Raw genomic sequence first — 57,671 nt, 5'->3', positions numbered from 1 at the left:
ATTTGCAATCCGTTCTTCTTCTTTATCATAAATGAACAACTCCGTACTGTTACATTTATGATATTGCGATGTGTCATATTTAAAAGGATTTCCATTTTCATCCTTCCCCCATTTGATTTTTTGTTTGTAGGCATATTTAGCAGTGTATTTTTCAAGTAGATGAAATAACAGTTCCCGGTCTTTTGGATTTGGCATTTCCACATCCATTCTATAATCAATTCTTGTTAGCGTATGAGAATCGAAATAATCCGAATGTCCAAAGTGTCGGATAAGGAATTTTCGAATATCGGATTCTATCAAATCATAATCATCTTCTATAATCTCTCCTCTATTCAACAGTTTGACAGCATCCACCTTCAGATGTAGATGCCAATCCCCATCCGCACGACAGTTCATCCAAGTAATAGAATAGGCAGGAAATCTCTTTTTTACTTCACTGTTAAGTTGTCTAACCGCAGCTCCAAAGTAGTCATACTTGTTAATGTTTACACTGTACATGGAAAATAAATGTTGAACATCATAATAGGCTATGAGCAACATCATTTCAAATGTGTGAATCAAATTAAACCATCTCCTTTATTTTCGTTCACGGGAATAGTGAATCCCTTTGTTGTCAAGAGTTTTCAGAACTCTGTTTTTCCCGTCCCAAACTAATTTATATGACCTCCAACACATGGATAGGAACCAATGTGTCACGAAGTATTGCATGCTATGTAGTTGTAAAGAAAATATTCATCAAAGCCCGAAAAAAATCGTTCAACTGTATGACAACATGTTCATAAAAGTAAAGATTCTGCACTCTGTTAGTTCCAACACTTACCAAAGTCTGATTACAAGAAAAAACCGTAAAGACGAATTGCTTTACGGTTTCGTTTATTGGTTATCGAATTGTGTCAACTATTCTTCCATCCTCTTTCCTTTCCAATGACATACAGCCTTCACTATGTACACCAATGGATTTATCTTACACATGCAAATGATTACATTTCTTGGACTAGCCTTTCCCATTTCTCCATTTCCTCTTATCTATAAACGTCCCTTTGTGAAAAAATTTTTTGACCCTCGAACCTAAGAATTTTGATTTTCAATTACGGGCTTGTGTAAGATTAAATCATAACCGAAGGTAAACACCCTCGAATCAAATTCCTTCGGTGTCTCCACATCATCCCCATATCACTTGATTCCAACAAAAAATAAAAACAGCAGGAGGAAAACAGAATGACCCCCGAAAGAATCTTCAACGATCAATCCCCGATTACCCTCGAAGACATTTACAAATCCATCTTGAATGAAAAAATTGACGCACTTATCAAGGAAATCTATGATAATAATAAGGTGAATTCCACTGACTCTTCAGACAAGAAAGGAGAGGAAGTGGCTTGAAAGCTGCAATTTACATTCGAGTATCAACAAACAAAGAAGAACAAAAGCAATCTCTTGAAAACCAAAAAGAATTGTTTATGAACCTATTAACTGAAAAAGGTTGGGATTTATACGATATCTACTTAGATATCCAATCCGGTACCAAAACGAAGAAACGTCCTGAATTGAAACGAATGATTGAGGACGCAAAAATGAAAAAGTTTGATATTATTCTAGCAAAAGAATTGTCACGATTAGCGAGGAATGGGCAACTCTCCTATGAAATTAAAAATCTTGCTGAACATCGTGGGATTCACATTCTTACATTGGATGGTGCCATTGACACACTTTCTGGAAATACGCAGATGTTTGGGTTATACGCATGGATGTATGAACAAGAATCCCAAAGAACAAGTGAACGTGTGAAGACGGCTCTAAAAATCAGAGCAAAGATCGGTAAATTTAAAGGTTCCATTCCACCCTACGGATACTATGTTGAAAATGGAATTTTAAAGGTCAGAGTTGATTCTACACCTGATGTAGTGCGTCGAATATTCAACTCCTATCTCTCAGGTAAAGGATTTGACAGAATTGCAAGGGAGCTATTAGAGGAAGGTATACCGACTCCTTCTGAAATTGCTGGAAAGAGAAATGCAAGTTCACTTTGGCATGGATCCACAGTTAGAAAAATACTAGAAAATCAACATTATATTGGTAATCTAGTACAACAAAAAGAAACTTCAATTAGTGTAACAACGGAAAAACGCAAAAAGATTGATTCAGCAAATTATATTGTCATCGAAAACACACATGAAGCTATTATCCCCAAAGATGATTTTCATGTTGTTCAACAGATAATCTCTGAAAGAAAACGTAAACGGCCCTATGCTAAAAAACATCTCTTCACAAATATTTCCTATTGTGCTGATTGTGGTAAGAGCATGCACTATAAAGCCAATCGTAAAGGATACATTTGTGGGGCATACAATAAGTATGGTCATACAAAATGTTCAGATCACCACGTAAGAGAAGATAGATTGATTGAAGCAATTTCAAATGATGTGAAGCAATTGTTTTCAGCACTTTCTACAAAATCAATTCAAAAAGACATTGAGAAAAAGATTGCAAACTTCATTCAGCGGGATCAAAAACAACTCACTAAAATTCTCAAGGAGATAGAAAACATAAAGAAAGACAAAACGGTTGCACTACGCATGAAAATACGTGGTGAAATCCAAGATGAAGAATACAGATTGCTCATTGAGGATAATAGTACCCAAATCGCTAAACTGAATGGGGAAAAGATAAAATTAGAAAAGGGATTACTTCAACAAAAACAAACGATTGATTTTACAAGACTTATCCAACAAGTTGAAAGGTTTGTTCAAAACCCCGTTCTTGATGAAGAAATGCTACACAAACTAATAGAAAGAATTGAAATAAAAGAAGATGGGAGTCCGAGAATCCATTACCGATTCTCGGACCCTTACATATCTTCTATTTTTTTACGAGCAACACACAGCACTCCACGTGTGTCGTCTGCGGAAACATATCCACCGGCTGCACTTCAACCGTCCGATACCCGCCATCCTCCAACACTCGCAAATCCCTTGCTAATGTCGCCGGATTACACGAAACATACACTACCTTCTTTGGTTTCATATCAATAATCGTTTGCAGCAAGGTTTCGTCACAGCCTTTTCGCGGTGGATCAACGACTAGTACATCTGCAATTATTCCATCTTCATACCACTTTGGTATCACCTTCTCAGCTTCGCCAACAGCAAACTCCACATTTGAAATTCCATTGAGTTCAGCGTTTCGCTTGGCGTCTTCGATGGCTTCAGGGACGATTTCAACCCCGTATACTTTTTTTGCTTTTTCCGTAAGGAAGAGTGAGATTGTACCGATGCCGCAATATGCGTCAATGACGGTCTCCTCGCCGGTTAGGTTGGCATATTTTAATGCTTGGTCATATAGGACCTTCGTTTGTTCAGGATTTACTTGGTAAAAAGATCTAGCTGAAATGGCGAATTTGATGTTGCCGATATAATCGTAAATGACTTCTTCTCCCCAGAGTACTTTTGTTTCATCGCCAAAGATGACGTTTGTTCGTTTCGGATTAATATTTTGGACGATGGATTTCACATCAGGCAGCTTAGCTATGATTTCTTCAATGATAGATTTCTTATTTGGAAGTTCTGCCGTACGGGTAATGAGGACAATCATAATTTCGCCTGTTTTCATACCATAGCGCGCCATAATATGGCGTAGTGTTCCTTTATGTGTTTGTTCGTTGTACGCGCGGACTCCGTAGCGGTCACAAATTTCTTTTACCGTTTGAACGACTACATCATTTTTTTCCTGCTGGATGAGGCAGGCTTCCATGTTAATAATGTCATGGCTGCGGTTTTGATAAAACCCAACGATGAGTCCGCCTTCTCGTTCACCTACTGGAACTTGCGCTTTATTGCGGTAGCGCCATGGATCCTCCATTCCGAGAACAGGGTGAACAACGACATCTTCGAGCTTTCCGGTTCTTTGTAGAACGTCCTGTACTTGTTTGCGCTTTGCTTTCAACTGACCTGAATAGCTTAAGTGTTGGAGCTGGCATCCGCCACACTCCTTATAAATTGGGCAGTCCGGTTCGACTCTGTAAGGGCTTGCTTCATACAATTCGATTAAACGTCCGAAGCCGTAGCCTTTATTTACTTTTATCACTTTTACCTTTGCTTTTTCACCCGGCAAAGTATTGGGGACAAAGATTGGGTAGCCATCGACCTTGGCCACGCCATTTCCGTCATGGGTTAAATCAACAAACGTGACATCTATATAATCATTTTTTTGAACGGGTAGCTGAATTTTCATGTGTTTCTTCCTTTACTTTGTACCGATTTATATAATGAAACGATTGTATCACACTATTGTTTTCTTTGCGAAGTCATAGGACACAGAATAAATTTTACAAAAAAAAAACAGATTTCTAAAAAAGAAAACTGGTTTATCATAAGCGGTTTTGTTATATAAGCTTCTGACCACAGTTCGGACAGAAATTTGCCTCCCCCGTTTTGGTTCCGCAATTCGGGCAGAAGTTTGGTTTCTTTTGCCCATCTGCCTGCGCCTGTGGCTGTGAAGGAGCTTGATTAGGCTGATTTTGATTCATCTGGTTCATCATTTGATTTGCAACATTCATTCCCATCATCATTCCAGCCATATCTGATGCTGTCCCGCTCCCGGACATTTTACCAGATGCCATCCCATCAATCATCGAAATTTGCTGATAACGATCGACATTTCCAACCATTCCAAATGACGCATTTTTTGTAATCATATCTTGAATTTCTTTTGGATAATTGAAACTCATGACGTTGAAACCGGTTATTGATAAGCCGATATCAATGAGCTGCATATCTAAGTCCTCTTGAATCCCTTTTGAAATTTCAAAGGAGTTGGCCTGAAGGTTGAACATATCCTTACCTTCCCTTGCGATCCATTTCATGAATAACTGATCAAGGATGGACGTGATTCGTGTCCTCACATCTTCTACTAAGTATTGTTCCTTTACACCAGCGATTTTATCGATTAAGGCAATATAATCGTTTACCTTAAAATTAAATGTGCCATTCGCACGGATTGGAATTCCGCCTGGAAGCCCTGGTGCAGGCATATTAATCGCATTTTTGGTTCCCCATTTTACATTAAATTCCTTCGTGTTTATAAAAAGGACTTCCACCCGCATGCCACTGTTAAAGCCGAACTTAAATCCCTTCAAGGTCGATAAGAACGGAATGATTTGCGATTCGATATCGTATTCGCCTTCATCCTTAAATACACCTTCAATTTTTCCATTGTTTAGGAAAATCGCATCTTGGCCCGGACGAATGATTAATCGACTTCCCTTCTTAATTTCACGATTTCTCCATTTATAGAAAATCATATCATCTCTGAATTCTTCCCATTCTACTACATTAGCAAATTGGTTTCTAAAAATAGACACCTAGCATCTGCTCCTTTCTACTTCTTTTGCATTGCCTTTTTTAAAACTTGCGACTGCCACCGCTATGCGAGTGACCACCTCTTGAAATTCCGCCTCCACCACTACTGCTATTATTATTGGACGGTTTTTTCTGTTTGGTCACGGTTTGTCTAACAAATCGATCAGACTTATTAATGATTCTTGATTGATTACTATTCAAATACGTATGTGAATTTACGGTAACTCTTCCTCCTGATCTATAGGCCATTAAACCAACGATAAGCCCAGCAACACCTATAGCGATGAGTAACTGAAACCACCACTTAAACACTAAATTGTCTGGACTAATCCCCGGCCTGTATCCCATGTACTCATGTGAAAGAGTTATAAATTTTGAGAATGCATGAAAATAATCACCATTTGATAGATCTGGAGTTATTTTATCAAGAACTAAATCAATGCGCTTATTGTCTAAATAATCTTCTGCCTTTTTATATCCCGCTATATGCACATCTCTATTTTTCATATCAATGAATAATATTGCTGTATTTCCATGAGGCTTATCATACCCCGGGGCTTTTTCATCGTAAAAGTCTTCTACGTATTGAACGAAGTTTTTTCCTTTTGTTCCATTGACAGTGATGATGAGAAAAGCAGTGTTTCTTTCCTTGCTCAATTTACTAGATAATGCCTCTAACTCAGCCTTTTCTTCATTCGTTAACAGCTTTGCATCATCATACACAAATTGTTTTTGATTAAGCGATTCCGCCTGCGCTGTTATTCTCGGCAAAAATAACACAAAAATGATGGACAATAACATAAAGAAATGGCCAATTTTTCTCGCTTTACTCACCAAAAGCCACCTCCCATAAATAAGGAGAAGCATTTTAAGGCAAGAAAGGTGCCGCTAGCAATTCCCCCAAACCACATAGCTATTTTTCCCTTGCTGAGAGGCGGTTTTCCAACAACTTTTCCTGTCTGTCCGTTCATCGCAAAGGTATGCTCGGATTTATTGTAATCATAGCTGACCATCCATACAGGCAGAAGCACATAATCACTTTTCACATTTCTCGTATCAACTTGCTTATTTCTATAGCTTACGGAATGATAGCCGGAAAAAGTAGAACTAACATAAGAGTCGATATAGCTGCTAATTTTATGCTTCGCCCGAGGAAGCAACTCTTCATCCGTATAATTATATTTTTCAGCAATATAACCAGCTAAGTATGGGGTTTTAAAATCCTTTAGCTGCTCATATGGATAAGGCTCCAGCTTATCCATTAACTCATCATTCATTTTCTCAGACGCATCAACAGGAACTTTTACATAATCAAGGTTCAAATCACGGAACGCATCATAATATTTCGTTTCCGTGTAAATATAGTCTCCTCTTGTGTACGTTCGGACCTTCGTACAAACCGCATCAACTTGCACCTTACTATTTAAATCAAATAGCCAAAACGGCACATACATTCCTGTAATACTTTTAATTCGATCCGCAGTCATAAATCCTTTAGGGGTAAGCAGTCCTTTTCTGCACCATTTCTTAAAAGCTTCTCTTGCCTCTTCCTTACTAATGGTAAACGGAATAACCTTTGCAGGTGCAAGATGACCTGATAAGCGGTCAGCTATGACTACACCTGCACCGCAAAAACTGCAGCTTGTCGCTACAGTTTCCGCTTCGGTAATTAGCACCGCTCCACAATTTTCACAATGGTATTCCTTTGCCTCATCTTCTGAAAATCTTGATTCGATTAACTCTTCAGGGTAATTTTCAATTGTTTCCTGGTTCCCGCAGCTTTCACAGGACAATTTTCCGGATTCACTGTCAAACCCCATGTCACTGCCGCAGTTCGGGCATTTATAATGAAGTATCACGTTTTACTCACCTCGTATTTATCAAGCATGGGTAGGAATCAGCCCTTATTCTTCATTCTTTCCTTCAATGCAGCAAGTTCATCTTCCACATCTGGGGCATCATCATATTTAGCAGTTAAATCCGCAATATCATCTTTCGGACCAGCATTCAATTCAGCCATCGCATTCGCTTCATCTAAAGCGCGATTTACCTTCTCTTCCATTCGCCCAAAGGCGGAAATGGAATGACTTGAATCTGCTGCAGATGACCCTAGCTTATTCAACCGTTCCTGTGTTTTAGCCACTGACCATTTTGCTTTCAACATATTTCTTCTTGATTCTAGTTCACCGATATCTGCAACAAGCTTATCATGCATCTGCTTCATCTGTAGAGAATTAGAAGATGCCAATTGATACGAAGCTTGTAATTCTGATAATTTCGTTCCTAATGAGCCCTTCTTTTCCAGAAACTTTCTCGCATCACCTTCATTTCCTGCTTCTAATGCTTTTACCGCATAGCGTTCCATTTTCTCCATTTCTTCCTGACACTCATTCAAAGCTCTCTTTGACCGCTGTTCTTCTGCCATGACAGATGCCGTTTCTGATTTTACCTTTCCTAAATCTCTATTTAAATTTCTTAAATATTGATCGATCATTTTCTCAGGATTCTCTGCCTTATCTAACAACGCGTTAATATTGCTGGACATAATATCTTTAAATCTTGTAATAATACTCATACTTTCTCATTCCTCCTTATTTTCCTTCATGAATTTTCTTTAACTTATATTTTTTTATACTTCATACCTACTACAACTATATACTAAAAATCTTAAAAAAAGGTTTCATTTTCTTATATCTATATCCCTCCCCAGTAAGTGTAGTAATAGATATGATCGATCTGAAACCTAAAAAAGGCTCAACTCCAAAAGTAAGGAGTTGAGCCTTTTTTAATCATTTTTTACACCATCACTTTACAAATATCATTCGTAAATTCAACAGGATCGTTGATTGGGAGTCCTTCAATTAAAAGAGCTTGGTTGTACAAGAGATTCGTAAATAATTTAACTTTGTCTTTGTCTTGTTCAAAAGCAGCTTTTAATGATGCAAACACTTCATGATTCACATTGATTTCTAACACTTTATCTGCTTTTACTTGCTGATTATTTGGCATTGCGTTTAGAACTTTTTCCATTTCGATGGATACTTCGCCTTCAGCTGTTAAACAAACAGGGTGTGATTTCAAGCGCTTAGAAGCTCTGACATTTTTCACTTTGTCAGCTAATACTTCTTTCATATAATCGAAAAGTTCTTTGCTTTCTTTCTCTTCAGATTCTGTTTGTTTTTCACTTTCTTCTTCAATGCCTAAGTCACCACTAGAAACGGATTTGAATTCTTTTTCTTTATATTTCATAAGCATTTTGATTGCGAATTCATCAACATCATCAGTGAAGTAAAGAATTTCATATCCTTTTTCAGAGACAAGTTCTGTTTGCGGCAGTTTGTCGATTCGATCGATTGAGTCGCCTGTTGCATAATAAATGTATTTTTGATCTTCAGGCATTCTTGATACATATTCATCTAAAGTAACTAGTTTCTTCTCTTTTGATGAATAGAACATGATTAAGTCTTGCAACACGTCTTTATCTTGGCCAAAATCGTTGTAAACGCCAAATTTCAATTGTCTGCCAAACGAGTTATAGAACTTTTCATATTTTTCACGGTCGTCTTTTAACAGACTTTCCAATTCACGTTTAATTTTGCTCTTAATGTTTTTCGCAATGAATTTCAATTGTTTATCTTGTTGTAAGATTTCACGTGAAATGTTTAAAGATAAATCTTCTGAATCAACCATTCCTTTTACAAAGCTAAAGTAATCAGGAAGCAGGTCAGAGCATTTTTCCATAATTAACACGCCATTTGAATAAAGCTCTAGTCCTTTTTCAAATTCTTTCGAGTAATAATCGAAAGGAATATTTTCCGGAATAAATAAAATCGCATTGTATCTTACTGTCCCATCGACTTTAATATGAATATGTTTTAACGGTTTATCGAAGCCATAACGTTTTTCTTGATAAAAATTGTCATAATCTTCAGGTGTTAGCTCGCTTTTATTTTTTCTCCAAATCGGAACCATGCTATTAATGGTTTGTTCCTCTTTGAACTCTTCATATTCGTTTTCGCTGCCTTCTTTTAGCTTGCTGCTTGTTACTTCCATTTTGATTGGGTAGCGGATAAAATCGGAATATTTCTTGATGATGGCTTTTAAGCGATATTCATCTAAATATTCGTCATACTGTTCATCTTCCGTGTTCTCTTTAATTTTCAGAGTGATTTCAGTACCAACGGAATCTTTATCACATGGCTCAATGCTGTACCCATCGGCACCTCTTGATTCCCATTTGTATGCCTCATCACTGCCTAGTGCTTTACTGATAACGGTTAGCTCGTCGGCAACCATAAACGCGGAGTAGAAGCCGACACCAAATTGACCAATGATATCATGGCCATCTTTTGATTCATTTTCATTTTTGAATGCGAGGGATCCACTTTTCGCAATCGTTCCAAGGTTGTTTTCTAGCTCTTCCTTTGTCATCCCAATCCCAGTATCAGAGATTTTTAATGTTCTATTTTCTTTATCAGCATCGATTTTAATAAAATAGCTGTCTTTATCAAAACGTAATGAATCATCTGTTAATGCTTTGTAATAAATTTTATCGATCGCATCACTAGCATTAGAAATCAATTCTCTTAAGAAGATTTCTTTTTGAGAATAAATGGAGTTGATCATCATTTCTAACAGTCGTTTCGACTCTGCTTTAAATTCCTTCTTTGCCATTTTCGTATCTCCTTCCAAATTAAATACTCTATCTTTCATTTTAGCACTCTAACACGAAGAGTGCTAACTACATTATTTTAATAACATAAATGATTGGTTACTGTCAATTTATTGGAGGGTTAATTCTTTGGTCTTAAAGAAGGAATTTTTGGCCCTCCTAACGAAACCTTTTCGGTAATCACTATTGAAAGAGTTGAGATGAATGAATATAAGAGTTATACAGCAAACTGATGCACTTGCATTTGCACAGCTATGTAAAGAAATTGATGAATCTGGATTTATGCTTTATGAACCGGGTGAACGAGTCATCGATCTTGAGAAAGAAGAAAAAAGAATCGAAAACTTTTTAAATGATGACCGTTCGATCATTTTAGTTGCAGAGGACGACGAAAAGCTCATTGGGTATATAGTTGCAATTGGAGGAAGCGTAAAACGGACTAGACATTCAGCATATCTAGTATTAGGTGTTAAAGAAAATTATCGAGGACGTGGTGTTGCCTCCCGTCTTTTCGAAAGCTTGTTTGCATGGGCAAAAGAAAAAAGGTTTACAAGACTAGAACTATCCGTCATAAAAGATAATGTTAAAGCTGTTAATTTATATCGAAAAATGGGCTTTATTATTGAGGGAGAAAAGGTTCATTCTTTAATCATTGATGGAAAACCGGTTAATGAGTACTATCTTTATAAATTGCTTAAATAGTGAGGGAGTACCATGAATAAAAATATTATAAGAAATTTTTAAACAAAAAAAATTAATACCAGTAAGGAGGGAGTTTGTGAAAAAGAAAGGGTTATGGATTTCTAGCTTAATTGTTTGCTTCATTGTGTTATTTCTCTTTTGCATCAATTGGTATTTTCCCTATTCACCTTTTAGCTTTACTAAATCAATTTCCTATAATGCTAGTAATATTGTTGTAAAAGAATACCAAAGAGAAGTAAATGATTTTAAAGCGATCTACAATTCGGAGAAGAAAAACACACTAACCGACGATCGTACACAATATATTCTGCCAATGTTTGAACAGCAATGGTTAGTCAGTGGTAAACCAGTTAAGATGAAAGTATCCGATCAACTCCATACGATGTTAAATGAAGTAAAAGAGACGAAAGACATATTAATCGAACTAGCCTTTCGCGAAAAATATTCACTGGAAACGAAAGAATATTTAAAGATAGCCCTTTTAACATGTCTTTCCTTGGAGAATGAGATTGTCGAATTAAAAAACTCCAAATTCCATTCAAGATCGACCTTGAATAGACAAATTCACAATCTACATATGAGCTTTATTAGATGTTTTGATATGTATGCAACGTTTTATAAAGAGTATCGGCATTTACGATGAACGAGTTATGGGAATTTAAATGATTTTTAAGATGATGAATTATTGAAGACCTTCCTTAAACAAGCCTGGAAAAATTTATTTCACGTTTTAATCATCATATGCTAAATGAATAGTACAGGAAAAATGTTCATTGAATAATTCAAATGATCATAAGTACTAAGTGCATGTATTCGCTCAATTCGAGTAGATTAAGTCAGAGTCACTTGCCCCAAGTTCCCGCATTCGTCCGATTCGGGCACTTCAACCTCAGGGCACTTGCTCCAAGTTCTCGCATCCATCCCATTCGAGTACTTCAACTCCGGATCTCTTGCTCAAAGTGCTCGCATCCATCCCATTCGAGTACTTCAATTCTGGATCTCTTGCCCCAAGTTCCCGCATCCATCCCATTCGGGCACTTCAACTCCGGGGCACTTGCTCCAAGTTCCCGCATTCATCCGATTCGGGCACTTCAACTCCGGGGCACTTGCTCCAAGTTCCCGCATCCATCCCATTCGGGCACTTCAACTCCGGATCTCTTCCCCAAAGTTCCCGCATCCATCCCATTCGGGCACTTCAACCTCGGGGCACTTTCCCAAAGTTCTCGTATCCATCCTTTTCGAGCAGATAAATTTAAAGAAGCGGTTCGTTAGACAAGTATGCTGATGCTAGATTCTAGATACTGTAAAACTATTATTTCAAAATATCAATTTAACTATCTACTAATCGCTCATGAAATAGGGGAATAAGCTCCATTTGGATTATTAGCAAAAATTATAATTTTACAAAACATACTTTTATTATATAATGAAAAGGTATTCATTATAACGAAAATTCATACAACTAGAGGGAGATGATTTGATGACAGAAGATGTGTATAAACTTATTGCCATCGGCCTTTACATGGTGCTGATGTTATTAATTGGATTTTACGCTTATCGTAAGACAAGTAATTTAACCGATTATATGCTTGGCGGACGTTCTTTAGGACCGGCAGTTACCGCATTGAGTGCTGGAGCTGCAGATATGAGTGGTTGGTTATTAATGGGGCTACCTGGTGGACTTTATTTAAATGGGTTAGCTGATGCTTGGATTGCAATTGGATTAACGATTGGGGCTTACTTAAACTGGATTCTAATAGCACCGCGTTTACGAACCTATACACAAGTTTCCAATGATTCGATTACGATTCCATCTTTCTTAGAAAGCCGTTTTAAAGATTCTACGAAACTTTTAAGAGTAGTTTCTTCACTTGTTATTTTAATATTTTTCACTTTTTATGTATCATCTGGAATGGTATCAGGGGCTGTTTTCTTTAAAAGCTCCTTTGGATTGCATTATACTACCGGATTGTTCATCGTTGCCGGAGTAGTTGTTGCTTATACGCTGTTTGGCGGATTCCTTGCTGTTAGCTGGACCGATTTTGTTCAAGGATTAATAATGGTCATTGCACTTTTACTTGTACCGGCTATTGCAATTTTTAAAACAGGTGGTCCTGTCGAAACATTTAATACAATTCGCTCAATCGACCCAACACTCCTAGATCTATTTAAAGGAACGAGTGTATTAGGGATTATATCTGCTCTTGCATGGGGACTTGGTTATGTTGGGCAACCACATATTATCGTTCGATTCATGGCAATTAAAACGATTAAAGAAACAAAAAGTGCTAGACGAATCGGAATGAGTTGGATGATTCTTTCATTACTAGGTACATCTTTAACAGCATTAATTGGGATTGCTTATTTCCATAATATTGGTGCTCCACTTGGAAAAGCCAATGCTGAAACAGTATTTATCCTATTAGGATCAATATTATTTCACCCACTTGTCGCAGGATTTGTTTTAGCTGCCGTTCTTGCAGCAATTATGAGTACGGTATCTTCGCAATTAATTGTTACCTCTAGTGCATTAACAGAGGATTTATACAAATTGATGTTCCGTCGGAATGCTTCTGATAAAGAACTTGTCTTCTTCGGTCGAATGGCCGTTTTAGTAGTTGCTCTTATTGCCACTGTTTTAGCATTTGATCAAAATTCAACCATTTTGAAACTTGTATCTTATGCATGGGCAGGCTTCGGGGCATCATTTGGACCGGTTGTATTCTTGAGTTTATTCTGGAAAAAGATGAACAACTGGGGAGCACTCTTTGGAATGATTACCGGTGCTGTCACCGTCATTATTTGGAATATTGTTGGACTTGATGAAATACTTTATGAAATTGTACCAGGGTTTATTGCAAACTTAATCGTTGGTATTGTTGTTAGCTTAGCTACCTACAAACATAATGAGGAAATTGAAAAGGAATTCGAAGCAAGCAAAGTCTTATTGAAACAAGGGTAAAGTGGAAGGCCACCAATATCGGTGGCCTTTTGATTTTATTAAACTCTATCTTCAGGACGGATATGATCAATCGGTACAAATACTTTTAAATGTCGATATAAGTTTTCAAATTCAGCGGGGACTAGTCCACCAAATTCACCATCGATATTTATTTGCATTTTTTCCGTTGAAGTGACTTTAATATGATTCGCAGAAGTATATATGATGTTCGGATCATTCACATGGTTTCCTGTAATTGCAGAAGAAACGACTCGAATAAACTCGGCTAGGTTCGTTTTCTTTAAAATAATTAACGAAAAGAGTCCATCATTGATTGATGAATCTGGTGCAAGCTTTTCAAACCCACCGACAGAGTTTGTTAATCCTACTAAGAAAAGCATTGCTTCCCCTTCGAATAATTTTCCATCATATTCAATCCTTACCTCTGTAGCACGGATCGATGGGAGCATTTCAATACCCTTCATATAATAGGCCAACTGACCAAGCATCGTTTTTAATTTACTTGGGACTTCATAGGACAATTCAGTTAATCGCCCACCACCGGCAATATTAATAAAATAACTATCGTTCATTTTTCCAATATCGACTGGGATGGTGTCACCTTGTACTATTATATCCGTTGCTGCTTCAATATCACGCGGGATATGGAGAGCTCTTGCAAAATCATTTGTCGTTCCAACTGGAATGACACCTAATTTCGGGCGGTATTTCTGTTCGGCAAGCCCGTTAACGACTTCATTAATGGTACCGTCCCCCCCGGCCGCAATGACAATGTCATACTTACGTTTAACAGCAACTTTTGCCGCTTCAATCGCATCTCCGGCACCTGTTGTCGCATGACATGAAGTTTCATATCCGGCAACTTCTAATTTTTTCAAAACTGTCGCAAGATGTTTCTTAAACACTTCACGCCCAGAGGTTGGATTATATATTATTCGTGCTCGTTTCATTTTCATCATCCTACTCTTTTTGTTACAAAATAAATAAAAACTCATCTCTTTTTAGTATATATTACAACTTTTTTGAAACAAATAGGTATACTACTCAACTCGTTCTACATAGAAAATCTGGCCATAGCCAGACCATTATAACTTATTAATTCTAACGACAATATCATACCGCTTTTGATTGTAAAAATCTAGTACTATTGAATTTTTGTCGCATTTCATCAAAACAAGCTACCCCCAATAAATGAATCCAAAATAATCATTATATTATTCACTATGATGCATTTATTTATGCATAAAAATGAAACCCCTATAAAAAAAGTACTAGTCCTCACATTAAGGCTAGTACAAAAATTACAAATTAATTATTTTTCAAACAATACCACTCCGCGTTCTTTAAGAAATTGCACAGATTCAAGTAATGAATGTTCATCGATCTGGTACACCTCTTGTACCGTCGTTTTCCATTTATTAAAATCCTTCATTTGAATTTCTCGGATATTTCGGTAGGTCATCACCTTTATCGTGTGATCTCTTAAAAAATAGCATTCATGCCCATTAAATCGGACAGCTGAAATTCTTCTCATCGTTGTATTAGCATCATCATCAACGTAGGATTGTTGAATATCTTCTATAATGTCTGTCTCAGATAACGGCGTCCACTCAATTTCCTTTTTTACGAAGGATTTCCCATTCGAACGGCGATCAATTTCGAATTTATCCATCGTTTTTTGGGTAAAAGCAATTTCTTCACCAAAACCATGTAAAATATGTTTTCTCTTTGCTTCTAGCTCAACTGGCTTCATAATTGGTGAGCCATAACCAACATCCACATAATATTGCCTTTGATCAAGCGTCACCATAATGGCTAAATGGCCCGGGTTTACCCTTACTAATGAACAAGCAAAGCCTAATCGGGATAATAGTCGGGAAAAATTCATGTTTAATGTATAGCACGTTCCTCCCCAACCTTTTTCCTTTAAGTTTTCTACAAAAACCTCAATTGGGGGAACATAGTTTGAATGCTCTTGAAAATAATGAAACTTACTGAAGGTTTCATAAGGAATTCGTGATAAATGTTGTTGTATCAACCGCTGCAAATAATTTAAAGATGGAGTTTCTTTTTCTAATTTTAAATAGTTTAAATAGTCCTCGATTGTTTGTTCCACATTTACCACTCTTTCATTATGCCATTAAGAAAATATATCTTTTATTCATTCTCGCAAAAAGTGAAAAATCCTGCAATATGATTGAATCGTATGTTAGAAAAACTTAATATTAATCTATTTTTTATTTCTTTATATATTTATAGACATAGGAAACAAGGAATTTGTTTCATTCTTTTTTTCTTTATTGAATACCCCCTTTTATATCCGGCCAATGTCTGGAATTTTTTGTTATAAAAAATTAAATTGACTTTTCTCATGCATTTGTGTAATTTAAATAAATAAGATGTAACGTTAATTTCATATTGTATCTCTTATAAAGAGTAGCGGAGGGACTGGCCCTATGAAGCTCGGCAACCTTTCATGATGATCATGAATCGGTGCTAAATCCTGCAAAACACTTGTTTTGAAAGATAAGAGAGGACGATTTCTTGTATGATGAGGCCTCTTTTAAATTGAGTGGCCTCTTTTATTTGTTCTTTTCTAAAAGGTCGTTGCTTTTCTGCAGCGGAAAGGAACGGTCCATTCTCAAAAAACTAACTTTACGAAAACAGCCTTTATTTTTAAGGAATGAAGAAAATCATGGAATATTCCATCATCATATCCAATTATTCTTATAAGAATAATAAATATATTGTTTAGATTTAACTGAAAAAGTGGTCATTGTACAGGATATTGCGAATGTCGTTGTTTTTTTAGCATCAGCATTTTCCGACTATATAACCGGGCAAGGAATTAACGTAACAGGTGGAATGACAATGAACTAAGGAGGAATTAATGTGACAAAACAACAAGAAAAAAAAGGAAGTCTTCTCGCACTATTACCATTATTAATTTTTGTACTTCTTTTTATCGGAACGGGAATTCTTGCAAATGATTTTTCCAAAATGCCTTTAAGTGTGGCGGTCATTATCGCGGCTACAGTCGCATTATTAATGAACAGGAAGGAATCATTAACTAAAAAGATTGATATCTTTTGTAAAGGGGCTGGACATTCAAATATTATTTTAATGTGTGTCATCTTTGTTTTAGCCGGAGCTTTTGCCGGTGTTGCCAAGGAAATGGGAGCGGTTGAATCAACGGTCAATCTCGGATTAACCTTGCTTCCTGCAAATTTATTAATGGTGGGACTTTTCATTATCGGTTGCTTTATCTCTACCTCGATGGGAACTTCTATGGGTACCGTTGTCGCATTGGCGCCAATTGGGTTGGGGATTGCCACACAAACAGATATCCCTACAGCATTAGCTATGGCCACCGTTGTTGGCGGAGCGATGTTTGGCGATAATCTTTCAATGATTTCAGACACAACGATTGCTGCTGTGCGAACACAAGAAACACAAATGAAGGATAAATTTAAAGTGAATTTCTTTATCGTTTTGCCTGGTGCCATTGTTACAGCCATCCTTCTTGGAATCATCACCCTTGGAAATCATGCAAGTGTTGCCGGCGATCATCCGTATGAATTGGTAAAAGTTTTACCTTATGTAGCTGTCTTAGTCGCCGCTCTACTCGGAGTCAATGTTTTAATTGTACTGCTGGGGGGAACCATTTTTGCTGGAATCATCGGAATTGCTTATGGATCATATGACTTTCTAGGATTTCTACAAACCGTTGCAAAAGGCGTCATGAGTATGGAAGACATTGCGATCGTGGCAATTTTGATTGGTGGTTTAGTGGAAATTATTAAATATAATGGCGGAATCGATTATCTATTACACTTTGTCACTAGTAAAATTAGGTCAAAAAAAGGTGCCGAGTTTGGGATAGCCAGTTTAGTCAGCGTTGCGGATATCGCAACGGCAAATAATACGATTTCCATTATTATTACTGGACCATTAGCGAAAAATATCGCAGATGAATATGAAATTGACGGAAGAAAATCAGCAAGTATTCTCGATCTATTTTCTAGTTGCTGGCAAGGAATTGTTCCATACGGAGGTCAATTGCTCGCAGCTGCCAGTATTGCTTCCATTTCACCAGTGAGCATACTCCCTTATTCTTTCTATCCAATCTTGATGGGAATTTGCGGGGTGATAGCGATACTAGTCGGATATCCAAAACTTCAAAGAAAAAAGGCTATTCTTACTAATCCGCCTTTAAAAGAAAAGTCTTTATAATGTGTTATAATATAAAGATAATTCAAAATCTAACTTAATTATTATAGGAGTGAATATATCATGGTACAAAAAATGAATGTAGAAAGCTTTAATCTTGATCATACAAAAGTAAAAGCACCATATGTCCGCTTAGCTGGAGTGATTCATGGACAAAATGGAGATGTCATCCATAAATACGATATCCGTTTAAAGCAACCAAATAAAGAGCATATGGAAATGCCTGCGCTTCATTCACTAGAGCATTTACTAGCTGAAAATGTACGTAATCATCTCGATCATGTAGTAGATTTAAGTCCTATGGGCTGTCAAACAGGCTTTTACCTTGCCGTCCTTAACCATGATGATTATGATGGGATCCTTGACGCGTTAGAAAAAACATTAAATGACGTATTAGAGGCAAAAGAAGTTCCAGCTTGTAATGAAATTCAATGTGGCTGGGCTGCAAGTCATAGCCTTGAAGGCGCCCAAGAGCTTGCTCGCGAATTACTTGCGAAGAAAGACGAATGGAAAGAGATATTCGCAGATTAATAATCGTACAAACAGGCTGCTTTTCAATAGAAAGGCAGCTTTTGTTTTGTTTAAAATTGGTTTATATTTTCAAATTTTCATATATAATAGAGAAAATAACATTGGGGTGCTTTTATGGATATTGAGAAAATCTATGGCGATCTGCCTACTTTGGAAACTGACCGCCTCATACTAAGAAAAATAACCGGAGAAGATGTAGAGGATATGTTTTCTTATGGGTCCAATGATGAAGTATCGAAATACGTGTCTTGGGATACGCATCGTACGTTAGAAGATACAAAGGAATTCATTGATTTTGTTCTTGGACAATACAAAAACAAAAAGGCCGCACCATGGGGAATAGAATATAAAGAAAATGGCAAATTAATTGGAACCATTGAATATATCGGGTGGCAGCCCCGACACAATAGTGCGGAAATCGGCTATGTTCTTCACCAAGAATACTGGGGAAAAGGAATTACAACGGAAGCTGCCAAGGAGTTACTGGCATTTGGATTTAATAAAATGGAACTAGTTCGTGTTCAGGCAAGATGCTTCACTGAAAACATCGGTTCACAGCGAGTAATGGAAAAGATCGGAATGTCGTACGAAGGAACGACTAGAAAAGGGATGTTTATAAAAGGGAAACACCGCGATTTGAAGGTATACTCGATATTAGTAGAAGAATTTTTAACAAGTTAGAAGCAGCCTAAAGTAAGCTGCTTCTATTACTGTTATGAGAAATTTTCGCGATACCATTTCACGGCGTTCATCACTTCTGCTTCTGTTAGTTGATGGCCATAGTGGTCCCAAAACATGGTGACATTTGCTTCTTTTTCTTCAAGCATTGTTTTTAATTCCTCAGTTTCAGATGTACGAATTAACGGATCATTTGTGCCTGCCCCAATAAAAATTGGTGTATTTTTTAAAGAAGGAATGTTTAAATCTCTTCTTGGCACCATTGGATGGAATAGAATCGCACCTTGTAACGCTTTTTCAAAATAAAAGAGCAAGCTTGCAGCGATATTTGCTCCATTTGAATAGCCAACCGCAACAATATTTTTACGATCAAAGTCATGTTCCTTTGCCGCTTCATCAAGGAAGTTAGAGAGTTCCTTTGTTCTAAATTCTAAATCCTCTAAATCAAATACTCCTTCACTTAATCGTTTAAAAAAACGTGGCATTCCATGCTCAAGCACATTCCCTCTTACACTTAACACGGGTGCTTCTGGGTCAATCATTTCGGCAAGCTGTAATAATGAATGTTCATTTCCACCTGTTCCATGTAGTAACAATAATACAGGTTTCGAACTGTTGGTTCCCTTTTGAAAATAATGTTTCATGTTTCATTCACTCCTTTTACTTGGTGTAATCGGTGGTAATACCGTTTCTAGCCGTTCTCTATACATTTCATATCTTGGAGGAAGCATTAATTTATCACCTAGATTATCCACTGGCTCGTCAATCATAAAACCTGGTGGATCAGTTGCAATCTCGAATAAGATTCCACCTGTTTCGCGAAAATAAACGGAATTAAAGTAATTACGATCTTGAACAGGTGTTACTTGATATCCTAGTTCATTTAAATACGTTTGCCATTGAATTTGTTCCTCATCATCTTTCGTTCGCCATGCAATATGGTGTACCGTTCCGACCCCCATTTTCCCTCTGCTACCATAAGGAGTGCGTTTTACATCAATGATATTGCCAATATCTGCTTCGGATTTAAATCGGATATATTCTTCATCCTCCCCCACCTTTTGCAAGCCTAGGTTTTCTTCTATTAATCTCATTGTTTGATTAGGTGAGCTTGAAAATAGTGTTGCGCCGGCAAAACCTTTGATTGCTACTTCGGAATGGATTTGACCAACACTCCATTCACTTGTGTTGCCTTCTTCTCTTTCCACGATTTCCAATAGTAATCCATGTGGATCTTTAAAAAGAATGGATTCTTCATCGAAACGTATAATGGTCATAAATTCAATATTGTGTTCGTTTAATCTCCTTTTCCAAAATGGTAATGCACCTGTTGGAACCGCGTAGGATGTGACTCCAACCTGCCCATCTCCAATTTTACCTGGATAGGCATTTTCCCAAGGAAAAAAGGTAATAATTGTACCTGGGGTGCCGTTTTTGTCCCCAAAGTACAAATGATACGTGCCAGGATCATCGAAGTTTACCGTTTTCTTTACTAATCGAAGGCCTAATATATCGGAATAAAAATGGACGTTTTCTTGCGGATCACCAACAATCGCAGTAATATGATGGATTCCTACACTTTTCATATGTGTATCTCCTTTCAAAAGAGTAATTTATGTCAATGCGAAATTATCTCGAATTCGAGATAATTATATAAAAAATTTTCCCCTTCGTCAAATGAAGTTATCGATTCTTGGTCATATACTTCAAAAATTTATATACAGCCAGGGGTTCCTTTTACATTTTTGACCTTCTAAACAGAAAATCTATATACAAGCCGGCTTTCCTTTTACATTTTTGGCCTTCTACTCCATAAATCTTTATATAAAGCCGCTTTCCTTTTACATTTTTGACCTTCTACTTCATAAATCTATCGCATTCCTATCCTTATTATAATAAAAGACGTGTAACCGGATCACACGTCTTTTCCTTCTTCCTACGCTTTTGCTAATGTTTCTTTCAAGCTGCTATAAACTTCATTCCACAACTTTTCATCTTCGGTAAACGCTTGAGTGATTTTCTTGAACACTTCTTTTTGTTCTGCCTCAAAACGTTCATCCTCTTTAGGCGGCAATACAGAACGTAATTCCGTTACGAATTCTTGTACTTTTGGTGCGCGTGGTCCCCAAACGGCTTTTTCTTCTCCATTTTTATCGATAAAAATAAAAATCGGTATGGAGCGTGCTGTTCCGTTCGTTAAATATTGATCCATTAACTCAAGGTTTGAATCACGTAAAACCATGCGAATTTCGATATTAGAAGCCTCCGCTATTCTCATAAGGATTGGCTCGTTCATCATTGCATCTCCGCACCAATCTTCCGTAATCACAATAGCACGAAGCTCTTTTGCTTTCAATTCCTCAAAAAATGCTTGATCAGCTTCTGAAACTTGGAAACGATTATAGATTGATTGCAGGCTTTCTTTATGTACGTTCATCGAATCAACAAAGTCTTGTACTGGAATTCCTTTTTCAAACCATTCGTTTAATGTTGGCATATTTATCACTCCTATCCGTTATTGATTTAAAAATATCATAAACCATTCAATATTTCATTTTTGAACTCCGAACTATCCAATTTTCTCATCATTTGTTTGGCTATGCATAATGTTTAAGCTTTTTACTTTTATATAATGCTCTTTGCAAAAATAACCTAATAATTTATCGGTTTCCCAGTCATAAACGGGATATACAGTATCAATTTCTTTTCCAGCCTTTTTCAAACAATATGAACATGTTGTTTTAATATCAAAGTGTGCTTCACACATTGTTTGGTTTCACCCTTTACAATTTAATTATCCACGGAATATATACCCACCTTTCTGAAATTAAAACAAAGGACAGAAACTATGTTCTGTCCATATTTTTTAGCGCTTATTTAATTCCTGAACTAATAACTTATTCACTAAAGGCGGATTAGCTTGACCTTTTGTCGCTTTCATTATTTGCCCGACTAAAAATCCAACCGCTTTCGCTTTTCCGTTTTTGAAATCATCAATGGATTGTTGATTGGATGCTAATACTTCATCGATAATTTTCAACAACGCACCTTCATCGGAAATTTGCACAAGGCCTTTTTCTTTTACAATCTTTTCAGGATCGCCGCCATTTTCTACGAGCTCCTTAAAGACGGTTTTGGCAATTTTGGAAGAAATCGTTCCATTTTCAATGAGCTTGATCATGCTAGCAAGGCTTTCCGGAGTTAATGGGATATCATGCAATTCTTTTTGCTCTGCATTCAAGTAGGCAGAAAGTTCACCCATGATCCAGTTAGAAGCTTGTTTCGCCTCTCCTCCTGCCGCAACTGTTGCTTCGAAGAAATCAGCCATTTCCTTCGTTACGGTTAAAACGTTCGCATCGTATGCTGGCAGGCCAAGCTCTTCAATGTAACGTTTTTTCCGCGCATCCGGCAATTCTGGTATTTCGGCACGGATTCTTTCTTTCCACTCTTCATCGATAAAAATGGAAACAAGGTCCGGTTCAGGGAAATAACGATAATCATCTGAACCTTCTTTTACACGCATCAACAATGTTTTACCTGTTGCCTCATCAAAACGGCGTGTTTCTTGATCGATTACACCACCTGCAGATACAACTTCGATTTGGCGTTTTTCCTCATATTCTAGCCCTTTACGTACAAAGTTAAAAGAGTTTAAGTTTTTCAATTCCGTCTTTGTTCCAAATTCTTTTTGGCCTACCGGTCGAATTGAAATATTCGCATCACAACGCAAGGAGCCTTCTTCCATTTTACAATCAGAAACTCCTGTGTATTGGATAATCGATTTTAATTTTTCCAAATAAGCATATGCTTCATCTGGTGTACGAATATCTGGTTCCGAAACAATTTCAATTAACGGTGTTCCTTGACGATTTAAATCGACAAGTGAGTAGCCGTCACCTGTATGCATTAATTTTCCTGCATCCTCTTCTAAATGAAGACGAGTGATTCCAATTTTTTTCTTTTCACCTTTTACCTCAATTTCGATCCAGCCGTGTTCACCAATCGGTTTATCAAACTGAGAAATTTGATAGGCCTTCGGATTGTCTGGATAAAAGTAATTTTTGCGATCGAATTTTGTTTCAGGTGCGATTTGACAGTTCAGTGCCATCGCCGCTTTCATTCCGAACTCTACTGCACGTTTATTCAAAACAGGCAACACACCTGGGTATCCTAAATCAACAACCGTTGTATTCGTATTTGGCTCGGCGCCGAAATGGGCTGGTGCTGATGAAAAGATTTTAGAATCTGTTTTTAACTCGACATGGACTTCTAGTCCGATAACCGTTTCATAGTTCATTTTTTTCACCCCTTACAACTGTGGTTTTTCTTTATGGAAGTTCGTTGCTTGCTCAAAGGCATGCGCTACTTTGTAGACAGTAGCTTCATCAAAATGTTTTCCAATGATTTGCAATCCCAGTGGCAAGCCGTTTGTAAATCCGCATGGAACGGAGATTCCTGGGACACCTGCAAGGTTAACTGGAATCGTTAATAAATCATTTGCGTACATTGTCAAAGGATCCGATGTCTTTTCGCCGATTTTAAATGCCGGAGTTGGTGTTGTTGGTCCAATAATTACATCATATTTTTCAAATACAGTTTCAAAATCATTTTTGATCAGTGTTCGAACTTGCTGTGCTTTTTTATAATATGCATCATAATAACCTGAGCTTAGCGCAAAGGTTCCAAGCATGATGCGACGTTTTACTTCCTCACCAAAGCCTTCAGAGCGTGACTTTTTATATAAATCAATCAAGTTTTTCGCATTCGGTGATCGATAGCCGTAACGGACTCCATCGAAACGAGCTAGATTTGAAGATGCTTCTGATGATGATAAAAGATAATAGGCAGCCGTTCCATATTTTGAATGGGGCAGACTGACTTCTTCCCATGTAGCCCCTAAACTTTCTAGCACTTTTAATGCATCTAAAACGGACTGGCGAACCTCTTCGTTCACACCTTCACCCATATATTCTTTAGGGACAGCGATTTTCAATCCTTTAATATCACCTGTTAAACTTTGCACAAAATTTGGCACATCGACATTTGCAGAAGTAGAATCATGTGGATCCACTCCGGAAATCGCTTGAAGAAGATAGGCGTTGTCTTCTACATTACGTGTGATTGGACCAATTTGATCGAGCGAGGATGCAAAGGCCACTAGACCAAAACGAGAAACGCGCCCATAGGTCGGCTTTAAGCCAACGACTCCACAAAAGGCAGCTGGTTGCCGAATCGATCCACCGGTATCAGAACCAAGAGAAAATGGCACTTCACCTGCGGCAACAGCTGCTGCTGATCCACCTGAAGACCCACCTGGAACCGTATTTACATTCCACGGATTAAACGTTTTCTGAAAGCCTGAATTTTCCGTTGATGAACCCATTGCAAATTCATCCATATTTAATTTACCAATTGTAATTGTACCTGCATTATGTAATTTATCCATTACCGTTGCATTATAAATTGGGTCAAAATTTTCGAGGATTTTACTGGCACATGTTGTGCGAAGATCTTTTGTAACGATATTATCCTTGATTCCAATTGGCATTCCAAAAAGTGGTTGATTCGATTCATCCGAACCAAGTGCTTCATCCAATTGCTTAGCTTTAGCACGTGCTGTTTCTTCGTCTAGTGTAAGAAATGCCTGGACCTTGCTTTCAACTTCTTGGATTCGTTGGTAAGATTCTTCAACTAGCTCCGAAACCTTGACCTCTTTTTTATGTAAAAATTCATGTAACTCAGAGATTTTATGATCAAATAAAGCCAACGCTACCCCTCCTACTCTATAATTGATGGTACGCGAATTTGTCCATCTTTCTTATCTGGAGCATTCTTCAATACTTCCTCTTGCGGCAATCCCGGTTCCGCCTTATCCTCACGAAGGACATTGCGAATATCTAATACGTGAGAGGTTGGCTCCACGTTTGTTGTATCCACTTCATTTAACAATTCTGCAAGATTGATAATATCATCTAATTGCTTCGTGAATTTTTCCGTTTGTTCTTCATCAAATTCTAACCGCGCTAAATTAGCCACATGGTTGACTTGATCCTTTGAAATTCTCGACATTTCCTTCACCTCCGAAAGTGGGTTTGAAACAGTAATAATATTATTGATAATATCAGAATGGCTTGTATATAGGCAAGGGGACAGACCTTATTAAAGGCTGCCCCCATTACTTTTTTACTTAATCATTGTTTCCCTTATCGTTGAGAAAGGTATTTTTCACATAATTATTTCGTATCCACAAATTGCTCCGCCTCAGTCGACCCCTTTAACGCAGTCGTTGAGGAAGTACCGCCGGTGATAATCATCGAAACTTCATCAAAGTAACCTGTTCCGACTTCGCGCTGATGTCTCGTAGCTGTGTAGCCATACACTTCATTTGCAAATTCAGCCTCCTGCAATTCGGAGTAAGCTGCCATGCCTCTTTCTTTATAGCCTTTTGCCAGTTCAAACATACTGTTATTTAAAGCATGGAAACCTGCTAACGTCACAAATTGGAACTTATAGCCCATTTTCCCTAACTCTTGTTGGAACTTAGCAATCGTCGCTTCGTCTAATTTCTTTTTCCAGTTAAATGAGGGTGAACAGTTGTAGGCGAGCAGTTTGCCAGGGAATTTCTCATGAATGGCTTCGGCAAACCGTTTTGCTTCTTCTAGGTTAGGTTCGGACGTTTCGCACCAAACGAGGTCTGCATAAGGTGCGTAAGCTAAACCTCTTGCGATCGCTTGATCCAGTCCCGCCTTTGTACGATAGAAACCTTCAGGTGTCCGGTCACCAATGATAAATGGTGCATCGTAAGGATCCACATCACTTGTAATTAAATCAGCTGCATTTGCATCGGTTCTCGCAATCAATAATGTTGGTACACCCATAACATCTGCTGCAAGACGAGCGGAAATTAAATTTTTCACCGCTGTCTGGGTAGGCAACAATACTTTTCCACCTAAGTGACCGCATTTTTTCTCAGATGATAATTGATCTTCAAAGTGAACCGCTGCCGCTCCCGCTTCAATCATTGCCTTCATCAGTTCAAATACATTCAATTGTCCGCCAAAACCTGCTTCGGCATCTGCGACAATTGGGGCAAACCAATCAATGGAATGATCCCCTTCCACATGATGAATTTGATCGGCACGTTGCAATGCTTGATTAATTCGTTTGACTACATGTGGAACACTATTTGCAGGATATAAACTTTGATCCGGATACATATGTCCCGACAGATTCGCATCTGCTGCTACTTGCCAGCCGCTTAAATAAATCGCTTTTAGTCCCGCCTTTACTTGTTGAACCGCTTGATTTCCTGTTAAGGCTCCTAACGCATTCACATAATCCTCTTCGTGAAGCAAATGCCAAAGCTTCTCGGCACCACGTCGTGCCAATGTATGTTCAATGTCTATCGATCCACGAAGCTTTAATACGTCCTCTGCCGAATACGTACGTTCAATTCCTTTCCATCTTTCATCAAGCTCCCATGATTCTTGTAATCTTGACACCTTTTCGTTTGTCATTCTATATTCCTCCTAATCTATTATTTATAAAATTTCATAACCAGGGATGGTTAGAAAATCAATGAATTCATCCTCTTTAATGAGTTGGTCAAAAAGTTTAATTGCTTCTTCCAAACGTTGAAGTTTGCTACCATGTTCATTTTTAATTTTTTCGAGCTCTTCTTCTTTTAGTTGCTCATATAGTTCAATTGTTACCTTTCTGCCGTCCTCTAAAATTCCTTTCGGATGACGGATCCATTGCCAAAGTTGTGCACGTGAAATTTCAGCTGTCGCTGCGTCCTCCATTAAGTTGTCAATCGGTGCAGCTCCCCTGCCACTTAGCCATGATTCAATATATTGAATTCCGACATTAATGTTTTGGCGAACGCCCTTTTCAGTAATCACGCCGTTTGGAACCTCTAACAAATCAGACTCAGTTATCGTGATATTTAGCTGTTTGCTTGAATGAATCTGATTTGGTGTCTGCATTTCCCGATTGAATACTTCCAGTGCTACAGGAACAAGACCGGGATGAGCGACCCATGTGCCATCATGACCATCGCTTGCTTCCCTTTCCTTATCTGCACGTACTTTAGCAAAAGCTGCCTCATTTTTTTCCGGATTATTCTTTACAGGAATTTGTGCAGCCATCCCCCCGATCGCCGGCGCTTTTCTCATATGACATGTTTTGATTGTTAGTAATGAGTACGAACGCATAAATGGCACTGTCATCGTGACAGCAGAACGATCAGGTAAAAGCACATCCTCGGTGTTTTTCAATTTTTTCAAATAGCTAAAAATATAATCCCATCTGCCACAATTAAGACCCGCAGAATGTTCTTTCAGTTCAAATAAGATTTCATCCATTTCAAATGCTGCCATGATCGTTTCTATGAGCACTGTTGCTTTAATCGTACCTTTTGGAATACCGACATATTTTTGTGCAAATAAGAACACGTCATTCCATAAACGTGCCTCCTGATGACTTTCAAGTTTCGGTAAATAAAAATAAGGTCCTGTTCCACTCTGTACTAATCGAACGGCATTATGAAAAAAGTACAATCCAAAATCAAATAAACTTCCCGAAATCGGCTGACCATCCATTAATACATGCTTCTCTTCCAAATGCCAGCCTCGAGGTCGGACCATTAATACAGCCGGATTTTCATTTAATTTATATTGTTTTCCATTCGTTCCTTCAAATGAAATGGTTCGATTCACAGCATCCCTTAAATTAATCTGCCCTTCCATGATGTTATCCCAAGTCGGAGATGTCGCATCTTCTAAACATGCCATAAAAACTTTCGCACCCGAATTCAAGGCATTAATAATCATTTTTCGATCAACCGGTCCTGTGATTTCTACTCGTCGATCTTGCAAATCACCCGGCAATGGAGCAATGGTCCAATCTCCCATTCGAATATGTTTCGTTTCTGGCAAAAATCCAGGTAACTTTCCTTGATCGATCTCTTTCTGTCGCTTATTTCTTTCTTCTAGAAGTTCTCTTCGTCTTGTACCAAAATGTCTCTCTAGCTGCTCGATAAATTGCAATGCTTTTGGAGTTACTATTTCTTCATACCCTGGTTTCATAGTTCCTTTCACTTCAATTCCAGCTGTTTGGGTTCCCAAATGATTCCCTCCTCAATATTGTTATACTACAGATTAATATTAATAATTGTATTATATAACAGAACAGCAAAAGTGCAACAGAAATTTTGAAAAATATTCAGAAATCAATCGACAAAATTCGATTCGGCAAAGTTCCGAGTCATTGCTCGTGAAAAAGTAATCTTTTTCCTTCTGAAGCTTCTACCATAATTTCTTGTGGGATTGGTTTTGTTTTTATTTGACCAGGTTAGCCAATTTATCCACCCTATTGCCTCAAAAAAAACAGACGGAAATTCCGTCTGTTTTATTGATAAATATGCACTTCGGGTTCTTTTTCTCCAGGATTGCGGACAATTAATGCCTTTGGTCCGTTTACAGAGGTGACACTTACTTCAAGTGCGATATAATCAGGGAATGTATTAATAACTAAACCTGTAATATATTGAGTAAAGCCAATGACTTCGCCTTGACCATAAAATTGAATTGGGATTTCAATACTTAATTGGCTTAGTTGCTTATCTTTATACAACCCACGACCAATAACGCCATTGTAGTTTGGAAAATATTCTTCAATATCTTGTTTAAATTTTTCAAACATGTTTGCATCGTCTCGATATGCTTTCGTTGTTGAATCGTCCGGGAATAAATAATATTTTTCCTTTATCTTTTTCCAGTTATCAATAGTGGAACTTCCTGCGCCTACTTCCGCATAGGACACAAAATTACCCGGCACGACGGAGTCTTTCGATTTTTGCTCGAAAAGGGCTATCGTAATGGGGACATCTTTTAAACCATTCATGTTCCGAAGACGTTTAATGACTTCTTGAGCAATCTTTTTCCCTTCTCTTTCCGTGTTTTTAATATCTTGCTGGTACACGGCACCATATTGTTCTTTTTGATAATAATGGACTGTATTCAAGGCGAGACCAATGACCACTCCACCTAATTTTCCTGTCCCTTTTTTTGTTTTAATTAAATAGTCATGTTCTAAAATATGTGCAAGGTAAATCGGGCTTTTCTTATTTTGTTCTTCAATCGAACCTTTTTCATTAATTACCGGGTTCAAGCCTACATTTTCACTTGCTGATAGTTTCTTTTCTTTAAGCTGGCTTTTAGTATATTTCCGATTTAACCACGCATCAATTGTATCTTTATCTAAATATTGACCTTCTTGAAATAAGTACGTGTCCGTTGAAAAAGATTTTTGTGCAACTCGCATCAATCCCGTTTCAAACTCTTGGATATCATAACGAGTATTTAAATTATTGACAATTCTTCCTCTTGCCTTACTTGGTTTGAAAGGTATGATTGTTCGATAATATTGATCAGAAACTTGATAATTTGGAATAATCGCTGTTTCCTTTTTATTATTTTTATTTTGTACGACTTTATTTTCTGTTTCAAATTTTGGTGCGCATCCTGTTATAAGAAGCAAAACAGCAGCGAACACCGGCAACCACTTTTTCATGCTTATTTGCCACCTTTATTTCGTCCGTTATTCCTACTTCGGCTGGACTTTTAATACTAATCATTTTAATAGACTTTATATAGTAAGATAAAGTTTCATTTAACGATTAAATTCTTCCAGCATTTTTTCTTCGTCCCAAACTTCGATTCCAAGCTCGTTTGCTTTCGTCAATTTCGAGCCTGCATCCGCGCCCGCAATAACCAAATCAGTTTTTTTGCTCACGCTTCCTGTAACACTTGCACCTAAAGCTTCAAGTTTTTCTTTCGCTTCGTTTCTCGTAAGCTGTTCCAATTTACCGGTTAAGACGACGACTTTTCCTGCAAAGATGGAGGAAATCGATTCTGTTTCAACGGGCATAGGACCTTTATATTCCATATTTAAACCCGCATTCTTCAATTCTTGAATAAGCTCACCGGCTTCTTCATTTTCAAAATAAGTAACGATAGAATCAGCCATTTTTTCGCCAATATCTTGGATAGCTGTAAGTTCTTCCTTTGTGGCAGCAGCTAAGGCATCCATCGTTCCAAATTTTTGTGCTAATGTTTTGGCTGCTTTTGCGCCAACATGGCGAATTCCAAGACCAAAAAGGAGCTTTTCTAATGAATTCGTTTTGGAGCTCTCAATTGCTGCTAACAGATTAGAAACAGATTTTTCACCCATCCGTTCTAGTGCTAAAAGTTGTTCCTGTTGTAAATGATAAATGTCTGCCACATCATGAATAAGTTCATGCGCAAATAATTGACTAATCACTTTTTCACCAAGACCATCAATATTCATGGCGTTTCTTGAGACAAAATGAATCAATCCCTCGCGGATTTGGGCAGGACATTTCGGATTAATGCAGCGTAGGGCCACTTCCCCTTCTAAACGAACAAGTTCACTTTCACAATCTGGACAGTGTGTTGGCATCAAAAATTCTTTCTCCTCACCCGTACGTCTTTCAACTAATACATTGACGACTTCAGGAATGATATCTCCTGCCTTTTTAATGACAACATAATCACCAAGTTTGATGTCCTTCTCGCGGATTAAATCTTCGTTATGCAAAGATGCCCTTTGAACCTTTGTACCTGCAACGCGAACCGGATCAAGTAGCGCGGTCGGTGTGATTACTCCTGTGCGTCCAACACTTAATTCAATATCACGAAGCTTTGTCACGACTTCTTCTGCGGGAAACTTGTAAGCAATAGCCCACCTTGGACTTTTCGCTGTAAAACCAAGGGCTTTTTGTTGCTCAAATGAATTTACTTTAATGACGATTCCATCAATTTCATATGGCAGGTTTGCCCGCTTTGCTACCCATTTTTCTACATATTGGAGAACCTCATCAATATTTGCACATTTTTCTCTTTCCTTGTTCACTTTAAAGCCAAGTGTTGTTAAAAAATTCAATCCATCATGCTGTGTAGTGACGCCTGTTTCACTAAAATCTCCAATCGCATAAAGGAAAATATCTAAGTTTCTTGAAGCTGCAATCCGTGGATCCAATTGGCGCAATGACCCCGCTGCAGCATTTCGCGGATTAGCAAAAGGCTCTTCCCCATTTTCTTCTTTCACTTTATTTAATTGTTCAAATGATTTTTTCGGCATATACGCTTCGCCGCGGACCTCGATTGACATCGGTTGGTTGATTCTAAGCGGGATCGATCGAATCGTTTTTAAATTAGCGGTAATATCTTCCCCAATCGTTCCGTTACCTCTTGTTGCACCTTGTATAAAAAGTCCGTTTTCATAACGAAGTGATATCGCTAATCCATCAATCTTTAATTCACAAACGTATTCAACCTCATCGCCAACCACTTGCTTTACTTTACGATCGAAATCACGAAGATCACTTTCATTAAAGGCATTTCCTAAGCTTAGCATCGGGATATGATGTTCCACTTTTTGAAATGCCGAGAGAATTTCTCCGCCGACACGCTGGGTCGGCGAATCGGGTGAAATCAATTCTGGAAATTGCTCTTCAATGTTAGTAAGCTCTCTCATTAACTGATCATATTCAGCATCGGGAACCGATGGTTGATCCAATACATGATATTCGTAATTATATTGGTTCAGCAGATTATGAAGTTCCTTTATTCGTTTTTCAGCATCCTTTTTTTCCATAACAACAACCCTTCCATATAGAAGTTGGAGGTTGGGCCCAAGGTTGGAGAAATCGGCAAAATTGCCGATTTCCGCGATTCATCAACTTCTATTCAAATTTCAACTATCATTAGTTGTATTATACTTTTGTTATTGGTGCAAATTCCGCTAACAAGCGTTTAATTCCAACTGGGCTTGGGAACGCAATGTCCAGTTCCACGCTTTTTCCTTCCCCTTTTACACTAACAACTGTACCAATTCCCCATTTTTTATGTTCCGCTTTATCGCCAACTGTCCAAGAAACTTCATTGCCGCCCGTACTAGCTGATACAGGTCTCATCACAGGACGATTCATAGCAGGCTTACGCGCGGAACCGAATGGCTTATTAATTTGTCTCGCTTCTTTTTGAACAGGTTCCAATATATCCTCAGGAATTTCACTAATAAATCGTGAAACGGGATTCATATTCGTCCGTCCAAATAATGTACGCATACCGGCATTTGTCAAGTATAGTTCTTCCTCTGCACGCGTAATCCCAACGTAAGCGAGCCGACGCTCTTCTTCCATCTCAGCTTCTTCCATAAGAGAACGGCTATGTGGAAAGACACCTTCTTCAAGTCCAATTAGGAATACGACAGGAAACTCTAATCCCTTGGCAGAGTGCAATGTCATTAATACACATGTTTCATTTTTCGTTTCTTCCTCGTCTAGTCGATCAATATCTGCAACAAGGGCGAGATCTGTTAAAAATGCCACCAGGCTTTTATCATCATTAGCTTCTTCAAAATTCTTTGTTACGGATAAAAATTCATCGATATTTTCAAGCCTGCTTTGTGATTCAATCGTTTTTTCCGCTTTTAGCATTTCGCGATAACCCGACTTCTCTAACACTTCTTCAACTAATTCTGTGACAGAGAGGTATTCCTGCATTGCAGTATACCCTTTAATCAACTCGTAAAATCCATTGGCAGCGTTGGCGATTTTCGGACTTACTCCGATAAAATCGATTTCCTTTAACGCATCCATAATGGAAATGTCATGATCGGCTGCATATCTGGCTATTTTATCAAATGAAGTTGCACCGATCCCTCGTTTAGGTACATTTATTACCCGTTGTAGACTGATGTCATCATTCGGATTTGCAATTAACCGTAAGTAAGCCAAAATATCCTTAATTTCTTTACGGTCATAGAATTTGATTCCACCGACGATGTTATATTCTATATTTGATTTTAAGAGGACTTCCTCTATTACACGTGATTGTGCATTTGTTCGATAAAGGATGGCGATGTCGGAAAGTTTCCGCTTGCCGGAATTAGTTAATTCTTTAATTTTTCCTGCAACAAACTGTGCTTCCGTTTGTTCACTATCTGCACGATAATAAACGATTTTTGGTCCATCTTCGTTTTCCGTCCATAAATTTTTCGGTTTGCGATTTGCATTATTTTTAATCACTTCATTAGCAGCCTGCAGAATCCGTTTCGTCGAACGGTAATTTTGTTCTAATAAGATGACCTTTGCACGGGGATAATCTTTTTCAAACGATAAGATGTTGGCAATATCTGCACCACGCCAACGGTATATCGATTGGTCCGAATCACCGACAACACAAAGATTTTGAAATCTTGACGCAAGCATTTTCACAAGCATGTATTGGGCGCGGTTCGTATCCTGATACTCATCCACATGAATGTATTGAAATTTCCGTTGATAGTATTCTAATACTTCTGGAACACGCTGAAATAATTGAATAGTTTTCATGATTAAATCATCAAAATCCAGTGCTTGATTTTTGCGAAGCCGCTTTTGGTATTCCTCATACACATCACTGACAACTTGTTCGTAATAACCCCCTACAAGTTTGGAATACTCTTCTGGGTCAACTAATTCATTTTTGGCGCTGCTGATTGTTCCGAGAATAGACCTGGCATCAAATTTCTTCGGATCAATATTTTTATCTTTCAAGATTCCTTTTACCACTGATTGTTGGTCTGTAGGGTCCAAAATCGTAAAATTACGATTAAACCCGATTCGATCAATATCACGTCTTAAAATACGAACACACATTGAGTGAAAAGTGGAAATCCATACATCTTCTGCAGCCCCACCCATAATACTTCCAATCCGTTCCTTCATTTCTTTCGCTGCCTTATTTGTGAAGGTAATCGCTAAAATATTATAAGGATTGACGCCTTTTTCCACCATTAAATAGGCAACACGATGGGTAAGAACCCGGGTTTTTCCACTTCCGGCACCGGCCATTAACAAAAGTGGACCGTCCGTTGTTTTTACGGCCTCTTGTTGCTCTGGATTTAGCCCATTTAAAAGTCGATCCGTTAAAAATTGCATTATTTTACACCACCATTCGGAACATTTGTTCCTATTATATATGTTTATTTTACACTATGTCTATTACCTTAATCCATTACAGCTTTGACTGTTTTCAGTGCTTCCTCGAAATTTTCATACAAGGCATTGCCAACAACAATTACATCGGCAAATTGACCCATCTCCTTCGCTTGAGCCGCAGAAGAAATTCCCCCGCCATAAAACAATTTCGTTTGATTTAACTGTGCTTTTGCAGCTTTTACTAGATCGATATCTCCATATTTTCCGCTGTATTCTAAATAGAAAATAGGCATTTTAAATAAATGTTCGGCCATCATTGCATAGGCGACAACATCCTCTTCATTCAAATCAGTATTAGCTCCTGTTAACTTCGCTGCCTTGCAATCATTATTTAAAATGCAGTAGCCTTCTACGAGAAGCTCGTCCCAATTCATTAAAACCCCATATTCTTTTACCGCTTCATGATGAATCCCCTTAATCCACTTAGCATCTGTCGTGTTAAGTACTGTTGGGATAAAATATAAATCAAAACCCGGTGTGATAGATTCAATAGTAGACACTTCCAGCACACATGGTACCGTATATCTTCTTACTCGAGACATTAAATTTAGAACATTTTCCAATGTGACTCCGTCTGAACCACCAATAATGATCGCACTTGTTCCTGATTCACATATTTTTTCTAAATCTGCATCTGATATATCCTTATTAGGATCTAATTTAAAGGCGTGGCGCCACTCGCGAACGTCATACATCCGTAAAAAATCCTCCATTCTATATTCCTTCATCATTATAGCATTTGATTGAACAAGCTAAAAAGAGTTTCCAATGATATTAGAAGGTAATTATTTGAAACGATATAATTAGAACTACCCAACAGAGACTGAGTAAAGGCGAAAGTCCTATTATTTACATGTAAATGTATGAATTTGTATAATTATTAATGCAAGTTAGGAAAACTTGAAAATTTAATGGTGATTTATCACAATAATTTCGTGTTATTTTCCCAAGTTAAATGTCCTAGAAAGTATGGTATTATAAGGATAAGAACTTTTCCACCAAGCAATAAAATTTGTTAGGAGGATGAAAAAATGATAAAAGAAAAGAAACCAGCGAAAATTACTAAAAGGGAAATCGACACATTGATATTCAAGATTGATCGATTATTGAGCGAAAAGAAAACTAACGAATTGCAAAAAGCATAATAAAACAAAGGCTTTTGGCATAGACCAAAAGCCCTTTCTTTTATTTTCTTATTGTTTTTGGGATATTTTCGAGATATTCTAAATATAATAAGTAATACATCTATTCTCATCTATCTTTTCTACTAGATTTATAGTAATCTCAAAAAAATTATCTTATTATTACCACTTCACATAATTTTTAATATATAATAAGGTAAATATGCAGGTTTAGGTGATTACTATGAATATCGGTGCCATTATCAAGTTAAATAGAATAAATCAAAATTTAACACAAGAGGAACTAGCCGATGGAATTATCTCAATTTCCTATCTTTCAAAAATTGAAAATGGGAAAATTGAACCTAATGAAGAAGTCATAAAGCTTCTCTGTCGCAAACTAGGCATTCAAATCAACAATCAGATTGATGACAGTACAAAAGTAATATGCAATGAATGGTTTCACCTCTTGCTAACTTCTTCAAACATCGAAGAAATTAAACAGAAATACAAAGAAATCAATGAAGTATCTAAAACGATACACGATTCCGAATTACAGTTATTAATCAAGATTCACATGATCAGATACTATTTAAAAATTGGCGAAACAACGAAAGCATTAGAACAAATTAATAATTTAAAAGATGTAAGCGGTACATTTAATAATTTGCAGAAGTATTATTGGTATAAGTTTAATGGGAATTACTATTCGATTGTTGAGGAAGAGAATGAGGCCCTTCAAAAGTACGTACTTTCAGAGGATTTTATCCCGCATCTCGACCTCCCAGAAGATGAAATAGCAGATATTCTCTATTCACTTGCTGTTACATACAGTAAACATCGGTTAACATCCGAAGCACAAAGTCATGCAAACAAAGCTTTAGAATATTATCGTCAAATGTACAACTTTTCTAGATGTGCAGAGTGTCATATAATTTTGGGGATTTGTTACAGACGAATTAATAATCATCAAAAGGCTATTAAAAACTATCAATTAGCAAAACAATTAGCCGAAAGTACAAATAATCAGAGGTTAATTCAACTAACACATTTAAATATGGGCTACCTCTATTTCGTTCAAGGGAACCCTAACCTCGCAATTAAGCACCTTGATATAATTGTAAATGCAGAAGAAAGTCCCCTAATTGACCGTCTCTCTGCCCTTACCTCAATTATTGGTGAATATTTTAAGAGTAAAAATTATACTGAAGCAAAAAGAAGAATACAAAAAGGTTTAAGTTGGATCAATCCCGAGAACAAAAATAAATATTTATCGTTTTATTATGAAATTTTAACTCATTTATATTTAATAGATAACGAAGATGAAAAATTTGTGAATCTCTTAGAAAATAAATTTATTCCTTATTTAAAAGAACAAAAGGATTATGCAAAGCTTACAGAATATGCTGAAATTCTCGGAAGGTATTATGAGGATAAGCACAAATATAAAAATGCTGCAATTTACTATAAATTAGTTAATTTTTCTTATAAGCAATTTGTACAAATCTAGGAGGGGAATATTTTGAAAAAAATTATTTTATCTTTAACCGTGGGGGCTTTCCTAATGAGTGGTGCATTAATCGTGAAAGATACTCAAAATAGTAGTGAAAGTAAAAATATAGCAGCAGGTGGAGAAAGGGAACCAAGTATCCTTTCCATTAAAACTCCAAAATATGCATAAGTGCTACTAAAGAAGAAGTAATCCTGATTATTACTTCTTCTTTTTCATATTTCTCTTGCATAAATAAAAATGCACGCAAAAGCAAGTTTGGTAAATAAGCGGAGAAATTCCCCTTAATTAGAAAATAGCACTGAAAAAAGCATAAATAGACGGAAGAATTCCGGCTATTGACTCAAAAAACTTGAAAATGGGTAATTTTGCTTTGCTTAATCGGAAAATATCCGCTTATATTCTTCGAATCAAGCTATATTCTACTGTTTAACCGGAAAATATCCGCTTATTTTGATTCTCTTTGATTGCTCAAAAAGTACGTCAATTTAATTAATTAGCATTTTGCAGGCAACATTAGTCAAGATGTTTTTAGGCTGCGATTTTACTTGCTAATTAAAGTAGATATCTCATAATCATTGATATATAAGAAAAATTAAAGACCAAATCATATGCAATTTGGTCTACTGATCAGCATATTATTTGGTATGCTCTCCATCGAAGCGGAATTACATACAATAAAATACATGCCTTAGATAATTTTATTCCTCTGCTTCTTCCCGATCTGACCCTTTAATCCGCTCCAATACCATCTCATAAGAATCGTTTCCATAATTCAAACATCTTTTCACCCGTGATATTGTGGCTGTGCTGGCGCCTGTTTCGGATTCAATGATGTGATAGGTTTTCTTTTCACGTAGCATTCTGGCTACTTCTAAACGCTGTGCCAGTGATTGGATTTCGTTTATCGTGCATAGGTCATCAAAGAATCGATAACATTCTTCTTTATCTTTTAGCGAAAGTATGGATTCAAATAATTGATCCAATGCTTTCCCACGTAATTTGTCTATTTGCATTTTATCCTCTCCTCTTTAACCCATTACTCTGAAAATGACACATCTTTTAAATTTGGTACGATGTTGATCCATGTTTTCCCCGGTACAAATTTAGCTGGAATCCCGTTTTCGTAAGGAATTATCTTCCCTTCTACATTGCGCCACTCTACTTCACGGTATGTCCCCTTTTGGATAAAATAAGCTTTTCCTCCAGAAGTTAAATCAATACTGCGACGTCCGTAATCATCGATAATTTTGTGTTGCATTTCAACAACCAATAAATTATCCAGCAAAACAGGTTTCTTCGTTTCCAAATCAATAGTTTGCTCATTACCTGAGAATCGTTTAAATTTCTGCAATTTTTCATCATATTTATATTCAGCATTAAATATAGAATTAGTTGAATAGCGAATGAGTATATGTTTTACTTTTTGTCCTGTAATTTGCTTTAATTCCGTTTCAGAAGCGAAACTTAAAGCTTTCGGTGGTGTATCCATATTGAAATTTTTCATTGTTGCACCTTTACGTATATTTTCATACGTAATATAGGAATTATGGGGTGCTTGCCTATCACTTGATCGCTTAAATAGAGTACCATCATACTGGATACCATTTATATTATCAATATATCCACTCTCGAGCATTTTTTTAGCCTCAGGGCTATAGCCATGGGCAATATAAAAGCTATTATATCCTTTTGCTAACTCGATAAAGTAATCCCTTGAACTACGAACTGGACCAATTCTATTTGGTTGTTCGCTTTGAAAGATCGCTAAAAATCGTGTAATATCACCTTCAGCTAATACTTCGTAAACAATATCAGCTTCAGTTAAACCCGATTGCGGACGTGCTTTTGGGTGATTGTTGATCATCACGGAAACGGCACGGGTTCTTGGTTTTTCATTAGCTTCTAAACCTGTTAATGGAAAAGTGAATTTCACGTTTGGCTTTTTATTTCCTGAAACTTCCCCTCTTTCAGGAGATTTAGCGGCTTCATTTTTTTCTGTTTCCCTTTTATGACTACAAGCCGATAATACACAAACAAGTACTATCGCAAGTAAAAAAGTTTTCTTGAACATATATAATTCATGCATCCCCTTTTTTAGGCCGTTTTACCACATGTAATTTTACCTCATAATCGTTGGAAAAAGTACCGTTTTATTCATTACATCAAATATTCCTCTTTGCGTTATACGGATATATGGTAAATGTGTCGCTGAGAAGAATAGTAACGAATAGATCGGATCATTATGCGGATAGCCTCTTTCAATTAAAAGCTCTTTAAGCCTCTTCTCTTCTTTAATTAATATATCCATTGGCTTATTTGACATAAATCCGGAAAGATTTAATGGAATTTCGTGAATGACTTTTCCTTTTTCAGTCATCACAATCCCCCCGCCAAGTTCTTTCATCCGATTAAATGCACAAACCATATCATTTTTATTTTTACCAATTAAAATAATATCTCCAGTGCTTGAAAACGAGGATGCAAAGCCCATTAAGCTATTTGAAAAACCTTTCACCATCGTATTAATTCTCCAAGATCCATCCCGTCCAATCAAAATTAGAAAGCTTTCATCATGGTCAGTCGTTAATTCATCCGTTGCAATATCAAAAGTAACGGAATATGGCTTGGTAATTACATCATTAATCATTTCAATCCCAAATGGCATCGAAAATTGTAAATCATCGTAATCAAGTTCCCAATCGAATTGCAATGGAGCAAAACCATACTCTTCCCACTCAATATCTTTATCTTCTATTATTGCTGTTCCATCTTTTTTTAGCCATTTCCCTTTAGAAAGTACGGAAATTGGTGTCGGATTGTGTTCATCCTCAAGGAAATTAATGCTGGCAACACGGCCGGTTGCAATTAATCCGTGGAGGTGTTCAATATTATAATATTTCGCCACATTAAATGAAGCCATATGATATGCATCAATAACAGGTACCCCATGTTCTATGGCCATTCGAATCAAACGATCGATAATTCCATTTTCGTAAAAGGCTGGTGTCGAACCATCTGTATTGAAAAACATTGAGTCATATTGATCGATTCCTAATCTTTTCATATCTTCCAAAAGTACAGGAAGATCTGGACGGATCGAGGAGTGACGAAGTGAAACCATATAGCCTTGCATTAGACGTTTGTATACTTCCTCACCAGTCATTGCTTCATGATCACAATCAGCTCCAAATAGCATCATTTTTGCGAGTGTTTTCTCTGATGCACCCGGAAAATGGCCTTCAATTTTCTTTCTCATTCGCTTCGCTTCTTGCATCCAGTGAAGTATTAAATCATCTCCGTCAAGCAGCTTAGGCCATCCTGTCAATTCTCCGCCTTGTAAAACCGCATCATGCTCAAGCCACGATTTCACCTCACCATGTGAGAAAATAGTCTCTTCTTCCCTTAGCTCTGTTTGTGAATCAAATCGGCTCCACCAATACATTGTTACAGGTGAATGTCTTAGTTCCCTAATTAGAGAAAACGCTTTCTTTTTTCCTAATTGTAAAGCAAGCACTAAATTATCATTAATAATTGTTGTTGTCCCCGATTGTGATGCATATCGTGCAAACGATTGGGGATTATATAACTGAAATGGGTGAACATGCGGTTCAATATATCCCGGAACAAGTGTGAGACCTGAACAATCAATTACTTCACAGTTAGCCGTATTTTCAGGAAGCTCGTCCCCGGTATACACAATCCGATCTCCATATATCCAAATATGACCATTCATCCATTTACGAAACATTGAGTGTAAATACCGTGCATTTTTCAAAAGTAATGTCGGAGATTTTTTACCGCTGACAACTGCTACATGATCACGGATTTGCTTATTCTTCCATCGGTATCGTTGATCTAACATGAACTTCCCTCCCTAGGGAGTTTTCTCTTTTTATTTACAATCGTATCATATGTTACCTTTTAACGCATTAAAGTTTTGAAATAAATTGTAAAAATTTTGTGAAAGGGTGGGATTGAGATGAAAGTGAACAAAAACATCGGAATCGTTAATGCAATGATTCGAATTACCTGCGGGTTGACCTTTCTTGCTTGGTCTACTGCAAAGTTATCCAAAAAACCTCGATGTAATTCATATGTATTAGTGATGCTGTTAAGTGCAATGAAAGTTGCTGAAGGCATTGTTAGATTTTGTCCTGTGACAGAGCTATTAAAAAACTGCCCATGGACAAAACCTCAACATACAACTTCTAGTAGTAATAGCAATGAAGGTCAACATCAACAGCAATCTACTCAAAGCGGTGGAAATGAGATTGATTTGATGGGTGAAATGAAAAAGTTCCAAGATCAATTAGAAGATTAATTAACAGGTGAAAATCGGACTCAACTTCGAGTCCGATTATTTACAACGCTTTTAATCCTATATCACTTCTATAAAAAAAGCGGTCTGATTTTATTTTATCCATTTCTACATATACCTTTTTAACGGCGTCCTTAAGATCATTTCCTTTTGCGGCAATGAGTAATACCCTTCCTCCGTTCGATACGATGGCATTCTCTTCATTTCGTTCAGTTCCCGCGTGAAAAACAAGTGTAGATGATTCGAAATTATTTAAATTTGGTATTTCTATTCCTTTTTCATACGTACCTGGATAGCCATTTGAAGCAAGGACTACACCAACAGAACAATCATTACTCCAAGAAAGCGTCGGTGTTGTTTCATTTTGTAAATCAAGAATAACTTGGACAAGATCCGATTCCAATCTTGATAACACAACCTGTGTTTCAGGATCACCGAATCTCGCATTAAATTCAATCACTTTCGGACCTTCGTTCGTTAGGATTAATCCCGCATAAAGAATCCCGCAGAATCTTCTGCCTTCCGCTTTTAAGGCATTGACCGTTGGAATAAGTATTTCTTGCACCGCTCGTTCTACTTCTTGCTGCGCAATTTGCGGAACCGGTGAGTACGCCCCCATTCCACCTGTATTCGGACCTTTATCACCATCAAATGCCCGTTTATGATCTTGAGCAATCACCATCGGATAAACAGCTTCCCCATTCACAAAAGCCATCAAAGAAAATTCCTCACCTTGAAGAAATTCCTCAACCACTACCTTTGTAGAAGCAACGCCAAAGGTTTGATTGACCATTAATTGCTCAAGTCCTTCTAAAGCTTCTTCTACTGTGAGAGCAACGATTACCCCTTTACCAGCTGCAAGACCATCCGCTTTTATCACTACAGGTGCTCCATGTTCTTGGATATATTTTTTAGCTTCATCATATTGTTCAAACGTCTCATAAGCGGCGGTTGGAATGAGGTACTTTTTCATTAAGTCCTTAGCAAAAGATTTACTTCCTTCTATTAATGCTGCCTCTTTAGTAGGACCGAATACGTTTAAACCTGCTTGCTTAAACTCATTCACAATTCCCGCTGATAAAGGATCTTCCGGACCAACGATGGTCAAATCAATTTCGTTATCTTTTGCGAAAGCAATTAAATCAGAGAAATTCATCTCTGAAATAGGAACGATTACCGCATCCTCACGAATCCCCGCATTTCCAGGAGCACAATACACATTTTCAACAAGTGAACTTTCTTTAACCTTCTTACATATTGCATGTTCTCTTCCACCACGGCCAATTACTAAAACATTCATCGGAATTCACCTCATTAATTTAGGAAGTAAGGGACATGGTTTATTTATTCGAACCCATGTCCCTTTGAATTGTAAAATAACCTTAATGTTTGAAATGGCGGATGCCGGTAAATACCATCGCTATGCCAAATTCATCTGCTTTCTTGATGGAGTCCTCATCACGAATCGATCCGCCTGGCTGAATGATCGCTGTTATCCCGGCTTTTGCTGCAGCTTCAACGGTGTCATCCATTGGGAAGAACGCATCCGAGGCCATGATCGCCCCTTTCGCTTGCTCGCCGGCTTGATCCAACGCAATTTTCGCTGACCCTACTCGGTTCATTTGACCGGCACCTATTCCGAGTGTCATTTCCTTATTTGTCACAACAATGGCATTTGATTTCACATGTTTAACGACTTTCCATCCTAATTTAAGTGCCTTCCATTCTTCTTCAGTTGGTTCCCTTTTTGTTGGAACAGTAATATTAGCGTTTTCCAAAGTAAACGAATCTTGATCTTGTACGAGTAATCCACCTTCAACTGATGTGATGACACGTTCACCTTTATTTTCATGATTAAACGGAACCGTTAATAACCTTAAATTCTTTTTGGCTGTTAAAATTGCTAAGGCATCATCTGAAAATGAAGGAGCAATGATAATTTCTAAGAAAATTTCATGTAATTGCTCGGCCGTTTCTTTATCAACCTCACGATTAAAAGCAATAATTCCTCCAAAAATTGAGGTTGAATCAGCAGCATAGGCTTTAGCAAATGCTTTCGATGGACTACTTCCAACCCCAACGCCACAAGGATTCATATGTTTAACAGCTACAGCAACCGGTTCAGAAAAATCTTTTACAATTTGAAGGGCTGCATCTGCATCATGAATATTATTGTAAGATAGTTCCTTCCCATGTAATTGTTTTGCATGAGCAATAGAAAACGGAGAACCAATCGGATTGACATAAAAACTAGCCTTTTGATGCGGATTCTCCCCATAACGTAACGTTTGCTTTAATTCATATGAAAACGTGACACGTTCAGGATTTTCCTCATCTACAAGTTTTGTCATATAATCTGCGATATAGGAATCATAAGCAGCAGTATGACGGAAAACTTTTGCGGCTAATCGTTTGTTCGTTTCTTTAGAAACATTCCCATTACTCTTCAACTCTGCTAATACACCTTCATAATCGTGGGAATCAACAACAACTGTGACATACTCATGGTTTTTCGCAGCAGATCTAAGCATGGTTGGTCCGCCAATATCAATATTTTCAATGGCGTCTGCTTCAGTTACATCTGGTTTTGCAATAGTTTGCTGGAAAGGATAAAGATTGACACAAACAAGATCGATTGGTGAAATTCCTTGTTGATCTAATTGCTCCAAGTGTTCGGAGTTGCGTTTAGCTAACAGTCCTCCATGAATAAAAGGATGAAGCGTTTTTACCCTTCCTTCCAAAATTTCCGGAAAGCCCGTTACATCTTCAACACCTATAACGGTTAACCCCGCTTCAACTAATGCTTTTTTCGTTCCGCCTGTTGAAATAATTCCAAACCCTAATTCAAGTAATCCTTGAGCAAATTCAACGATTCCTGTTTTATCTGAAACACTAATGAGTGCACGTTTCATCGTGAAGCTTCCTCCTTTTCCAACAAAAAACTTTTTTGAAATAGTAATTGTATCATTTCTGGGTATAATCGGTGTTCAATTTTATGTACCTTTTCAGCTAACGATTGCTCTGTATCTGATTCTTCAACCTTTAAAGACTCTTGGGCAATAATTGGACCCGTGTCCATTCCTTCGTCTACAAAATGAACAGTTACTCCTGTCACTTTCACGCCGGCTTGAAGGGCTTGCCCAATCGCATTCTTTCCGGGAAAAGATGGTAGAAGTGATGGATGAATATTAATGATTCGCTTTGAAAATGCTTGTAATAATGTTGGCCCAATCAGTCTCATATAGCCCGCCAACACAATTAATTCAATCTCACGTTTTTGTAATTCCAACACAATTTCCTTTTCAAATGCCGCTTTCGTTTCATATGTTTTTGGCTCAAATGCAAAGATAGGTGTACTTTCCTTTTTGGCCCTCTCTATAACAAACGCATTTGGCTTGTCACACACAAGCAGCTCTATTGATGCATCTAATGCCCCATTTTTTACGGCATCAACAATTGCTTGATAATTACTTCCATTTCCAGAGGCGAATATGGCTATTTTGTTCATCTTGTTAACTCCCTGAAACAAAACGAACACCTGGTTGTTTTGTAATTACACCAATTTTATAAGCATCGTCTCCGAAGAATTCAAGTGCTTGATTCGCTATTTCCTGATCAACCGCAACGACAAAGCCAATCCCCATATTAAATGTATTAAACATTTCTAGTTGATCGATTTCACCATATTTTTCGATTGCTTTAAAAATAGGTAAGATAGGCCAGGAGTTTTGCTTAATTTCTACCCCTAATCCTTCCGGAAGCATTCTCGGAATATTTTCAATGAAGCCTCCGCCAGTTATATGCGCCATTCCTTTAATTTCAAATTGAGTAATCGCATCTAAAACTGGCTTAACATATATTTTGGTAGGCTTTAGTAATTCAATGCCAAGGGGATCATCTAATTCAGGAAGCTTTTCTTCAAGAGAAAACTGATGGTCTTCAAAAAAGATTTTTCTTACTAATGAATAACCGTTACTATGAATGCCGTTCGAAGCCAATCCGATTAAAATATCGCCTTCGTGTAGATATTCACCCGTAATAAGTTCCGTTTTTTCACATGCCCCCACGGAAAAACCAGCTAAATCATATTCATTTACTTCATAAAGTCCCGGCATTTCTGCAGTTTCCCCGCCAATTAGTGCACAGCCAGCCTGTTCGCAGGCATCTGCAATTCCTTTAACAATGGCTTCAATCTTTTCCGGAATGGATTTCCCACAAGCAATATAATCAAGAAAATATAAAGGTTCCGCACCTTGGACAACAATATCATTCACACACATCGCTACACAGTCAATGCCAATCGTGTCATGCCGATCCATTTGAAAAGCTAATTTCAGCTTTGTTCCAACACCGTCTGTACCCGAAACGAGCACAGGCTCTTTAAGATTGAGCGATGATAAATCAAACACACCGCCAAAGCTCCCTAATTGGCCAAGAACACCTAATCGATTAGTACGTGCAGCATGTTTTTTAATCCTTTCCACCGCTTCATAACCAGCTTCAATATCGACTCCTGCATCACGATACGTATTTGCCATTTCCTTCACAGCCTCCTAGCGCACAAGTTCTTTTTCATGAGGTAGTACAGTGTCTGGATAAATTTCCGTCGGATAGTTACCCGTAAAGCATGCTAAGCATTGACCGCACTGATTTCCGTCTTGAGGTCTACCAATCGCCTTTAACATTCCATCCACGCTTAAAAATGTTAAGGAATCGGCTCCAATCATTTCTCGAATTTCTTCGACACTATGTTTCGATGCAATTAATTCTTCATGAGTTGACGTATCAATTCCATAAAAGCATGGATTTTTCATAGGGGGTGAGCTAATACATACATGCACCTCTTTCGCACCTGCTTCTCTTAGCATAGTAACAATTCGCCGACTTGTCGTTCCTCTTACGATTGAATCATCAACCATGATCACACGCTTGCCTTCAACTACACCTCGAACCGGAGCTAATTTCATCTTTACTCCTTGCTCTCTTAACGATTGAGAAGGCTGGATAAATGTCCGTCCGACATAACGATTTTTAATTAACCCAAGCTCATAAGGAATGCCTGCTAATTCAGCATAGCCAATGGCAGCTGAAATACTTGAATCTGGTACACCTGTTACAACATCTGCATCTATTTGAGCTTCCATCGCTAATTGTTTCCCCATACTTTTTCTTGCCGTATGAATATTAATTCCGTGAATATTACTATCTGGTCGTGAAAAATAGACATATTCCATCGTACAAATTGCACTCGAAGTAGAAAGGGTAAATGGTTCTGAATGGAGACCGCGATCATCAATGACAATTAGTTCTCCGGGCATAACATCTCGCACAAATTCAGCTCCAATAATGTCAAAAGCACATGTCTCAGATGCAACACAATAAGCATCACCTATTTGACCAATTGACAGTGGACGTAAACCATTTGGATCTAAGGCGACCATCATTTCCGTTTCTGTCATTAGTAAAAACGCATAAGCCCCTTTAAGCATAGTCAGCGCATTTTTTAATTGATCATTTAACGATAGGTAACCGCTTCTTTTGATTAAATGTGCCAAAACTTCAGTATCCGAGCTTGTTTGAAAAATACTTCCTTGTGCTTCAAGCTGATGCTTCAGTGCATTCGCATTGACGATATTTCCATTGTGAGCAAGTGCTAAACTGCCGTTTTGCGAATTAAAAAGAAAGGGTTGAACATTTTCAATTCCTCCCCCGCCTGCAGTTGCATAACGAACGTGACCAATCGCAGACTTTCCATGTAATTTTTCAATTTTTCCTTCATTAAAAACTTCAGTAACGAGTCCTTCTCCCTTTAAAACTTGCAGTCTGCCGCCATTAGATACAACGATGCCAGCACCTTCTTGGCCCCGATGTTGCAAACTATGCAGGCCATAGTAAGTAATTTTCGCTGCATCTGGATGTCCCCAAATTCCAAAAACACCACATTCCTCATTTAACCCTTTTAGTTCAGCAAGCATGGAATAGCTCCTTTCCAAGCCTTCTCACATTCATTTACATCAGCTTCAATTAATACCGAATTATTTTCATCTTTAATTTGAAGCCTTTCATTGCTCGTTACTTCACCAATCAATACTGCATCTTTGACAATTGCTTCAAATTTAGCTTTATTTTCTTTTTTCACCGATATAATAAAACGAGATTGTGTTTCGCTAAATAATGAAACAACCGGATCACCCTGCAACACGATTTCTGCTCCTAAGCCTGTTGTGCCAAATAGAGATTCAGCTATTGCAATCGCCGCTCCACCTTCTGCAATATCGTGGGCTGAGGAAACAATCCCTTCTTTAATCGCTGTCAACAATTGTCGTTGTCTTCTCGCTTCAACTTCTAAATCAATAGCTGGTGATTTCCCAAAAATTTTATTACTCTGCATTTTTTGAAGCTCACTGCCGCCAAATTCAGGCATTGTTTCACCAATCATATAAATCAAGTCCCCAGCCTGTTTGAAATGTTGGGTCGTAATATGGTCTAAATCCTCAATCAAACCGACCATCCCAACGACAGGGGTAGGATAGACAGCTACTCCATTTGTTTCGTTATAAAGTGAAACATTCCCTCCGATTACTGGACTATTCAGTGCAAGACAGGCTGCACTCATCCCATCCGCCGCTTTTTCAATTTGCCAAAAAATTTCAGGTTTTTCCGGATTACCAAAGTTCAAACAATCAGTGATTGCAAGCGGTTCTCCTCCAGAGCAAACGATATTTCTTGCAGCTTCTGCGACAGCAATTTTCCCTCCCATTTCTGGATCTAGATAAAGATAGCGAGAGTTACAGTCAGTTGTCATAGCCAGCGCCTTTCGTGTTCCACGTATTCGTACTACTGCAGCATCTGAACCTGGTGTAACCACAGTGTTTGTTCGCACTTGATAATCGTATTGTTTATACACCCATTCCTTACTAGCAATTGTCGGTTGCTGTAAAAGATTTAACAAAGTTTCCTTGTAATCTACTACTTTCGGAATCTCCACTTCCATCGCTTGAAAATCTCGGAAATACGTTGGTTCAGCTGAAGGCTTATGATATACAGGTGCTTCTTCAGCAAGTGCATCAGCTGGAACATCTGCTACAATTTCACCATGATGAATGAGTCTAAGCATTTTATCCTCGGTTACCCGTCCAACCGAAACTGCTTCCAAGCCGTATTTTGAAAATAAATCGATAATTTCCTGTTCTCTTCCTTGTTTTACAACGATCAGCATTCTTTCCTGTGATTCAGAAAGCATCATTTCATATGCAGTCATACCTGTTTCACGTTGTGGAATAAAGTCTAAATTCATTTCGATACCAGAACCAGCTTTACTTGCCATTTCAGCAGATGAACTTGTAAGACCTGCTGCTCCCATATCTTGTATACCGACTAATGCATCCGATTTAACAAGTTCGAGACATGCTTCTAAAAGCAGCTTTTCCATAAATGGATCTCCCACTTGGACTGCAGGGCGTTTCTCTTCTGATTTTTCACTTAATTCTTCTGAGGCGAACGTTGCTCCATGGATGCCATCTCTGCCTGTTTTGGCTCCAACATACATGACCGTATTACCAACACCTGTTGCTTGGCCCTTTTGAATATCTTTATGATCAATAAGGCCAACACACATCGCATTAACAAGTGGATTTCCATCATAGGATGGGTCAAATTGAATCTCCCCGCCTACTGTTGGAATTCCAATACAATTTCCATAGCCTGCAATGCCTGCGACTACCTCTTTAAATAAATATTTCACTCTTGAAGACTCTAACTCTCCAAAACGAAGGGAGTTTAGTATAGCAATAGGTCTTGCTCCCATCGAAAATACATCACGGATTATTCCGCCAACACCTGTTGCTGCACCTTGATAGGGTTCAATCGCGGAAGGGTGATTATGGCTTTCAATTTTAAATACGACCGCTTGATTATCACCAATATCGACAATTCCGGCACCTTCACCTGGTCCTTGAAGGACTCTATCACCGGAAGTAGGGAATTTTTTTAGTACAGGCTTCGAATTTTTATAGCTGCAGTGTTCCGACCATATAACTGAGAACAGGCCGGTTTCTGTATAGTTTGGTAATCTACCTAAAATGTTTTCGATCATCGCGAACTCTTCATCGGTTAAACCCATTTCGCGATAAATCTTTTCTTCTTTAATTTGGGATGGATGTGGTTCAAGCATTAACGACATGTGCTTCCCTCCAATTTTTCACTATCGATTGAAATAATTTAAGTCCATCTGCACTTCCTAATAATTCATCAACCGCTCGTTCGGGATGAGGCATCATGCCAAGGACATTGCCTCTTTCATTCGTTATGCCTGCAATATTGGCGACACTGCCATTGGGGTTGTTGTCATACGTAAATACGATTTGATTATTATCTGTTAAGCGCTTAAGTGTGTCGACATCACAGTAATAATTTCCTTCGCCATGGGCGATTGGAATTCGTATGACTTCGTCTTGATTATATTGAGAGGTAAACATTGTATTGTTGTTTTCAACTTTTAATTGAACAGTTTGGCAAATAAATTGCAAGCTTTCATTTTGTTTCATCGCACCAGGCAGTAACCCGGATTCTAGTAAGATTTGAAATCCGTTGCACACTCCTAAAACAGGCTTTCCAGCTTCAGCCTCTTTTACGACCTGTTTCATCACATTGGAGAAACGAGCTATCGCACCCGATCGTAGGTAATCACCGTAGGAAAAACCGCCGGGCAGTAATATGCCATCGAAAGAATCCAGATTTTCTGAATCATGCCACACATATTCGACCTCTTCTCCAAGTTCGTCTTTAATGGCGTGAAACATATCTACATCACAGTTAGAACCAGGAAAAACGATTACCGCAAACCTCACTGTACAACACCCTCCTCAATCTCATATCGATAATCTTCAATAACAGGATTTGCAAGAAGACGTGTACATAGTTCATTAACTACTTCTTCAATATCACGTTCTGTTTTTTCAATCGTTAGCTCCATATATTTTCCGATTCTGACATCAGCAACCTCATTGTAATTCATGCTGTGAAGTGAGCTTTTTACAGCTGTACCTTGTGGATCTAAAACACTTTCTCTTAAAGTTACATACACTTTTACTTTAAACATGTGTCGTTTCTCCTCTCAAGCGGTTTAATATTTCTTGGTATACCGTTGTCAAATCACCTAAATCTCTACGAAAAACATCTTTATCGAGCTTTTGATTTGTTTTTTTATCCCAAAGTCGACATGTATCTGGTGAGATCTCATCAGCTAGCAAAATTTCTCCATGCGAATTCTTGCCGAACTCTAGTTTAAAATCGACTAGATGGATCCCAAGCTCGGAAAATAGATTTGATAGCACTTCATTAATTTTTCGCGCTTTCTGCTTTAGAAGGGTTAACTCTTGCGGACTAGCAATCTCCAGTACTTCAACATGATCCTCTGTTATTAATGGATCGCCTAATTCATCATTTTTATAATAAAATTCAACAATTGGGTGCTTTAATAGTGTTCCTTCTTCAATACCAAGTCGTTTTGATAAGCTGCCGGCCACAATATTCCGTGTGACGACCTCCAAAGGAATGATTGAGACTTGCTGTACAAGTTGTTCATATGCTGAAATCTTTTCAATAAAGTGACTATCAATCCCACTTTCTTTTAAACTAGCAAATAGTAAACTGCTAATTTCGTTATTCAGCTGCCCTTTTCCAGTAATTTCAGACTTTTTTTCTCCGTTAAAAGCTGTAGCTGAGTCCTTATACTCCACCAACAGCACACCATCACGTTCCGTACCAAAAATCCGCTTCGCTTTTCCTTCATACAATAAACCTAGCTTTTCCATCACACATGCCCCCTATGGTGTCAGGCACCCACGGTGTCAAACACCGTGAGTGTGATCCTGCTATAGTCCAAGTCGTTCAAAGATGAAATCTACATTTTTTAAGTGATAGTTATAATCAAAGCAATCAGCAATTTCTTCTTTCGTTAGTTTGCTTTGGATCGTTGGATCCGCTTCAATTAGCTCTCTGAAAGGTACTTGTTTTTCCCATGCTTCCATTGCTTTTGGCTGTACTGTATCATAAGCTGCTTCACGTACCATTCCTTTATCAATTAACGCAAGCAATACACGCTGTGAATAAATCAAGCCGAGTGTTTTATCCATATTCCGTTTCATATTTTCAGGGAATACAGTTAAGTTTTTCACGATATTCGCAAAGCGATTTAACATATAATTTAATGCAATTGTCGCATCAGGTAAGATAATACGTTCCGCAGATGAATGAGAAATATCTCTTTCATGCCATAATGCTACATTTTCATATGCAGTCATCATGTATCCACGAATGACCCTTGCCATCCCTGTCATATTTTCAGATCCAATTGGATTTCGTTTATGCGGCATAGCAGATGAACCTTTTTGTCCTTTTGCGAAAAACTCTTCTACCTCACGTGTTTCACTTTTTTGCAATCCGCGGATCTCTACCGCAAATTTTTCAATAGAAGTAGCTATTAAAGCAATCGTTGCTAAATAATGTGCATGACGGTCCCTTTGCAATGTTTGTGTAGAAATCGGCGCCGCTTGTAAGCCAAGCTTGTCACAAACATATTTCTCAACGAATGGATCAATATTTGCATATGTACCGACAGCACCCGAGATTTTCCCAAATTCAACACCTGCAGCGGCTTGCTTGAATCTTTCCAGATTGCGTTTCATTTCCTCATACCATAGGCCAAGCTTTAATCCGAAAGTTGTTGGTTCTGCATGGACACCATGGGTTCTCCCCATCATCACGGTGTACTTATGCTCTTTTGCTTTTTCACCAATAATCCCGATAAAATTCTCAATGTCTTTTAAAAGAATTTCATTTGCCTGTTTCAAAATATACGATAAAGCTGTATCAACAACATCCGTAGAAGTTAAGCCATAATGAACCCATTTCCGTTCTTCGCCGAGTGATTCAGAAACCGCTCTTGTAAAAGCAACGACATCATGGCGTGTTTCTTCCTCAATTTCCTTAATCCTTGCCACATCGAATGTTGCATGTTGGCGTATTTTCTCTACATCTTCTTTTGGAATATCTCCAAGTTCCGCCCATGCCTCACAAGCTAAAATTTCAACCTCAAGCCATGCCTTAAAGCGATTTTCCTCTGTCCAAATTGCGCCCATTTCCGGACGTGTATAACGCTCGATCATAAACTATTTCCTCCGATTCTACTTCCAAATTCCACTATCATTTAGTTGTGAGAGTGTTCTCTCAATATTATCTGTTAAAACTGTAATATGTCCCATTTTTCTTTGATATTTCGCCTGACTTTTCCCGTATAAATGAATAGACCATTCAGATTGTAATGAAATTTGTTCCATTAATTTTTCCACATGTTGCCCTAAAATATTGACCATTACTACCGGCTTTAAAAGTGATGGAGATTTTATAGGCCAATTGCAGATCGCACGGATATGCTGGTCAAATTGAGAAAAATCACATGCTTCAATTGAATAGTGACCTGAATTATGTGGTCTAGGTGCTAACTCATTCACAAAAATTTGGCCATCTGCTGTAAGAAACATTTCTACAGCTAATGTACCGATGAGTTTGATATGTTCTGCTATTTTTTCCGCTAGTTGAAAGGCAGCAACCTCGATGTGCTTATTGATACGAGCAGGGACAATTGTTTGGTATAAAATATTATCAACATGAATATTTTCCCCTACTGGAAAGCATTCCATGTCCCCATTTGCATTTCTAGTAACAATCACAGAAATTTCCTTTTCGAATTCAACCCAAGATTCGAGAACACATGCCCCATATTCTAACAGTTTTTTAGCCTTAATTCTATCATCCGCACATTGGATGACCTGTTGTCCTTTACCATCATAGCCCCCACGGCTTGTTTTTAACACACAAGGGAATCCGAGCTCTTGAATGCCTTTATTCATTTCAACTTCTGAGTGTATGACTTTAAATGGTGCCACCTTTACACCTGAAGCTACTAATGTATTTTTTTCAATTATGCGATCTTGAGTGATACGAATAATTTCTGCACCTTGAGGAACATGTGCTATTCTCGAAAGTGAAAGTAATGATTCATAATCAATATTTTCAAATTCAAAAGTAATAACATCACATTTTTTCGCTAAATGTTCGAGTGCCTGTAAATCATCATAACCCGCCGTGATTTGTTCATCAGCAACCTGACCACATGGACAGTCATTCGTAGGATCTAAAACAATGATTCGAAAGCCTGCTTCCTTTGCAGCAAGAGCCATCATTCTGCCAAGCTGGCCACCGCCGATAATCCCAATTGTTTTCCCTGGCTGAATGATTTCCCTATTCAAGTTGATCACTACTTTCGATTACAGTTTCTTTTATTTTTTCTCGTCTTTTTTCTAGTTTATTTGCTATCTCAGAATCATCTATTGATAAAATTTGCGCAGCTAGCAATCCGGCATTTTGTGCACCAGCTTTTCCAATTGCTACTGTAGCTACTGGAACACCACCAGGCATTTGCACAATGGATAATAAAGAATCAAGTCCGTTTAATGCCTTCGATTGTATAGGTACCCCGATAACCGGAAGAGTCGTTTTCGCAGCGACCATTCCCGGTAAATGAGCAGCACCACCTGCACCGGCAATGATCACTTTAATTCCTCTGCCTCTCGCATTTTCTGCATACTCAAACATTAATTCTGGTGTTCGATGTGCAGATACGACCTGTTTTTCGTACGGAATCTCTAATTCTTCTAATATAGAACTTGTATGCTTCATTGTTTCCCAATCAGAAATACTTCCCATTATTACTCCAACTTTGGTTATCATAATAGGCCTCCGTCAAATTTTTACTAAAGGTTCAAATAAAAGCAAAAAACCAGACAAACTGCATTCATAAAGAGAAAGCAGCTCATCTGGGGAAAAACAACACAAATAAACGGAAAATAATTCCCAAAATCCACTTTCTCTCATAGTCCAATCATTTACGGTAATTGGGTAGAAACGTATGGGCCATATTCCCATTATATATGAGAGTTGTATTTATCTTCGACAATTACATCTTAACAATAGGCTATTTACATGTCAACTAAAAATCGAACATTTAGGATTTTGGCATAATTAATGTTCGTGTTTTACTCAATCCTTAGTGCGTCAAACACTATTTTTCTGCTGACGGGTTGATATTCTGTTTGATTATTTTTTAGCACTTCTTTAAAAATTGGTTTCTCAATTCTGCGGACTGGACGGTATCCCTCATTTTCCATTCGTGTTAGACAATCAGCTATTGTTTCATTTGCTAACACTTCAAATTGCTTTTTTTTACTCATGTTTCAATTTACCTCTTTTCACACTTTTCACCCAAAATCCACCATATATTGTTTTCGGTTCATATGCAATAATAAATGCTTTAGGATCTAATTCTTTTATCTTTTGATACAATTTCAGTTCGTATTTTCTTGGTGTTAATATTTGCAAAGCCATTCGATCTCCTTCAAGACCATTTGCGGCCCAGCTTGTTACCCCATACCCACTGTCTCGTAGCTGTCTCGGCAAATCCTTATCATATTCCTTAGTTATCACATTTACCGTTATATACCCTAATGCCAACTTTTCCTCGATTTTCATTCCAACAATGACACCAATCCCATATCCTACTGCATAAGCAATGACATTTTGGATATGATTTAAATTATCAAGCACTAATCCTAGCCCCATCACATAGATTACAATTTCAATCATACTTACAAAAGCCGCAACATAGCGGTATCCTTTTAAAGTTAAAATCATGCGTATGGTAAAAAATGATACATAGACGATATTTATAATTAATATAATAATTACCATGACAATGCTGTTTTGAAGCAAATTAAGCACTCCTTTAAAGTTACATTCTTTCTTTATATTTTTCCTAAAATGCTTATAACAAACAAGTTTTTTAGAAATATTTTTATTTGAAAATTATCCGGTTATACATTTGATCTATGTGATGAATAATAATTATTTAAGATTTTCCGTACTGGATGGATTTGTTTTTCATGATTTAATGGATTTTCGTTTATTTTGAGAGATTCGTAACTATTTTCGATTGGTTTGCACCCTTCTTTGATCGGTCTTTTTATTTTTTAAACGGTTTCATAATAGAATGTCTTTTCATTGCATTTTTTTATGTAAACTATATACAAAAACTAACAGATACAGTGGTCCAATTTTTTCTCCACCAAATAGATAAATAAAATGGAATAAATTGATATGCTTCCGCTAAAATCAAAATGAAAAACACTTATGTTTTTGCATAATAAATTCTCTTTAAAATTCGTTTTCTTAATAACTGTTAGGGCAGTAATCATCGGACTTACTACACCCAGAATATATAATAGCTTGCATTAACATCGAAGAACCAAAAGAAATATTATTTATTTGAGTAAAATTAATAATTGTTACTAACAAAATGTATGTAATTAAAAAAATTGGGTATTACACATTTTTTTAATTTTGTCATACCGCATCCTTAATACCCACTAGTATCAATCTCTTTATTTTATTTTACGATTATTGTATAAATCTTTCTTATAGGAATTCTATTACGTTAAGTTTTGTGTCTCTATAAAAAAACTTAAAGAGTTTTTAAAGGAAGAGTACATTGAATTTTTTAATCTTTCACCCGCCATTTTTGTACCTATGACGTTTAAATAGCAAATATCGGATGGTTATCATTTAATTATTTAAAAGAGGAATTAGAAGAACAATATTTGCTAGAGGAGAACGGAATTCGATTAGGGCTTTATTTATCTAGAAGTGGCAGAGATGCAATATAAATTCCTAATCCTTACCTAACAGAAAGAGAAAACATAATCCTAGATTTACTTGCTGAAGGACATAACAATAAAAAGGTGAGAAAAACTTTGTATTTAAGTGAACACACTTTCATAGATAATGTGAGTAGTTAAGACAAAGCTTAAATCCAAAAATCGTATACAGAATGTTGCCCACTCCTTTCGCTATGATTTTTTGTTCCTTTAAGAAAATTGTATGATCATTTAACTGCCAATGATTCTTTGTTGAAATCTTTAAAAAAATTGATACTAAAATTTTGTCACTTTTTGTCGTTTTTACTGTTTATTCATAAATATATCTATTTTTAGTATCCTTCAGTAGTAATATAATGTATTATTTAATAGACACAATTTTATATTCAACAAGGAGAAGATTAGTTTGAAAAGTATTAAAGTATTTTTAGCTTCTTTATTATCAATATTATTTATGGTAATAGTTCCATTGTCACAAGTTCATGCAGAAGAGAATAAGTCTGTTGGAAAGGAAATTACTTTTAAAGATGGAATTACAGCTAAGACATTAGAAGATAATGAAGATGTAAAAAAGGTTGAAACTAAAGACGACAATAACATTTTTGTTGCAACATATTATAAAAAAACCGGTGAAATGAAGTACGAAACATATAATTTAGATAGAACATTGATAAATGAGGAATTAATAACAGATAAACCATCCTCTCAAAACGAATTAAAAGTACAAACTATGGCTGGATCTTTAATTAGAAAAAATACATTAAAAGATGTATATGGTTATTGGATTTATAAGAAATCAGGAAAATACATTTGGGTAACAAAACTTCGTAATGGTGTATCAAAAAATCCTACAGAAAAAACCAAAAATAAAGACGAATTAAATAATTTTAAATCATCAGTAGATAGTTTTATGAGTAACAAAGATCAAATGGTAGCTAAAGTTGGTAGTGGAATTATTGCGACAATTGTTACATTATATCTAGTGCCAGAACCTACATGGACAAAAATATTAGCTGGATTATTAACAGTTATTTCAGGTGCAATTGCATATGCAGAAGGCAAAGCAATGTACAATGCATACAAGGATTCTAAATACTATTTTGCACGAATTACTATATGATTAAAAAGGTTGTATATATATGTTAATAGAATTATTAGTAATATCTGTTTTGTTTTTAATTTTACTTATGGTTTCTATCAGTAAGATACCACAAAAAAAGTCATCAGTATTTTTAACAATATTGATTGGTGTTTTATTTGGTGGAAGTATTATCTACTTATGGGTCTGGTATTTGTTTTTTTAAACCCTGTAAACTTTGTATATTTTATAAATGATTATTTTAATCCTTGGATTTTCTAATATCCAAGGATTTTATTTTTTTGATACAAACCCCTTTCGGATACCCAGTGCAAGACATAGACATCGTTTCTCAAATTAAATAAAGTTTTCTGTTGATTAATTTCCTTTTTAATGAGACACTTTCTTACTATTTTACTAGGGTCTATCTTCGTTTGATTATGCATCTTTAATAATAATTGTTCTAAATAAAAGTTTTCTCATATTAATTGAGCATATTCTTTTATACCCATCCATCGACATTATGTTATGTATAATAGATTATAAATAATAAGTTTAAGAGAATATCAAAAGAAGGTACAAAATCATTTTTAAAATGACTAATTTAAAAAGAACAATACCCTCAAGAAAAAAAGTTTGAAACCATTTTTAGGATTACTACAATCCTTTAA

At 37.2% G+C, this 57,671-nt stretch carries 52 protein-coding genes, 1 pseudogene and 2 riboswitches (1 of these 55 cut by a window edge); of the genes and pseudogenes, 14 read left to right on the top strand and 39 right to left on the bottom strand.

The genetic code is table 11. The features are described 5' to 3' along the window. Positions 1–561 carry the 5' portion of a hypothetical protein gene (locus MKY81_RS06945; RefSeq protein ID WP_021837186.1) on the bottom strand. 441 nt of this gene lie to the left of the window's left edge, so the window shows 561 of its 1,002 coding nt (coding positions 1–561); the start codon lies at positions 559–561; its stop codon lies off the left edge, out of view. 657 nt (positions 562–1,218) lie between these two features. Here MKY81_RS06945 and MKY81_RS06940 point away from each other — a divergent pair. Both MKY81_RS06940 and MKY81_RS06935 read left to right on the top strand, forming a co-directional pair. Beyond that, complete coding sequence (locus MKY81_RS06940; RefSeq protein WP_021837185.1) at positions 1,219–1,383, top strand: hypothetical protein; 165 nt, start codon at positions 1,219–1,221, stop codon at positions 1,381–1,383. Next, positions 1,380–2,798, top strand: a pseudogene (locus MKY81_RS06935) (recombinase family protein); the annotation flags it as partial. The gene MKY81_RS06940 and the pseudogene MKY81_RS06935, both read left to right, overlap by 4 nt. A gap of 61 nt (positions 2,799–2,859) precedes the next feature. Here the strand turns inward: MKY81_RS06935 and rlmD are convergent. The 6 genes from rlmD to htpG form a co-directional block, all read right to left on the bottom strand. Beyond that, entirely contained in the window at positions 2,860–4,230 is a 1,371-nt protein-coding gene (gene rlmD, locus MKY81_RS06930) for a 23S rRNA (uracil(1939)-C(5))-methyltransferase RlmD (RefSeq protein ID WP_341117256.1), read from the bottom strand. Positions 4,231–4,381: 151 nt separating this feature from the next. Then, the gene (locus MKY81_RS06925; RefSeq protein WP_341117255.1) at positions 4,382–5,359 is read right to left on the bottom strand and encodes an SPFH domain-containing protein; all 978 of its coding nucleotides are present in this window, start codon (positions 5,357–5,359) and stop codon (positions 4,382–4,384) included. A gap of 40 nt (positions 5,360–5,399) precedes the next feature. Then, positions 5,400–6,191: a TPM domain-containing protein gene (locus MKY81_RS06920; protein WP_325948491.1), complete on the bottom strand. Its 792-nt coding sequence runs from the start codon at positions 6,189–6,191 to the stop codon at positions 5,400–5,402. Beyond that, entirely contained in the window at positions 6,188–7,216 is a 1,029-nt protein-coding gene (locus MKY81_RS06915; RefSeq protein ID WP_107919956.1) for a TFIIB-type zinc ribbon-containing protein, read from the bottom strand. The genes MKY81_RS06920 and MKY81_RS06915 overlap by 4 nt, the downstream gene beginning before the upstream one ends. 38 nt (positions 7,217–7,254) lie before the next feature. Continuing rightward, the gene (locus MKY81_RS06910; protein ID WP_066235828.1) at positions 7,255–7,932 is read right to left on the bottom strand and encodes a PspA/IM30 family protein; all 678 of its coding nucleotides are present in this window, start codon (positions 7,930–7,932) and stop codon (positions 7,255–7,257) included. 221 nt (positions 7,933–8,153) lie between these two features. Then, positions 8,154–10,031, bottom strand: a complete 1,878-nt coding sequence (gene htpG, locus MKY81_RS06905) for a molecular chaperone HtpG (RefSeq protein ID WP_341117248.1) — start codon at positions 10,029–10,031, stop codon at positions 8,154–8,156. A gap of 202 nt (positions 10,032–10,233) precedes the next feature. Here htpG and MKY81_RS06900 point away from each other — a divergent pair, with 202 nt between their 5' ends. From MKY81_RS06900 to putP, 3 genes are all read left to right on the top strand, one after another. After that, complete coding sequence (locus MKY81_RS06900) at positions 10,234–10,731, top strand: GNAT family N-acetyltransferase (protein WP_341117246.1); 498 nt, start codon at positions 10,234–10,236, stop codon at positions 10,729–10,731. A gap of 76 nt (positions 10,732–10,807) precedes the next feature. Beyond that, on the top strand, positions 10,808–11,374 hold the full coding sequence (locus MKY81_RS06895; protein ID WP_108073727.1) for a hypothetical protein: 567 nt from the start codon (positions 10,808–10,810) through the stop codon (positions 11,372–11,374). 837 nt (positions 11,375–12,211) lie between these two features. Continuing rightward, complete coding sequence (gene putP, locus MKY81_RS06890; RefSeq protein WP_108072773.1) at positions 12,212–13,693, top strand: sodium/proline symporter PutP; 1,482 nt, start codon at positions 12,212–12,214, stop codon at positions 13,691–13,693. 38 nt (positions 13,694–13,731) lie between these two features. On the opposite strand, the gene MKY81_RS06885 is transcribed toward putP, so the two are convergent. Continuing rightward, positions 13,732–14,643 (bottom strand): diacylglycerol kinase, encoded by a 912-nt coding sequence (locus tag MKY81_RS06885; protein WP_066227762.1) that lies wholly within the window; start codon positions 14,641–14,643, stop codon positions 13,732–13,734. A gap of 362 nt (positions 14,644–15,005) precedes the next feature. Then, entirely contained in the window at positions 15,006–15,809 is an 804-nt protein-coding gene (locus tag MKY81_RS06880) for an arylamine N-acetyltransferase (RefSeq protein ID WP_341117244.1), read from the bottom strand. A gap of 308 nt (positions 15,810–16,117) precedes the next feature. Beyond that, positions 16,118–16,226: riboswitch (SAM riboswitch) on the top strand. Positions 16,227–16,462: 236 nt separating this feature from the next. Here MKY81_RS06880 and MKY81_RS06875 point away from each other — a divergent pair. The 4 genes from MKY81_RS06875 (at position 16,463) to MKY81_RS06860 (ending at position 19,135) form a co-directional block, all read left to right on the top strand. Beyond that, complete coding sequence (locus MKY81_RS06875) at positions 16,463–16,573, top strand: SDR family oxidoreductase (RefSeq protein ID WP_236011775.1); 111 nt, start codon at positions 16,463–16,465, stop codon at positions 16,571–16,573. Between the two features lie 12 nt (positions 16,574–16,585). After that, positions 16,586–17,926, top strand: coding sequence for a Na+/H+ antiporter NhaC family protein (locus MKY81_RS06870; RefSeq protein WP_066227756.1), 1,341 nt, complete (start codon positions 16,586–16,588; stop codon positions 17,924–17,926). A 60-nt stretch (positions 17,927–17,986) separates the two neighbouring features. After that, positions 17,987–18,454 carry an S-ribosylhomocysteine lyase gene (locus MKY81_RS06865; protein ID WP_066227752.1) on the top strand — a complete coding sequence of 156 codons (468 nt, stop codon included), beginning with the start codon at positions 17,987–17,989 and terminating at the stop codon, positions 18,452–18,454. A 114-nt stretch (positions 18,455–18,568) separates the two neighbouring features. Then, on the top strand, positions 18,569–19,135 hold the full coding sequence (locus MKY81_RS06860; protein WP_107920184.1) for a GNAT family N-acetyltransferase: 567 nt from the start codon (positions 18,569–18,571) through the stop codon (positions 19,133–19,135). 32 nt (positions 19,136–19,167) lie between these two features. Here the strand turns inward: MKY81_RS06860 and MKY81_RS06855 are convergent, their stop codons facing one another. The 13 genes from MKY81_RS06855 to MKY81_RS06795 form a co-directional block, all read right to left on the bottom strand. Beyond that, on the bottom strand, positions 19,168–19,776 hold the full coding sequence (locus MKY81_RS06855; protein WP_108072770.1) for an alpha/beta hydrolase: 609 nt from the start codon (positions 19,774–19,776) through the stop codon (positions 19,168–19,170). Positions 19,777–19,779: 3 nt separating this feature from the next. Further along, positions 19,780–20,718 (bottom strand): ring-cleaving dioxygenase, encoded by a 939-nt coding sequence (locus tag MKY81_RS06850; RefSeq protein ID WP_107920183.1) that lies wholly within the window; start codon positions 20,716–20,718, stop codon positions 19,780–19,782. A gap of 350 nt (positions 20,719–21,068) precedes the next feature. After that, positions 21,069–21,629 carry a thioredoxin family protein gene (locus tag MKY81_RS06845; RefSeq protein WP_108072768.1) on the bottom strand — a complete coding sequence of 187 codons (561 nt, stop codon included), beginning with the start codon at positions 21,627–21,629 and terminating at the stop codon, positions 21,069–21,071. A 72-nt stretch (positions 21,630–21,701) separates the two neighbouring features. Next, entirely contained in the window at positions 21,702–21,899 is a 198-nt protein-coding gene (locus MKY81_RS06840; RefSeq protein WP_107920181.1) for a hypothetical protein, read from the bottom strand. A 99-nt stretch (positions 21,900–21,998) separates the two neighbouring features. Next, positions 21,999–23,429: an Asp-tRNA(Asn)/Glu-tRNA(Gln) amidotransferase subunit GatB gene (gene gatB, locus MKY81_RS06835; protein WP_107920180.1), complete on the bottom strand. Its 1,431-nt coding sequence runs from the start codon at positions 23,427–23,429 to the stop codon at positions 21,999–22,001. A gap of 12 nt (positions 23,430–23,441) precedes the next feature. After that, entirely contained in the window at positions 23,442–24,899 is a 1,458-nt protein-coding gene (gatA, locus tag MKY81_RS06830) for an Asp-tRNA(Asn)/Glu-tRNA(Gln) amidotransferase subunit GatA (protein WP_341117231.1), read from the bottom strand. A gap of 11 nt (positions 24,900–24,910) precedes the next feature. Continuing rightward, complete coding sequence (gatC, locus tag MKY81_RS06825) at positions 24,911–25,201, bottom strand: Asp-tRNA(Asn)/Glu-tRNA(Gln) amidotransferase subunit GatC (RefSeq protein WP_066227725.1); 291 nt, start codon at positions 25,199–25,201, stop codon at positions 24,911–24,913. A 164-nt stretch (positions 25,202–25,365) separates the two neighbouring features. Continuing rightward, complete coding sequence (aceA, locus tag MKY81_RS06820; RefSeq protein WP_066227719.1) at positions 25,366–26,649, bottom strand: isocitrate lyase; 1,284 nt, start codon at positions 26,647–26,649, stop codon at positions 25,366–25,368. A gap of 24 nt (positions 26,650–26,673) precedes the next feature. Next, positions 26,674–28,257 (bottom strand): malate synthase A, encoded by a 1,584-nt coding sequence (gene aceB / locus MKY81_RS06815; RefSeq protein ID WP_341117226.1) that lies wholly within the window; start codon positions 28,255–28,257, stop codon positions 26,674–26,676. Positions 28,258–28,540: 283 nt separating this feature from the next. Continuing rightward, entirely contained in the window at positions 28,541–29,704 is a 1,164-nt protein-coding gene (locus MKY81_RS06810; RefSeq protein WP_107920176.1) for a CamS family sex pheromone protein, read from the bottom strand. A 99-nt stretch (positions 29,705–29,803) separates the two neighbouring features. Next, the gene (ligA, locus tag MKY81_RS06805; protein WP_107920175.1) at positions 29,804–31,810 is read right to left on the bottom strand and encodes an NAD-dependent DNA ligase LigA; all 2,007 of its coding nucleotides are present in this window, start codon (positions 31,808–31,810) and stop codon (positions 29,804–29,806) included. A 118-nt stretch (positions 31,811–31,928) separates the two neighbouring features. After that, positions 31,929–34,139, bottom strand: coding sequence for a DNA helicase PcrA (gene pcrA, locus MKY81_RS06800; protein ID WP_108072759.1), 2,211 nt, complete (start codon positions 34,137–34,139; stop codon positions 31,929–31,931). 68 nt (positions 34,140–34,207) lie between these two features. Further along, positions 34,208–34,894 (bottom strand): heptaprenylglyceryl phosphate synthase, encoded by a 687-nt coding sequence (locus MKY81_RS06795; RefSeq protein ID WP_066227701.1) that lies wholly within the window; start codon positions 34,892–34,894, stop codon positions 34,208–34,210. Between the two features lie 670 nt (positions 34,895–35,564). Between MKY81_RS06795 and MKY81_RS06790 the strand changes: the two genes are divergently transcribed. After that, positions 35,565–36,830 (top strand): helix-turn-helix domain-containing protein, encoded by a 1,266-nt coding sequence (locus tag MKY81_RS06790; RefSeq protein WP_341117223.1) that lies wholly within the window; start codon positions 35,565–35,567, stop codon positions 36,828–36,830. Between the two features lie 12 nt (positions 36,831–36,842). Continuing rightward, positions 36,843–37,001, top strand: coding sequence for a hypothetical protein (locus MKY81_RS06785; protein ID WP_328018913.1), 159 nt, complete (start codon positions 36,843–36,845; stop codon positions 36,999–37,001). Between the two features lie 530 nt (positions 37,002–37,531). On the opposite strand, the gene MKY81_RS06780 is transcribed toward MKY81_RS06785, so the two are convergent. From MKY81_RS06780 to MKY81_RS06770, 3 genes are read right to left on the bottom strand one after another with little or no spacing between them, the layout of a single operon-like run. Then, on the bottom strand, positions 37,532–37,846 hold the full coding sequence (locus MKY81_RS06780; RefSeq protein ID WP_107920172.1) for a YerC/YecD family TrpR-related protein: 315 nt from the start codon (positions 37,844–37,846) through the stop codon (positions 37,532–37,534). A gap of 23 nt (positions 37,847–37,869) precedes the next feature. Beyond that, entirely contained in the window at positions 37,870–38,904 is a 1,035-nt protein-coding gene (locus MKY81_RS06775; protein WP_341117222.1) for a DUF3048 domain-containing protein, read from the bottom strand. A gap of 48 nt (positions 38,905–38,952) precedes the next feature. Continuing rightward, on the bottom strand, positions 38,953–40,695 hold the full coding sequence (locus tag MKY81_RS06770; protein ID WP_107958374.1) for an adenine deaminase C-terminal domain-containing protein: 1,743 nt from the start codon (positions 40,693–40,695) through the stop codon (positions 38,953–38,955). A 117-nt stretch (positions 40,696–40,812) separates the two neighbouring features. On the opposite strand from MKY81_RS06770, the gene MKY81_RS06765 reads away from it, so the two are divergent. Then, on the top strand, positions 40,813–41,154 hold the full coding sequence (locus tag MKY81_RS06765) for a YgaP family membrane protein (protein ID WP_107920170.1): 342 nt from the start codon (positions 40,813–40,815) through the stop codon (positions 41,152–41,154). Between the two features lie 40 nt (positions 41,155–41,194). Here the strand turns inward: MKY81_RS06765 and purD are convergent, their stop codons facing one another. The 14 genes from purD to MKY81_RS06695 form a co-directional block, all read right to left on the bottom strand. Continuing rightward, on the bottom strand, positions 41,195–42,451 hold the full coding sequence (gene purD, locus MKY81_RS06760; RefSeq protein ID WP_341117220.1) for a phosphoribosylamine--glycine ligase: 1,257 nt from the start codon (positions 42,449–42,451) through the stop codon (positions 41,195–41,197). An 82-nt stretch (positions 42,452–42,533) separates the two neighbouring features. Then, positions 42,534–44,063 carry a bifunctional phosphoribosylaminoimidazolecarboxamide formyltransferase/IMP cyclohydrolase gene (purH, locus tag MKY81_RS06755; RefSeq protein ID WP_328018910.1) on the bottom strand — a complete coding sequence of 510 codons (1,530 nt, stop codon included), beginning with the start codon at positions 44,061–44,063 and terminating at the stop codon, positions 42,534–42,536. Next, positions 44,060–44,659, bottom strand: a complete 600-nt coding sequence (gene purN, locus MKY81_RS06750) for a phosphoribosylglycinamide formyltransferase (protein ID WP_328018909.1) — start codon at positions 44,657–44,659, stop codon at positions 44,060–44,062. Before purN ends, purH begins: the two co-directional genes overlap by 4 nt. Before the next feature lie 4 nt (positions 44,660–44,663). Beyond that, the gene (gene purM, locus MKY81_RS06745) at positions 44,664–45,689 is read right to left on the bottom strand and encodes a phosphoribosylformylglycinamidine cyclo-ligase (protein ID WP_328018908.1); all 1,026 of its coding nucleotides are present in this window, start codon (positions 45,687–45,689) and stop codon (positions 44,664–44,666) included. Positions 45,690–45,704: 15 nt separating this feature from the next. Next, positions 45,705–47,126 (bottom strand): amidophosphoribosyltransferase, encoded by a 1,422-nt coding sequence (gene purF, locus MKY81_RS06740; RefSeq protein ID WP_341117218.1) that lies wholly within the window; start codon positions 47,124–47,126, stop codon positions 45,705–45,707. Next, entirely contained in the window at positions 47,111–49,333 is a 2,223-nt protein-coding gene (gene purL / locus MKY81_RS06735) for a phosphoribosylformylglycinamidine synthase subunit PurL (protein ID WP_341117217.1), read from the bottom strand. Before purL ends, purF begins: the two co-directional genes overlap by 16 nt. Next, complete coding sequence (purQ, locus tag MKY81_RS06730) at positions 49,317–50,000, bottom strand: phosphoribosylformylglycinamidine synthase subunit PurQ (protein WP_341117214.1); 684 nt, start codon at positions 49,998–50,000, stop codon at positions 49,317–49,319. The genes purL and purQ overlap by 17 nt, the downstream gene beginning before the upstream one ends. Then, on the bottom strand, positions 49,997–50,251 hold the full coding sequence (purS, locus tag MKY81_RS06725) for a phosphoribosylformylglycinamidine synthase subunit PurS (RefSeq protein WP_066227665.1): 255 nt from the start codon (positions 50,249–50,251) through the stop codon (positions 49,997–49,999). The genes purQ and purS overlap by 4 nt, the downstream gene beginning before the upstream one ends. Continuing rightward, a complete protein-coding gene (gene purC / locus MKY81_RS06720) occupies positions 50,244–50,966 on the bottom strand; it encodes a phosphoribosylaminoimidazolesuccinocarboxamide synthase (RefSeq protein ID WP_341117212.1) in 723 nt (240 codons plus the stop codon). The genes purS and purC overlap by 8 nt, the downstream gene beginning before the upstream one ends. A 60-nt stretch (positions 50,967–51,026) precedes the next feature. Beyond that, on the bottom strand, positions 51,027–52,319 hold the full coding sequence (gene purB, locus MKY81_RS06715; RefSeq protein ID WP_341117211.1) for an adenylosuccinate lyase: 1,293 nt from the start codon (positions 52,317–52,319) through the stop codon (positions 51,027–51,029). Between the two features lie 18 nt (positions 52,320–52,337). Next, complete coding sequence (gene purK / locus MKY81_RS06710; RefSeq protein WP_341118745.1) at positions 52,338–53,462, bottom strand: 5-(carboxyamino)imidazole ribonucleotide synthase; 1,125 nt, start codon at positions 53,460–53,462, stop codon at positions 52,338–52,340. Next, complete coding sequence (gene purE, locus MKY81_RS06705; RefSeq protein WP_108072743.1) at positions 53,455–53,943, bottom strand: 5-(carboxyamino)imidazole ribonucleotide mutase; 489 nt, start codon at positions 53,941–53,943, stop codon at positions 53,455–53,457. Before purE ends, purK begins: the two co-directional genes overlap by 8 nt. 123 nt (positions 53,944–54,066) lie before the next feature. Then, a riboswitch (purine riboswitch) is annotated at positions 54,067–54,167 on the bottom strand. Positions 54,168–54,248: 81 nt separating this feature from the next. Next, positions 54,249–54,443: an NETI motif-containing protein gene (locus MKY81_RS06700; RefSeq protein WP_066227649.1), complete on the bottom strand. Its 195-nt coding sequence runs from the start codon at positions 54,441–54,443 to the stop codon at positions 54,249–54,251. Beyond that, on the bottom strand, positions 54,436–54,981 hold the full coding sequence (locus tag MKY81_RS06695; protein WP_066227646.1) for a DUF2179 domain-containing protein: 546 nt from the start codon (positions 54,979–54,981) through the stop codon (positions 54,436–54,438). The genes MKY81_RS06700 and MKY81_RS06695 overlap by 8 nt, the downstream gene beginning before the upstream one ends. A 950-nt stretch (positions 54,982–55,931) precedes the next feature. Between MKY81_RS06695 and MKY81_RS21085 the strand changes: the two genes are divergently transcribed. Continuing rightward, positions 55,932–56,063 (top strand): LuxR C-terminal-related transcriptional regulator, encoded by a 132-nt coding sequence (locus MKY81_RS21085; protein WP_425319839.1) that lies wholly within the window; start codon positions 55,932–55,934, stop codon positions 56,061–56,063. Between the two features lie 265 nt (positions 56,064–56,328). Next, positions 56,329–57,042: a geobacillin-26 family protein gene (locus tag MKY81_RS06690; RefSeq protein WP_341117208.1), complete on the top strand. Its 714-nt coding sequence runs from the start codon at positions 56,329–56,331 to the stop codon at positions 57,040–57,042. Positions 57,043–57,671: the final 629 nt, after the last annotated feature.

This window comes from Heyndrickxia sp. FSL W8-0423, from assembly GCF_038009395.1.
In the GTDB taxonomy this organism is placed as follows: Bacteria; Bacillota; Bacilli; order Bacillales; family Bacillaceae_C; genus Heyndrickxia; species Heyndrickxia sporothermodurans.
The sequence above is the reverse complement of the archived record's forward strand: the minus strand, read 5'-3'. Positions and strand labels throughout refer to the sequence as shown.

Bases quoted from the DNA above. Each gene is read 5' to 3' on its own strand.
- MKY81_RS06940 (WP_021837185.1), top strand. From the start codon at position 1,219: ATGACCCCCGAAAGAATCTTCAACGATCAATCCCCGATTACCCTCGAA.
- rlmD (WP_341117256.1), bottom strand. From the start codon at position 4,230: ATGAAAATTCAGCTACCCGTTCAAAAAAATGATTATATAGATGTCACG.
- MKY81_RS06910 (WP_066235828.1), bottom strand. From the start codon at position 7,932: ATGAGTATTATTACAAGATTTAAAGATATTATGTCCAGCAATATTAAC.
- htpG (WP_341117248.1), bottom strand. From the start codon at position 10,031: ATGGCAAAGAAGGAATTTAAAGCAGAGTCGAAACGACTGTTAGAAATG.
- MKY81_RS06900 (WP_341117246.1), top strand. From the start codon at position 10,234: ATGAATATAAGAGTTATACAGCAAACTGATGCACTTGCATTTGCACAG.
- putP (WP_108072773.1), top strand. From the start codon at position 12,212: ATGACAGAAGATGTGTATAAACTTATTGCCATCGGCCTTTACATGGTG.
- MKY81_RS06885 (WP_066227762.1), bottom strand. From the start codon at position 14,643: ATGAAACGAGCACGAATAATATATAATCCAACCTCTGGGCGTGAAGTG.
- MKY81_RS06865 (WP_066227752.1), top strand. From the start codon at position 17,987: ATGGTACAAAAAATGAATGTAGAAAGCTTTAATCTTGATCATACAAAA.
- MKY81_RS06860 (WP_107920184.1), top strand. From the start codon at position 18,569: ATGGATATTGAGAAAATCTATGGCGATCTGCCTACTTTGGAAACTGAC.
- MKY81_RS06855 (WP_108072770.1), bottom strand. From the start codon at position 19,776: ATGAAACATTATTTTCAAAAGGGAACCAACAGTTCGAAACCTGTATTA.
- MKY81_RS06850 (WP_107920183.1), bottom strand. From the start codon at position 20,718: ATGAAAAGTGTAGGAATCCATCATATTACTGCGATTGTTGGTGATCCG.
- MKY81_RS06845 (WP_108072768.1), bottom strand. From the start codon at position 21,629: ATGCCAACATTAAACGAATGGTTTGAAAAAGGAATTCCAGTACAAGAC.
- MKY81_RS06840 (WP_107920181.1), bottom strand. From the start codon at position 21,899: ATGTGTGAAGCACACTTTGATATTAAAACAACATGTTCATATTGTTTG.
- gatB (WP_107920180.1), bottom strand. From the start codon at position 23,429: ATGAACTATGAAACGGTTATCGGACTAGAAGTCCATGTCGAGTTAAAA.
- gatC (WP_066227725.1), bottom strand. From the start codon at position 25,201: ATGTCGAGAATTTCAAAGGATCAAGTCAACCATGTGGCTAATTTAGCG.
- aceA (WP_066227719.1), bottom strand. From the start codon at position 26,649: ATGACAAACGAAAAGGTGTCAAGATTACAAGAATCATGGGAGCTTGAT.
- MKY81_RS06810 (WP_107920176.1), bottom strand. From the start codon at position 29,704: ATGAAAAAGTGGTTGCCGGTGTTCGCTGCTGTTTTGCTTCTTATAACA.
- ligA (WP_107920175.1), bottom strand. From the start codon at position 31,810: ATGGAAAAAAAGGATGCTGAAAAACGAATAAAGGAACTTCATAATCTG.
- pcrA (WP_108072759.1), bottom strand. From the start codon at position 34,139: ATGCAATTTTTAACGGATCGACTTTTAAATGGGCTAAATCCAGAGCAA.
- MKY81_RS06795 (WP_066227701.1), bottom strand. From the start codon at position 34,894: ATGTATGACGTTCGCGAGTGGCGCCACGCCTTTAAATTAGATCCTAAT.
- MKY81_RS06790 (WP_341117223.1), top strand. From the start codon at position 35,565: ATGAATATCGGTGCCATTATCAAGTTAAATAGAATAAATCAAAATTTA.
- MKY81_RS06780 (WP_107920172.1), bottom strand. From the start codon at position 37,846: ATGCAAATAGACAAATTACGTGGGAAAGCATTGGATCAATTATTTGAA.
- MKY81_RS06775 (WP_341117222.1), bottom strand. From the start codon at position 38,904: ATGTTCAAGAAAACTTTTTTACTTGCGATAGTACTTGTTTGTGTATTA.
- MKY81_RS06770 (WP_107958374.1), bottom strand. From the start codon at position 40,695: ATGTTAGATCAACGATACCGATGGAAGAATAAGCAAATCCGTGATCAT.
- MKY81_RS06765 (WP_107920170.1), top strand. From the start codon at position 40,813: ATGAAAGTGAACAAAAACATCGGAATCGTTAATGCAATGATTCGAATT.
- purD (WP_341117220.1), bottom strand. From the start codon at position 42,451: ATGAATGTTTTAGTAATTGGCCGTGGTGGAAGAGAACATGCAATATGT.
- purH (WP_328018910.1), bottom strand. From the start codon at position 44,063: ATGAAACGTGCACTCATTAGTGTTTCAGATAAAACAGGAATCGTTGAA.
- purN (WP_328018909.1), bottom strand. From the start codon at position 44,659: ATGAACAAAATAGCCATATTCGCCTCTGGAAATGGAAGTAATTATCAA.
- purM (WP_328018908.1), bottom strand. From the start codon at position 45,689: ATGGCAAATACGTATCGTGATGCAGGAGTCGATATTGAAGCTGGTTAT.
- purF (WP_341117218.1), bottom strand. From the start codon at position 47,126: ATGCTTGCTGAACTAAAAGGGTTAAATGAGGAATGTGGTGTTTTTGGA.
- purL (WP_341117217.1), bottom strand. From the start codon at position 49,333: ATGTCGTTAATGCTTGAACCACATCCATCCCAAATTAAAGAAGAAAAG.
- purS (WP_066227665.1), bottom strand. From the start codon at position 50,251: ATGTTTAAAGTAAAAGTGTATGTAACTTTAAGAGAAAGTGTTTTAGAT.
- purC (WP_341117212.1), bottom strand. From the start codon at position 50,966: ATGGAAAAGCTAGGTTTATTGTATGAAGGAAAAGCGAAGCGGATTTTT.
- purB (WP_341117211.1), bottom strand. From the start codon at position 52,319: ATGATCGAGCGTTATACACGTCCGGAAATGGGCGCAATTTGGACAGAG.
- purE (WP_108072743.1), bottom strand. From the start codon at position 53,943: ATGATAACCAAAGTTGGAGTAATAATGGGAAGTATTTCTGATTGGGAA.
- MKY81_RS06700 (WP_066227649.1), bottom strand. From the start codon at position 54,443: ATGAGTAAAAAAAAGCAATTTGAAGTGTTAGCAAATGAAACAATAGCT.